This window comes from Pseudomonas sp. CFBP 13719, from assembly GCF_014842095.1.
Classification (GTDB): domain Bacteria; phylum Pseudomonadota; class Gammaproteobacteria; order Pseudomonadales; family Pseudomonadaceae; genus Aquipseudomonas.
In genome coordinates, this window is record NZ_JACYVB010000003.1 from 514,927 (window position 1) to 572,597 (window position 57,671).

At 63.3% G+C, this 57,671-nt stretch carries 39 protein-coding genes and 1 tRNA gene (2 of these 40 only partly in view); 15 read left to right on the forward strand and 25 right to left on the reverse strand.

Annotation, left to right across the window (positions count from 1 at the left end; genetic code table 11):
- Together IFT57_RS12680 and IFT57_RS12685 are read left to right on the forward strand one after the other, a co-directional pair.
- Nucleotides 1-11: transfer RNA gene (locus IFT57_RS12680), tRNA-Leu, on the forward strand (it extends 75 nt beyond the left edge of the window).
- Between the two features lie 109 nt (nucleotides 12-120).
- The gene (locus tag IFT57_RS12685) at nucleotides 121-1,227 is read left to right on the forward strand and encodes a Gfo/Idh/MocA family protein (protein ID WP_192151616.1); all 1,107 of its coding nucleotides are present in this window, start codon (nucleotides 121-123) and stop codon (nucleotides 1,225-1,227) included.
- Nucleotides 1,228-1,473: 246 nt separating this feature from the next.
- Here IFT57_RS12685 and IFT57_RS12690 read toward each other — a convergent pair whose 3' ends face one another.
- The 15 genes from IFT57_RS12690 to IFT57_RS12760 all read right to left on the reverse strand — a co-directional run bounded on the left by IFT57_RS12690 (nucleotide 1,474) and on the right by IFT57_RS12760 (nucleotide 26,326).
- Nucleotides 1,474-2,871, reverse strand: coding sequence for an FAD/NAD(P)-binding protein (locus IFT57_RS12690; RefSeq protein ID WP_192151617.1), 1,398 nt, complete (start codon nucleotides 2,869-2,871; stop codon nucleotides 1,474-1,476).
- Between the two features lie 56 nt (nucleotides 2,872-2,927).
- The gene (locus tag IFT57_RS12695) at nucleotides 2,928-5,735 is read right to left on the reverse strand and encodes a bifunctional diguanylate cyclase/phosphodiesterase (protein ID WP_244657336.1); all 2,808 of its coding nucleotides are present in this window, start codon (nucleotides 5,733-5,735) and stop codon (nucleotides 2,928-2,930) included.
- Between the two features lie 634 nt (nucleotides 5,736-6,369).
- A complete protein-coding gene (locus IFT57_RS12700) occupies nucleotides 6,370-7,116 on the reverse strand; it encodes an SDR family oxidoreductase (protein WP_192151618.1) in 747 nt (248 codons plus the stop codon).
- Between the two features lie 27 nt (nucleotides 7,117-7,143).
- The gene (locus tag IFT57_RS12705) at nucleotides 7,144-9,234 is read right to left on the reverse strand and encodes a putative bifunctional diguanylate cyclase/phosphodiesterase (protein ID WP_192151619.1); all 2,091 of its coding nucleotides are present in this window, start codon (nucleotides 9,232-9,234) and stop codon (nucleotides 7,144-7,146) included.
- A 168-nt stretch (nucleotides 9,235-9,402) separates the two neighbouring features.
- A complete protein-coding gene (locus tag IFT57_RS12710; protein ID WP_192151620.1) occupies nucleotides 9,403-10,842 on the reverse strand; it encodes an efflux transporter outer membrane subunit in 1,440 nt (479 codons plus the stop codon).
- Nucleotides 10,839-13,946 carry an efflux RND transporter permease subunit gene (locus IFT57_RS12715; RefSeq protein WP_192151621.1) on the reverse strand — a complete coding sequence of 1,036 codons (3,108 nt, stop codon included), beginning with the start codon at nucleotides 13,944-13,946 and terminating at the stop codon, nucleotides 10,839-10,841. The genes IFT57_RS12710 and IFT57_RS12715 overlap by 4 nt, the downstream gene beginning before the upstream one ends.
- Complete coding sequence (locus tag IFT57_RS12720; RefSeq protein ID WP_192151622.1) at nucleotides 13,943-17,098, reverse strand: MdtB/MuxB family multidrug efflux RND transporter permease subunit; 3,156 nt, start codon at nucleotides 17,096-17,098, stop codon at nucleotides 13,943-13,945. The genes IFT57_RS12715 and IFT57_RS12720 overlap by 4 nt, the downstream gene beginning before the upstream one ends.
- On the reverse strand, nucleotides 17,095-18,393 hold the full coding sequence (locus tag IFT57_RS12725) for an MdtA/MuxA family multidrug efflux RND transporter periplasmic adaptor subunit (protein WP_192151623.1): 1,299 nt from the start codon (nucleotides 18,391-18,393) through the stop codon (nucleotides 17,095-17,097). Before IFT57_RS12725 ends, IFT57_RS12720 begins: the two co-directional genes overlap by 4 nt.
- Before the next feature lie 455 nt (nucleotides 18,394-18,848).
- The gene (tpx, locus tag IFT57_RS12730) at nucleotides 18,849-19,349 is read right to left on the reverse strand and encodes a thiol peroxidase (RefSeq protein ID WP_192151624.1); all 501 of its coding nucleotides are present in this window, start codon (nucleotides 19,347-19,349) and stop codon (nucleotides 18,849-18,851) included.
- Between the two features lie 126 nt (nucleotides 19,350-19,475).
- Nucleotides 19,476-19,739, reverse strand: a complete 264-nt coding sequence (locus IFT57_RS12735; RefSeq protein ID WP_122715484.1) for a DUF1652 domain-containing protein — start codon at nucleotides 19,737-19,739, stop codon at nucleotides 19,476-19,478.
- Nucleotides 19,740-19,991: 252 nt separating this feature from the next.
- On the reverse strand, nucleotides 19,992-20,486 hold the full coding sequence (locus IFT57_RS12740) for a hypothetical protein (protein ID WP_122715485.1): 495 nt from the start codon (nucleotides 20,484-20,486) through the stop codon (nucleotides 19,992-19,994).
- Nucleotides 20,487-20,574: 88 nt separating this feature from the next.
- Entirely contained in the window at nucleotides 20,575-21,852 is a 1,278-nt protein-coding gene (locus IFT57_RS12745; protein WP_192151625.1) for a serine/threonine transporter, read from the reverse strand.
- A gap of 201 nt (nucleotides 21,853-22,053) precedes the next feature.
- A complete protein-coding gene (locus IFT57_RS12750) occupies nucleotides 22,054-24,009 on the reverse strand; it encodes a putative bifunctional diguanylate cyclase/phosphodiesterase (RefSeq protein WP_192151626.1) in 1,956 nt (651 codons plus the stop codon).
- Nucleotides 24,010-24,091: 82 nt separating this feature from the next.
- Entirely contained in the window at nucleotides 24,092-25,393 is a 1,302-nt protein-coding gene (locus tag IFT57_RS12755) for an NTP/NDP exchange transporter (protein ID WP_192151627.1), read from the reverse strand.
- A gap of 12 nt (nucleotides 25,394-25,405) precedes the next feature.
- Nucleotides 25,406-26,326 (reverse strand): aldo/keto reductase, encoded by a 921-nt coding sequence (locus tag IFT57_RS12760; protein ID WP_192151628.1) that lies wholly within the window; start codon nucleotides 26,324-26,326, stop codon nucleotides 25,406-25,408.
- Nucleotides 26,327-26,433: 107 nt separating this feature from the next.
- On the opposite strand from IFT57_RS12760, the gene IFT57_RS12765 reads away from it, so the two are divergent.
- Entirely contained in the window at nucleotides 26,434-26,646 is a 213-nt protein-coding gene (locus tag IFT57_RS12765; protein WP_192151629.1) for a hypothetical protein, read from the forward strand.
- On the opposite strand, the gene IFT57_RS12770 is transcribed toward IFT57_RS12765, so the two are convergent.
- On the reverse strand, nucleotides 26,647-27,585 hold the full coding sequence (locus tag IFT57_RS12770; protein ID WP_192151630.1) for a hypothetical protein: 939 nt from the start codon (nucleotides 27,583-27,585) through the stop codon (nucleotides 26,647-26,649).
- Between the two features lie 214 nt (nucleotides 27,586-27,799).
- Nucleotides 27,800-28,129, reverse strand: coding sequence for a hypothetical protein (locus IFT57_RS12775; protein WP_192151631.1), 330 nt, complete (start codon nucleotides 28,127-28,129; stop codon nucleotides 27,800-27,802).
- Nucleotides 28,130-28,256: 127 nt separating this feature from the next.
- Here IFT57_RS12775 and IFT57_RS12780 point away from each other — a divergent pair, with 127 nt between their 5' ends.
- Nucleotides 28,257-28,679, forward strand: a complete 423-nt coding sequence (locus IFT57_RS12780) for a DUF4174 domain-containing protein (protein ID WP_192151632.1) — start codon at nucleotides 28,257-28,259, stop codon at nucleotides 28,677-28,679.
- 9 nt (nucleotides 28,680-28,688) lie between these two features.
- On the opposite strand, the gene hemB is transcribed toward IFT57_RS12780, so the two are convergent.
- Complete coding sequence (gene hemB, locus IFT57_RS12785) at nucleotides 28,689-29,663, reverse strand: porphobilinogen synthase (protein ID WP_192049271.1); 975 nt, start codon at nucleotides 29,661-29,663, stop codon at nucleotides 28,689-28,691.
- Between the two features lie 227 nt (nucleotides 29,664-29,890).
- Between hemB and tkt the strand changes: the two genes are divergently transcribed.
- Nucleotides 29,891-31,960 carry a transketolase gene (tkt, locus tag IFT57_RS12790; RefSeq protein ID WP_192151633.1) on the forward strand — a complete coding sequence of 690 codons (2,070 nt, stop codon included), beginning with the start codon at nucleotides 29,891-29,893 and terminating at the stop codon, nucleotides 31,958-31,960.
- A gap of 357 nt (nucleotides 31,961-32,317) precedes the next feature.
- The gene (locus IFT57_RS12795; RefSeq protein ID WP_122715495.1) at nucleotides 32,318-33,109 is read left to right on the forward strand and encodes a TSUP family transporter; all 792 of its coding nucleotides are present in this window, start codon (nucleotides 32,318-32,320) and stop codon (nucleotides 33,107-33,109) included.
- On the opposite strand, the gene nudC is transcribed toward IFT57_RS12795, so the two are convergent.
- Genes nudC through gnd form a run of 5 tightly spaced genes read right to left on the reverse strand, consistent with a single transcriptional unit; the run spans nucleotide 33,077 to nucleotide 39,120 of the window.
- Nucleotides 33,077-33,907, reverse strand: a complete 831-nt coding sequence (nudC, locus tag IFT57_RS12800; protein WP_192151634.1) for an NAD(+) diphosphatase — start codon at nucleotides 33,905-33,907, stop codon at nucleotides 33,077-33,079. The genes IFT57_RS12795 and nudC overlap by 33 nt on opposite strands.
- Nucleotides 33,908-33,941: 34 nt before the next feature.
- A complete protein-coding gene (locus IFT57_RS12805; protein WP_192151635.1) occupies nucleotides 33,942-35,756 on the reverse strand; it encodes a glycoside hydrolase family 15 protein in 1,815 nt (604 codons plus the stop codon).
- 57 nt (nucleotides 35,757-35,813) lie between these two features.
- Entirely contained in the window at nucleotides 35,814-36,641 is an 828-nt protein-coding gene (locus tag IFT57_RS12810) for a Cof-type HAD-IIB family hydrolase (RefSeq protein ID WP_122796983.1), read from the reverse strand.
- On the reverse strand, nucleotides 36,638-38,146 hold the full coding sequence (zwf, locus tag IFT57_RS12815; protein WP_192151636.1) for a glucose-6-phosphate dehydrogenase: 1,509 nt from the start codon (nucleotides 38,144-38,146) through the stop codon (nucleotides 36,638-36,640). The genes IFT57_RS12810 and zwf overlap by 4 nt, the downstream gene beginning before the upstream one ends.
- Complete coding sequence (gene gnd, locus IFT57_RS12820) at nucleotides 38,143-39,120, reverse strand: phosphogluconate dehydrogenase (NAD(+)-dependent, decarboxylating) (protein ID WP_122715500.1); 978 nt, start codon at nucleotides 39,118-39,120, stop codon at nucleotides 38,143-38,145. The genes zwf and gnd overlap by 4 nt, the downstream gene beginning before the upstream one ends.
- A 640-nt stretch (nucleotides 39,121-39,760) precedes the next feature.
- On the opposite strand from gnd, the gene glgA reads away from it, so the two are divergent.
- The 9 genes from glgA to IFT57_RS12865 all read left to right on the forward strand — a co-directional run bounded on the left by glgA (nucleotide 39,761) and on the right by IFT57_RS12865 (nucleotide 53,131).
- Entirely contained in the window at nucleotides 39,761-41,323 is a 1,563-nt protein-coding gene (gene glgA, locus IFT57_RS12825; RefSeq protein ID WP_192151637.1) for a glycogen synthase GlgA, read from the forward strand.
- A gap of 34 nt (nucleotides 41,324-41,357) precedes the next feature.
- The gene (treZ, locus tag IFT57_RS12830) at nucleotides 41,358-43,151 is read left to right on the forward strand and encodes a malto-oligosyltrehalose trehalohydrolase (protein ID WP_192151638.1); all 1,794 of its coding nucleotides are present in this window, start codon (nucleotides 41,358-41,360) and stop codon (nucleotides 43,149-43,151) included.
- Nucleotides 43,148-45,232: a 4-alpha-glucanotransferase gene (malQ, locus tag IFT57_RS12835; protein WP_192151639.1), complete on the forward strand. Its 2,085-nt coding sequence runs from the start codon at nucleotides 43,148-43,150 to the stop codon at nucleotides 45,230-45,232. Before treZ ends, malQ begins: the two co-directional genes overlap by 4 nt.
- Nucleotides 45,229-48,018: a malto-oligosyltrehalose synthase gene (locus IFT57_RS12840; RefSeq protein ID WP_192151640.1), complete on the forward strand. Its 2,790-nt coding sequence runs from the start codon at nucleotides 45,229-45,231 to the stop codon at nucleotides 48,016-48,018. Before malQ ends, IFT57_RS12840 begins: the two co-directional genes overlap by 4 nt.
- Nucleotides 48,019-48,032: 14 nt before the next feature.
- Nucleotides 48,033-48,383, forward strand: coding sequence for a DUF2934 domain-containing protein (locus tag IFT57_RS12845; RefSeq protein ID WP_192151641.1), 351 nt, complete (start codon nucleotides 48,033-48,035; stop codon nucleotides 48,381-48,383).
- A gap of 221 nt (nucleotides 48,384-48,604) precedes the next feature.
- On the forward strand, nucleotides 48,605-50,767 hold the full coding sequence (gene glgX, locus IFT57_RS12850; protein WP_192151642.1) for a glycogen debranching protein GlgX: 2,163 nt from the start codon (nucleotides 48,605-48,607) through the stop codon (nucleotides 50,765-50,767).
- Nucleotides 50,764-51,771: an acyl-CoA dehydrogenase family protein gene (locus IFT57_RS12855; RefSeq protein WP_192151643.1), complete on the forward strand. Its 1,008-nt coding sequence runs from the start codon at nucleotides 50,764-50,766 to the stop codon at nucleotides 51,769-51,771. Before glgX ends, IFT57_RS12855 begins: the two co-directional genes overlap by 4 nt.
- On the forward strand, nucleotides 51,768-52,526 hold the full coding sequence (locus IFT57_RS12860; protein ID WP_192151644.1) for a PIG-L deacetylase family protein: 759 nt from the start codon (nucleotides 51,768-51,770) through the stop codon (nucleotides 52,524-52,526). The genes IFT57_RS12855 and IFT57_RS12860 overlap by 4 nt, the downstream gene beginning before the upstream one ends.
- On the forward strand, nucleotides 52,523-53,131 hold the full coding sequence (locus IFT57_RS12865) for a class I SAM-dependent methyltransferase (protein ID WP_122796993.1): 609 nt from the start codon (nucleotides 52,523-52,525) through the stop codon (nucleotides 53,129-53,131). The genes IFT57_RS12860 and IFT57_RS12865 overlap by 4 nt, the downstream gene beginning before the upstream one ends.
- A gap of 72 nt (nucleotides 53,132-53,203) precedes the next feature.
- Here IFT57_RS12865 and glgB read toward each other — a convergent pair whose 3' ends face one another.
- Both glgB and treS read right to left on the reverse strand, forming a co-directional pair.
- The gene (gene glgB, locus IFT57_RS12870; RefSeq protein WP_192151645.1) at nucleotides 53,204-55,447 is read right to left on the reverse strand and encodes a 1,4-alpha-glucan branching protein GlgB; all 2,244 of its coding nucleotides are present in this window, start codon (nucleotides 55,445-55,447) and stop codon (nucleotides 53,204-53,206) included.
- Nucleotides 55,444-57,671 carry the 3' portion of a maltose alpha-D-glucosyltransferase gene (gene treS / locus IFT57_RS12875; protein WP_192151646.1) on the reverse strand. It continues 1,096 nt past the right edge of the window, so 2,228 of the gene's 3,324 nt are visible here — the last part of the coding sequence; the start codon falls outside the window, past its right edge; it ends in the stop codon at nucleotides 55,444-55,446. The genes glgB and treS overlap by 4 nt, the downstream gene beginning before the upstream one ends.

A 57,671-nucleotide genomic window follows, 5' to 3' on the forward strand; every position in this document is an offset into this window, starting at 1 on the left:
ACCTCGCACCACCTCGATTTCCCCCCCCCTCTTCCCAATCTTCGGGAACTCCTGCCCTCCAAGCTTGCCGACTCCCTATACGCCACGCATTTCGCCTGGTGACACAAGGAGGCCCGACCCATGCCCGATGCTCAGGGAAAAATTCGTTATGCCGTGGTTGCCGGTGGCTGGATTTCGCAAGGTGCGTTCATGCCCGGTGTGGACCAGACCAGCAATTCGGTGATGACTGCACTGGTAACCGGCGACCCGATCAAGGCCGATGAACTGGCCGCGATGTATGACCTCAAGAGCTACAGCTACGAGCAGTTTCCCGAACTGCTGGCGTCTGGCGAGATCGACGCGATCTATTTGGCCACGCCCAATTTCCGTCATCGCGAATTCGCCGTCCCGGCGCTGGAAGCCGGTATCCACGTGCTGCTGGAAAAACCCATGGCCGCCAGCGAGGAAGACTGCCTGGCCATCAATGCCGCAGCCGAGCGCGGCAAGGCCAAGCTGATGATCGCCAACCGCCTGCATTGCGAGCCTGGCACGGTGGAAATGGTCCAGCGCGTGCGCAGGGGTGATATCGGTGAGCCACGGTTGTTTACCGCCACCTTCACACAACACACCGATGCGCAGAACCACCGGATGAAAAGCGGTTTCTGGGCCGGCCCGGCAGCGGACATGGGGCCCTACCCGCTCAATGCCGTGCGCAACCTGTTCGGCGGCGAGCCGCTGGAAGTGCATGCCGTAGGTGCGCAAACACCCGGACGGCCGATCAATACCCCGGACACCGTCAGCGTGACCCTGCAGTTCGCCGAGCAGCGTCAGGCCACGTTCACCATCAGCTACAGCCTGCCGGCGACCGAGCGTTTCCAGTTGATCGGCACCAAGGGTGAGTTCGAGGCATCGCCTTGCTTCGGTTTCGGTGAAGGCGTTGCCATCGCCTATCGCTCGATCATCGACGGCGACACGCAGTCGCATACCTCTCCGGTAGTGGATCAGTTCGGCGGTGAGACGGAGTACTTCTCTCAGTGCATTCTCGAAGACCGCCAGCCTGAAGCGGACGGGGACGAAGGTTGGCGTGATGTACGGGTGCTGGCCGCCATCGAGCGTTCGCTGCAGACCGGCGAGATCCAGAAGCTCGAGCCGCTGCCATCGCGCCCAGGCATCCAGCCTGATCAAGCGCGCACGCTGCCACTGGCCAAGGTGCCGCCGTACGTCAATACCACCGAACCCAACGACTGAGCGACGCTGCGGTCTGTCTGAACGACCGCGGCGCCCTTTTCGCGGCCGATGACCGCTCCTACAAGAGCAACCGCAATCCCTGTAGGAGCGGTCCGTGGCCGCGAACCAGGCGCCGCGGTGTGTCAGGTGCAAAGTGCCAGCCCCTTCGCGGCCGATGACCGCTCCTACAAGGGGGTACGCGCAATTCCTGTAGGAGCGGTCCGTGGCCGCGAAGGGCGCGCTCCGGTATGGCTGTGCAGCGCTGGTTCAGCAGCGGCTCAGCAATGTCATCGCCAGGCGTTTGGCCTGGGCAGCGACGTCGGTGACTGCGGTACTTTCCCACCACATGCCGCGCAACGGCGGGCCCATGGCAAACAGTCGTTCGGCGACATGGCCCTGGGTGTCGACCACAGCCCCGTCGACGTCAGCCTGTATACCCAAGGCCAGAGGTCCCGGCCGGATCAGGCCACGCGCCAGAAGCTGGCGCGGCAACGGCTCGTCGACTCGACGCCAGTCATACTCGATGCCACTGGAATTGATCAACGCATCACCGCGCAGTTGCACCGATGCCGACTCGCCTCGGCGGCGGATCGTCAGGGTCGTGCCTTCAGCGCGTTGGTAGCAGGCTGCCTGCAGCGTAAGCCGGCCCTCGCTGATCAGCCTCTGCAACAGCGCGTCGCTGGGCGGCGGCGACCGATGGTGGTGGCTCTCCCACCAGGGCCGCACATGGCGCACGAACTGGCGCTTCTGGCGCTCGCTGGCCTGGCTCCAGAGCCGCGCTATATGCACGCGCACCGTGTCCAGCGGCGCCTGCCAGTCGACACCTTGCTGCAACGCCTGACGGCATTGCCTGCGCACCTCGGCCATGAGCTGACGGGGGCTTCGCAAGTGGTCGGCGGTCGCCAGGAAATCCGGCCAACTCGGCGGCTGACGACGAACATGAGGCCACAAGCCGTGCCGCGAAATCACCGTGATAGGCCCGCGATGGCCGGCCTGGTCGAGCGAGACGATGGCATCGACCATGGTCAGTCCCGAGCCGATGATCAGCACTCGGGCTTGGCGATCGAGGCCACGCATGGCCTGCACGTCCCACGGATCGACAGCCGCAGCGTTCAGCCCGCCTGGCACTTTCAAGGCGGTGCGCGCGGCGGGAAACATGCCCGTGGCGAGCACCGCCTGCCGCCCGTAGCACGTTTGCCCGTTATCCAGGGTGATCTCGACCTGCTCGCCGTGGGTCTGCAGATCGATCGCCTGCGCGCGAACATGCGCTGCGGTGGAACCGTATCGCGCACCCACGGCACGCGCCTCGGCCAGACGTTGCTGGGCATAAAGTCCAAAGATGCCACGCGGCGGGAACAGCTCGGCCACCGGCAGGGCCTGCTCGGCCGACTGCGGCCAACCGCCGTTGTCGATGAACTGAGTGAGCCATTCAGTCAAGTCGTCGGCGTTGTCGGGGTCGACGCTCATGCGAGCCGCGTTGCCATTGAGGGTATGCCCCAACTCGGTGGCACTGTAGGCCTCGCCGCGGCCCAGTTCAGGGCGCGGCTCGATGATGACGATCCTCTGTGCGCGAGGTTGTCTGAGCAACTGCACTGCCAGCAGGGTCCCGCTCAAGCCGCCACCGACGATCACTACGTCGGCGTGCCTGGAAACAACATCGGTCATGGCTGTTTTCTCAAAAACGATTTCGCCGATCATACGTCATGCGAGGCACCCGGCCGCTACGACACCGCCGCAACGCCGCGACACGCCGCCAGATCGAGGTCCTGCAGCGCTGCGGGCCGGGCGAAGTAATAGCCCTGGGCTTGGGAAGCGCCCATCTCGCGCAACAAATGCAAGGTGGCAAGGTCCTCTACCCCTTCGGCGACGACCGTCAAACCCAGCGATTCGGCCATGCGCACGATGGCCCGGACGATGGCCCGGCTGCGGGCGCTGCTGGTCAATTCGAGGATGAACGACTTGTCGATCTTCAAGCCGTTGAATTGGTATTGGTGAACGTAGCTGAGGGACGAGAAACCTGCACCGAAGTCATCAAGCACAACGCTCATGCCGTGTTCGGCCAACTGTTGCATGGTCCGCTGTGCCATGGCCGGCTCGGCCACCAGCGCGCCCTCGGTCAGCTCCAGGCAGATCCGCGAGGCGGCTACCTGATGGCGCGCGAGCACGGCCAGCACTTCGTCGGCAAACCCGCTGCGGGTGATGCTGTAGCTGGAGCAGTTCACATGCACGGGGGGCCAGTGTGCATGCGCGGGCTGGGCAAGAATCTCGGCCACACACGTCAGCATGTAGAGGTCGAGACGACCGATCAGCCGCAGGCCTTCGAGAGCGGGAAGGAAGTGCCCTGGGGCGACGATGCGGCCGTCCGGCTGGTGCCAGCGAATCAACGCCTCCAGCGCCTGCACCTCACCGGTCTGGACATCGACGATGGGCTGGAAATACGGTAACAGTTCATCGCTGCGCTTGAGCGCGTTGCGCAGGGCGCCCTCCTGCTCGACCTGGTCGGAGACTTCGCGGCGCAACGCCTGGTTGAATACCGCGTAGCTGTCGCGACCGGCATTCTTCACCCGGTACATCGCCTTGTCGGCGTCCCGCAGCAGATCGGCCGGCTCGCTGTGGAACTGACTGTCGGCGCCGACGATGCCGATGCTGCACGAGGAAAACACTTCGTGGGCATTGATGAAAAAAGGCCGATCGAACGCCACCAGAATGCGCTCGGCCATCTCCACCGCAGCTTCCAGGTTCGAATCCGGCGCCAGCACGGCGAACTCGTCGCCACCCAGGCGGGCCAGCAGGTCGTGCTCACGCAGGCAGCCGCGCAGACGAGCGCCGGCTTCCCTGAGCAACTGGTCGCCGAAGTGGTGGCCAAAACTGTCGTTGACCATCTTGAAGCGGTCCAGGTCGATGAACATCACCACCAGTTCGCGGCCATCGGTGCAGTACTGGTCCCAAGCCTGGGCCAGACGCTGTTGCAGGTGAATGCGATTGGGCAGCCCAGTCAGTGCATCGTGGGCATTTTCGTACTGCAGCTTGGCGTTGGCATGGTCAAGCTCGCGGGTTCGACTCTGGACCCGGGCTTCCAGCCGCAGGTTCGCTTCATAGATGGCCTCGGCGGCGCTGCGTCGCGACAGCGCGGTGTCGATGTGGCGCGAGACGAACGTCAGCAGGTCCTGGTCGCGCAGGGTGTAGTGCACATCGCTGGCGTAGCTCTGCACCACCAGTACGCCGCGCACACGGTCATCGTCGAACAGCGGAACGCCGAGCCAGGATTGCGAGCGGATCGGCTCGCGGCTGTCTTCGATTTCACCCTGGATCATCAGGCGCGTCGCGGCGTCGAAATCGATCAGGCAGGCGCAGCGCTGGCGAATCACGAACTCGGTCAGGCCACGCCGACCGCGGCGCGGCTGCGGGCGACCGGCGAGCTGTTCATCGACGTAGTAGGGAAAGCTGACTTCGCCGCTGTCACCGTCGAAGATCGCAATGTAGAAGTTGCGTGCATACAGCAAGTCGCCGACGATCACGTGCAGGCTGTGATACAGGCCGTCGATTTCGCCCGGCTTGCTCGACAGCTCGGCAATCTGGAACAGCGCGACCTGCAGGTGCTCGGCGCGCTTGCGCTCGGAGACTTCCAGGCGCAGGGCGGCGTTGAGCTGGGACAATTCCTGGGTACGGCGCGACACCGTTTCCTCCAGGTCGGCCCGATGCAGGATACGGTCCAGTGCCATGGCAACGTGCCGGGCGACGACCAGGAACAGCGCCCGGTCTTCTGCACTGTACGCCCGCTGGACGTCGTAGACCTGCATGGCGATCATGCCGAACACTTCGTCGCGGGCGTTCTTGAGCGGCGAACCCATCCAGAATTCGGGGATGTGCCCTACGCAATGAAAACGCCCCTGCCGGCCCGCCAGGGCGATACCCTTGGCGTCGATCAGCAGGGGCTGGCCGCTGGTCAGTACCTGGCCGGTCAGGGACAGATGCTCGGGAGTCAGGTACTCGTAGTTCTCGGCTTCCAGCGCCTCGACGTCAATGACGTCCACGTAATAGGGATAGGTGATCTTGCCGCTTTGCGCGTCGTAGAGCGCCAGGTAGAAATTCTCGGCATCGATCAGGGTCGCCAGGAGCTTGTGTACACCGACCAGAAAAATCCCGCGATCGCGAGTGGAGCTGGCCAGGTAGGTGATTTCGTAGAGCACGCGTTGAGTGATCTGCGCGCGGGCCAGAGCGTCGGTCTGCACCTGGAGGCCAATGGCGGCAGCCAGATCGGCCAGGGCGCCATCATGGGAGACGTGCACAGGGGCCATCAGCCAGCCAAGTACCGCTTCGCCATGTCCGGTGGGCCATAGCTGGAGGCCGCAGCTTTCGCAGAAGCGCTGCAGCTCATGGTTGGCCAGCACCAGAGGCCAGTGTCGCTGCAGGTCGCCCTGGCCTTCGAGATGCAGCTGTTCGCCCGCCCGGTACCACGCCCACGCAGTGCTGTGTGGCCATTCACGGGCCTGCTGCAGAATCGCTTCCAGCGATGCTGCCTCGAGCATGGGCGTGGAGCCCTTGCCAAGCGCGGCAAAGGTCGGGGAATCGGAACTCATAGACGCTCCATGCCAGAAAACCAACGGCGTACATCTTCGAGCTTATGGCTATCTAATGGCAAGCCCCGCGAACGGCCCTGACGTTTACGGCAAATCTTTGTGTCGCAATCCCCCTTGCGTCCTTCCAGGCCACCGCGATGACCGCTCCAGCGCAATCTCCGTAGGAGCGGTCCGCGGCCGCGAACCAGGCGCTGCGGTGTGTCAGGTGCACGGTGCCAACCCCTTCGCGGCCGATGACCGTTCCTACAGGAGGGGTAAGCGCAATGTCCGTAGGAGCGGTCCGTGGCCGCGAACCAGGCGCTGCGGTGTGTCAGCTACACGGCGCCAGCCTTTTCGCGGCCGATGACCGCTCCTACAGGAGGGGTAAGCGCAATCTCCGTAGGAGCGGTCCGTGGCCGCGAAGCAGGCGCTGCGGTGTGTCAGGTACACGGCGCCAGCATTTTCGCGGCCGATGACCGCTCCTACAGGAGGGGTAAGCGCAATCCCTGTAGGAGCGGTCTGTGACCGCGAACCAGGCGCCGCGGTGTGCCAGGTGCACGGTGCCAGTCCCTTCGCGGCCGATGACCGCTCCTACAAGGGGGGCTTACAAGCCGCCGCCGACATCCAGCAGGGCGCCGGTGGTGTAGCTGGCCTGGTCGCTCGCCAACCACATGATTGCCTGGGCGATTTCATCCGGCTGGCCACCGCGGCCCATGGGCACGGCACCTTCCTTGCGGGTGACCCGTCCGGGCTCGCCGCACAGGGCATGGAAGTCGGTGAAAATCATCCCGGGGCGAACCGCGTTGACCCGTATGCCCTCCCCGGCCACTTCTTTGGCCAATCCGACGGTGAAACTGTCGATGGCCCCCTTGGACGCCGCGTAGTCGATGTACTCGTCTGCGGACCCCAACCGAGCGGCGATCGAAGACACGTTGACGATCACCCCACCCTGGCCGCCATGCCGCCGCGACATCCGCCCTACCGCATGCTTGGCGCATAACATGGGGCCCAGCACGTTGGTCGTCATTACGCCAAGCAGGCGCTGCTCGGACATCTCGTCCAGCCGCGCCTTGGGCCCATTGGTGGCCGCGTTGTTGACCAGCGCAGTGACGCGGCCCAACTCGGCATCCACCTGGCTGAACAAACGGAACACGCCATCTTCACGACTGACGTCGGCACGCACTGCGATGGCCTGCACGCCCAGCGCCCGCACTTGCTGCAGCACATCCTGAGCGGCTGCGTCGTCGCTGCGATAATTGATGCAGACACGATAGCCCTGGCTGGCCGCAAGCAGCGCTGTCGCAGCACCGATGCCTCGACTGCCGCCTGTGATGACAATGACTTTTTCCATGAAATCCGTAACCTCCAAAGACCGGATTCAGGCGCGGCTGGCGCTCTTGATATGCCTGGACGCCTGAATGTCGTGCATGAAACGCTCGGCCGGAAGCGGATGGCCCAGCAGATAACCCTGCAGGGAATCACACCCCAAGCGTGTCAGAAACTGCTGTTGATTGCTGGTCTCGACCCCCTCGGCCACGATCCGCAGGCCCAACGCCTGACCCAGGGCAACGATCGCCGACACGATGGCGGCGTCGTCGCTGTCCTGCTCCAGGTCACGGACGAACCCACGGTCGATCTTCAGCTCGTTGGCCGGCAGCCGCTTGAGATACATGAGGCTCGAATAACCCGTGCCGAAATCGTCGATGGACAGATCGACCCCCATGTCGGAGAGCTGCTGCAGCACGTTCATGCTGGCATCGGCGTCGCTCATCGCCGTGGTCTCGGTGATTTCCAGAGTCAGGTTGGCCGCGTCGAGCCCGTGCCGATCCAGGGTGCTGGCCACGCCGCGCACCAGACCGGCATGGCCGAACTGCAAGGCGGAAAGATTGACCGCGATGCGCCAGTGCCCAAAGCCCTGATCGACCCACTCGCGCATCTGCCGACAGGCCTCGTCGAGCACCCAGCTGCCGATGTCGATGATCAGCCCGGTTTTCTCCGCAAGGTCGATGAAGGCGGCAGGCGCCAGCAGCCCCATTCGTGGGTGTTGCCAGCGCAGCAGCGCCTCGGCGCCGATCGGCTCGCCGCTGCGGGCATCGAACTTTGGCTGGTAGAACAGGCGCAACTGCTGCTCGGTGAGCGCCATGCGCAGTTCCTGCAGCAGCTGCAGTTGCTTGCGGGCATTGGTGTTCATCGAGCTTTCGAAGAAACTGTAGCCGTTCTTGCCGATGCTCTTGGCGTGGTACATGGCCGCGTCGGCATTCATCAGCAACTCGTTCTGATCGACTCCGTTGCCTGGGTACAGGGCAATACCGATGCTCGCCGAAATCTGCAATGTGTGCCCTGCCACCTCGAACGACTGGCCGATAAGATGCACCTGCTGCGCGGCGATACCCTTGGCATAGGCCGGTTCTTCCAGGCTCACCAGCAATACGAACTCGTCGCCGCCAATCCGCGCCAGGGTATCCTGGCCATGCAGGCTGCCACGCAGGCGCGAGCCCACGGCGCGCAGCAACTGGTCGCCCATGTGATGGCCGAAGGCGTCGTTGACGGGCTTGAAGCCATCCAGATCGATGAACATCACTGCCAGGTAGCCGCCGACGGCATCGACCTGGCTGATCGCCTGGCCAATGCGGTCGGCCAGCAGTATGCGGTTGGGCAGCCCGGTCAGGTTGTCGTGCAAGGCCAACTGAGTCAGTTCCTGGTTCGCCAGGGTCAGTGAGTTGGCCAGTGCCGAAGTACGCGACTCCATGCGCGCGTCGAGTACCGAAGTCAGCAGGGTCATGCCCAACACCGCCAGGGTGGTCACCAGCACCAAATAGTCGAGGCCGTCGCCGGTCAGGCCGTTCAGGGCACCGCCGCAGACGCTGCCCGCCGGGAATTCAGCCGCAGCCATGCCGGTGTAGTGCATGCCGACGATGGCGATGCCCATTACTACCGACGCCCCGGCCCGGGCCAGGCGCACGTTCGGACGGTTGCGGCGCAGACGGAAGGCGATCCACAACGCCGCGCCGGAAGCGCCGGCGGCAATCGCCAGCGACGCGACGAACAGCGCAGGGTCGTAGACGATGCCTGGCTGCATCTGCAGCGCGGCCATGCCGGTGTAGTGCATGCTGCTGATACCGGCGCCCATGATCAAGGCACCAACGGCCAGTTGCGGCCCCGGCAGCTGCGGCTGGCTGACCAGCCACAAGGCAAAGCCTGAACTGAGCACCGCGATGAGCAGCGAAGCAGCCGTGAGGCCGAGGTCATAGCCCAGCTGGATCGGCAGTTCGAAAGCGAGCATGCCGATGAAATGCATCGACCACACGCCGATGCCCATGGCCAGCGCCCCGCCGCTCATCCATAGATAGACAGCCCGGCCCTGCGCCGTGGCGATACGTCCGACCAGATCAAGCGCGGTGTACGACGCCAGGATGGCGACACACAGCGATACGACGACAAGAGCGGAAGAATAAGTACCAATTAGCATCGATATCTCGACAAGGCCGTGCGAGGTTTCAAAGGGTAACGTGACACTGCGCAGCCATCCTGTAGCAGCGGCGCAAGCCGCGTCACGCACGGTGCGGTGAATCCGACGGAAAGCGTCAACCATTGACGCGGCTTGCGCCGCAGCTACAGGCGATCGCGTTGCGAGCAGCTATTGTGCCGGTTCCTGCCAGCCGCCGCCCAGCGCCGCGATCAACTGCACGCTGGCGACCAGCCGACTCTGCATCAACGTCAATACGCTGCGTTCGTTGCTCAACGCCGTGGCCTGCACGTTGACTACATCAAGATAGCCAATCAGCCCGGCTTTGTATTGGTTGGATGTCAGTCGCAACGACTCTCGCGCCGCCTGCAGCGCTTCGTTGCGCACCGAGGCCTCTTCATCGAACACTTTCAACTGGCTCATGTAGTCTTCCACTTCGCGAAAGCCATCGAGCACCGTCTGCCGGTACTGCGCGACGGTCTGGTCATAGGCCGCCTCGCTGCGGTCCACTTCGGCCGCCCGCTGCCCGCCGTCGAACAGGGTCATCGCCAACTGCGGGCCGACCGACCAGAAGCGGTTGGGCAACGATACCCAATTGCTGAAACTGCTGCTGCTGTAGCCGCCCGCCAGACTCAGGGTCAGGTCGGGAAAATAGGCCGTCTTGGCCACGCCGATCTCCGCATTGGCGGCCATCACCGAGCGCTCGGCGGCGGCAATGTCGGGACGTCGCTCCAGCAGTTGCGACGGCAACGCCAGGGGAATGGCCGGCAACGGCGGAATGTCGGTACTGGCGGCCAGGCTGAATTCAGAGGGCGCCATGCCGATCAGCACGGCGATTGCGTTCTCCAGCTGCGCCCGCTGCCAGACCAGATCGATCAGGTCGGCCTGGGTCGATTTCAGCTGGGTTTGCGCGAGGAACACCGCATCCTTGCCGGAAATACCCGCGCGGTATTGATTCTGGGTCAGGTCGAGCGAGCGCTGATACGCCTGCACTGTCGCCTCGAGCAGGCGCTTCTGCTCATCGATCACGCGCAACTGCAGGTAGTTCTGCACCAGTTCCGACTGCAGGCTCAGGCGCATCACCGCCAGATCCGCCAGGCTGGCCTGGGCGCTGGCGCGGTCGGCTTCCAGCCCGCGGCGCAGTTTGCCCCAGATGTCGGCTTCCCAGCTCACGCCCAGCTGCGTGTTGTAGGTGTCGCGGATACCACTGCTGGATTGGCTCAGGCTCGAACCGCTGCTGCCGGTGCCCTGGCTGGAGCGGGTCTTGCCGGCGCTCAGATCGAAGGTGGGAAACAGCGCGCCGCGGGTGCTGCGGACCAGCGCCTGGGCCTGCCGGTATTGCGCTTCGTACTGGGCAACGGTCTGGTTGGAACGGTTGAGCCTGACCACCAGCGCATCGAGCTGGCGGTCACCGTACAGTTCCCACCAGGCGCCGCGCGCCAGGGCATCGCTGGGGTTGGCCTGACGCCAGCCATCGGCCTGCTTGAATGCCACCGGCGTGGCGATCGTGGGGCGTTGGTAGTCCGGGCCCAGGGTGCAGGCACCCAGCATCAGGCTGCACAGCGCCACACTGGCAAGGCGCGAGACGCGCGGAAAAACGGAATCGGTCATAGCGGAGTGTCCAGAGCGGCATCGGTACGCACGCCGCGCCACGTGTTGAAGCGGTGGCGCAGGCGGTCCAGATAGAGGTAGACCACCGGAGTGGTGTAAAGCGTGAGGATCTGGCTGAACACCAGGCCGCCGATGATGGTCAGGCCCAGCGGCCGGCGCATCTCGGCACCGGCGGCGGTGCTGAACATCAATGGCAGTGCGCCGAGAATGGCCGCCATGGTCGTCATGAGGATGGGGCGCAGGCGCAGCAGGCACGCGCGGCGGATCGACTCGGCCGGGCCCAGCCCCTCGTTGCGCTCGAGCTGCAGCGCCAGGTCGATCATCATGATGGCGTTCTTCTTCACCACGCCGATCAACAGGAACAGGCCCAGCAGCGAGATCAGGCTGAACTGGCCACCGGTGAGGTAGATGCTCAAAAGCGCGCCCACCCCCGCCGAGGGCAAGGTCGACAAGATGGTCAGCGGATGAATGTAGCTTTCGTACAGAATGCCGAGCACCAGATAGACCGCGACCAGCGCGCCGAGAATCATGAACGGCTGGCTCTTCTGCGCCGCCGCGAAGGCATCGCCGGTGCCGGCGACCTTGACGATGATGTCTTCGGGCAGGCCGACTCGCACCAGGGCCCGCTCGATCAACGGCGTGGCGACGTCCAGGGTCACCCCGTTGACCAGGTCGAAGGAGATGCTTTCCGAGGCGAACTGCCCTTCATGGCTGACACTGTCGTCGGCCAGGCTGTTTTCGTAGTGGGCGATGCTCGACAGGGGTACGCGCTTGTTGTCCATGGTGATCACCTGCACCTGCTCCAGGGTGATCGGGTCCTGGGCGTACCTGGGGTTGATTTCCATCACCACCTTGTACTGGTTGAGGCTGTCGTAGATGGTGGAAATCTGCCGCTGGCTGTAGGCGTTGTTGAGCACTGAGGTCACAGTACTCATGTCGATGCCCAGGCGCTTGGCCTTGTCGCGGTCGACGATCAGCGTCACCTGCGCGGCGCCACGCCCTTCGCGCGCATCGATGGCGGTCAGTTCCGGCAGTGCGCGGAAGGCCGCGACGATTTTCGGGTACCAGGTGCGCAAGGCCGACAGATCACCGCTCTGGATGATGTACGAATACTGCGAGGTGCTCTGCTCGCGTGCGCCGCCGAACTGCAGGTCCTGGTCGGCCATCAGCATCAGGCGGCCGCCGGGCACCTTGGGCAGTTCCTTGCGCAGCCGTTCGATGACCTGCTGCGCGTTGATCTTGCGCACTTCGATCGGCTTAAGGCGAACCAGAATGGTCGCGTTGTTGCTGCCGTTGTTGCCGCCAATGAAACCGGCCACGCTGTCGACCGCAGGGTCGGCAAGCAGCGCGCGGCGATAGGTTTCCATCTTCGGCTGCATGACCGAGAACGACAGGCCGTCGTCGCCACGCACGAAGCCGATCAACTGGCCGGTATCCTGTTGCGGCATGAAGGTCTTGGGCACCACCACGTAAAGTGCCACGTTGCCGATGATGGTCAGCAACAGGCTGAGCAGGGTCAGTCGACGATGACGCAGGACCCAGCCCAGGCTGCGGTCGTAGCCGGCGACCATGCGCTGATTGATGCGGTTGCTCAGGCGTTGCAGGCGGTTGTCGTGTTCGGGCCGGTGCGGCTTCAGCCAGCGCGCACAGAGCATGGGGGTCAGAGTCAGAGAAACGAACAGCGAAACCACGATGGCCACGGCCAGGGTGATCGAGAACTCGCGGAACAGGCTCTCGATGATGCCGCCGATGAACAGGATCGAGAGGAACACCGCCACCAGCGAGACGTTCATCGACAGCAGGGTGAAGCCCACTTCCTGAGTGCCCAGGTAGGCTGCGCGCAGCGGCGGCACGCCGTCGTCGATGTGCCGGGAAATGTTCTCGAGCACCACGATGGCATCGTCCACCACCAGCCCGGTTGCCAGGATCAGCGCCATCAACGACAGGTTGTTGAGCGAGAAACCCCACAGGTACATGATCGCGAACGTGCCGACCAGCGACACCGGAACGGCCAGGGTGGGAATCAGCGAGGCGCGAAAATTGCCCAGAAACAGAAACACCACCAATACCACCAGCACCACGGCGATGAGCAGCGTCATCTCGGCCTCGTGCAGGGTGGCAGTGATCACCGGCGAACGATCCATGGCGATGTTCAGCTCGACGCTTTCCGGCAACAGCGCTTCCAGGGCAGGCAGCTGTTCCTTGATCTGGCTGACGGTCTGGATGATGTTGGCGCCAGCCTGGCGGTTGATCACCAGCAGCACGGCCGAGTTGTCGTTGTAGAACCCACTGTTGTAGCGATCTTCCACACCATCGGTGACCTTGGCCACATTGCTCAGGCGCAGCACCGATCCGTCCTGGTAGCGAATGATCAGCGGCTTGTAGTCGTCGGCCTTGTCCAGTTGATCGTTGGCCTGCACCTGCCACTGCCGCTCGCCGTCCTCGACGAAACCGATGGGTCGGCGCACATTGGTGCCGTCGATGGCCGTGCGCACGTCATCGAGAGAAACGTTGTACTGGTTGAGCAACTGCGGTTCGAGCTCGATGCGCACTGCGGGCAGCGAACTGCCGCCGATCTGCACTTCCCCTACCCCAGGCACCTGGGACAGGCTTTGCGACAGGATGGTCGAGGCCAGGTCATAGAGCTTGCCCTTCTCCAGTACATTGGAGGTCAGCGACAGGACCATGACCGGGGCTTGCGAAGGGTTGATCTTCTTGTAGGTCGGCATGCTGCGCATGCCGCTGGGCAACAGGTTGCGCGACGCGTTGATCGCCGCCTGCACTTCACGGGCCGCACCGTTGATGTCGCGGTCGAGGTCGAACTGGAGAATGACCCGGGTCGAGCCCTGGCTCGACCGGCTGCTCATGGTGGTCACGCCCGGGATGGCGCCGAACGAGCGTTCCAGGGGCGTGGCCACGGTCGAGGCCATGACCTCGGGGCTGGCACCGGACAGGTTGGCCGAGACCACGATGACCGGAAAGTCCATGCTGGGCAGCGGCGACACCGGCAGCAGGCTGAAGCTGACCCCGCCCAGCAGCATGATCGCCACGCTCATCAGGAAGGTCGCCACCGGGCGACGGATGAAAGGTCCGGACAGGTTCATGATTCAGCCTGTTCCACGACGGCCGGCTGGCGACCCCAACGCCGCCCCAGACGGTCGAAGTAAAGGTAAATGACCGGGGTGGTGAACAGCGTCAACACCTGACTGACCAGCAGCCCGCCGACCATCACCAGCCCCAGTGGCTGACGCAGCTCCGCACCCGAGCCGCTGGCCAGCATCAGCGGTACCGCACCGAACAGCGCGGCCATCGTCGTCATCAGAATCGGTCGGAAACGCAGCAGCGCGGCCTGATAGATCGCGGTTTCCGGATCCAGGCCCTGATTGCGTTCGGCTTCCAGGGCGAAGTCGATCATCATGATCGCGTTTTTCTTGACGATGCCGATCAACAGGATGATGCCGATGATGGCGATCATGCCCAGGTCGTTGCCGCTGATGAGCAACGCCAGCAGGGCCCCCACCGCCGCCGAAGGCAGGGTCGAAAGAATCGTGATGGGGTGGATGTAGCTCTCGTAGAGCACACCCAGCACGATGTACATGGTGACGATGGCCGCCAGTACCAGCAGCAAGGTGCTCTGCAGCGACGCCTGGAAGGCCTCCGCTGCACCCTGGAACTGGGTCTGCACGCCCAGTGGCATGCCGATGTCGCGCTGCACCTGCTCGATCACGTCGACCGCCTTGCCCAGGGCCACGCCCTCGGCCAGATTGAACGACATCATCACCGCCGGAAACTGACCGATGTGCGCGATCGCCAGCTGTGCCTGACGCTGCTCGATGTGCGCCAGGCTGGACAGACGCACCTGGGTGCCGCTGGTCGCCGTGGTGTCGCTGTCGGCGGTCTGGTTGGTGGTACCGGTGCCGTTGACACTGGCCTTGACGTAGATCTGCTCCAGCGCCTGCGGCCCCAAAGTGCTGGCATCGGTGGCCTGCAGCACCACTCGGTATTGGCTGGACTGGGTGTAGATGGTGGAGATCTGCCGTTGGCCGAAGGCGTCGTACAGCGCATCGGTGATATCGGCGACGTCCACTCCGACCCGCTTGGCGGCATCGCGGTCGATCACCAGGTACACCTGCAAGCCTTTGTCCTGCAGGTCGCTGGCCACATCGGTGAGCTCGGGGCGCTGCTTCAGGGCGTCCACCAGGCGTGCGCTCCAGATGGCGAGCAGATCGGCGTCCGGCGACGACAGGCTGAACTGGTACTGGGTGCGGCTGACCCGGTCTTCGATGGTCAGGTCCTGCACGGGCTGCATGAACAGACGCATGCCCAGCAGTTTGTCGACCTCCGGCTGCAGGCGCGCGATGATCTGACTGGCCGTGAGGTCGCGCTCGCCATGGGGTTTGAGGTTGATCAGCAGCCGGCCGCTGTTGAGCGTGGCGTTGTCGCCGTCCACGCCGATGTAGGAAGACAGGCTGGAGACGGCTGGATCCTGCAGGATGATCTTGGCCAGGGCTTGCTGGCGTTCGCTCATGGCCTGGAAGGAAATGGATTGCGGGGCTTCGGAAATGCCCTGGATGACCCCAGTGTCCTGCACCGGGAAAAACCCCTTGGGCACCACCAGGTACAGCAGCACCGTCAGGCCCAGGGTGGCCACCGCCACCAGCAGGGTCAGCGGCTGGTGGCGCAGGACCCAGCGCAGGCCGCCCGCGTAGCGCGCGATCAACCAGTCGATCCAGGCACCGCTGGCCTTGTAGAAGCGGCCCTGTTCCTCTTCCTTCGGTTCGCGCTTGAGCAGGCGCGCGCACATCATCGGCGTCAGGGTCAGCGAGACCACCAGGGAGATGAGGATGGCCACTGCCAGGGTAATGGCGAATTCGCGGAACAGGCGCCCCACCACATCGGCCATGAACAGCAGCGGGATCAGCACCGCGATCAACGAGAACGTCAGCGACAACAGGGTGAAGCTGATCTGCCGCGCGCCCTTGAGCGCGGCCTGCATCGGCGTCTCGCCTTCTTCGATGTGGCGCGATATGTTTTCCAGCATGACGATAGCGTCGTCGACCACGAAGCCGGTGGCCACGGTCAGCGCCATCAGCGTCAGGTTGTTGATGGAGAACCCGGCCAGGTACATCACGCCGAAGGTGCCCACCAGCGACAGCGGCACGGCGATGGACGGAATCAGGGTGGCACTGAAGCGACGCAGGAACAGGAAGGTGACCATCACCACCAGCGCGATGGCAATGAGCAGTTCGTGCTGCACGTCGGTGACCGAGGCGCGGATGGTCTGGGTGCGGTCGGTCAGCACCGTGACGTCGAGCCCGGCCGGCATGGTGTCGGTGATCGTTGGCAGCAGTGCCTTGATCCGGTCCACCACGTCGATGACGTTGGCGCCCGGCTGGCGCTGGATGTTGAGCAATACGGCCTGGTTCTGATTGGCCCAGGCGGCCAGCCGCTCGTTCTCGGCGCCATCGACGATCTGCGCGACGTCGCGCAGGCGCAGCGGACCGCCGTTGTTGTACGCGAGGATCAGATTGGCGTATTCCTCGGGGGAACGCAGTTGGTCGTTGGCGTCGAGCATCGACACGCGCGTGGGGCCATCGAAGTTACCCTTTGGCTGATTGACGTTGGAGGCGCCGATCAAGGTGCGCACGTCGGACAGGTTCAGGCCATTAGCCGCCAGCGCTTCAGGGTTGACCTTGATGCGCACCGCTTGGCGCTGCCCTCCGGCGATGCTGACCATGCCCACGCCGCTGATCTGGGCGATCTTCTGCGCCATGCGCGTATCGACCAGATCGTTGAGCTTGGGCAGCGGCATGGTCTTGGAGCTGATGGCAATGGTCAGCACCGGGGTGTCAGCCGGGTTGACCTTGTTGTACACCGGCGGCGCCGGCAGGTCGGACGGCAACAGGTTGCTCGCCGCATTGATTGCCGCCTGCACCTGCTGCTCGGCGACGTCCATGTTGATTTCCAGGCTGAAGCGCAGGGTCAGCACCGACGCGCCGCCCGAGCTGGTCGAGGCCATCTGAGTCAGGCCGGGCATCTGCCCGAACTGGCGTTCGAGCGGCGCGGTGACCGCGCTGGTCATCACCTGCGGGCTGGCGCCGGGATAGAGCGTCATGACCCGGATCGTCGGGTAATCGACCTGCGGCAGGGCCGACACTGGCAGCAAGCGATAGGCAAGCACGCCTGCCAGAACGATGGCGAGCATGGTCAGCGTCGTTGCGACAGGGCGCAGGATGAACAGCCGCGAGATGTTCATGCGCCGGTCTTGCCGGTCGCACCGGGAACGGCGGCGCCATCCTGGCCCTGCAGATGCTGCCCGGGCGAGGTCGGCACCTTGGCGCTGTCATCGACCACTTCGACACGGCTACCGTCGCGCAGGCGGTCGGTGCCTTCGAGCACCACCCGGTCGCCTTGCGCCAGGCCTTGTTCCACTACGGTGTTGGTGCCATCGGTGGCGCCCACTTTGAGCTGACGGATCTTGACCTTGTCGTTGCCATCCATGGCATAGACGAAGGTGCCGTCGACGCCGTATTGAACGGCCGCCGAGGGCGCCAGTACCACGCCCTTGAGGGTATCGGACAGCAACCGCACGTTGACGAACTGGTTGGGGAACAGGGCTTCGTCCTGGTTCTCGAAACGGGCCTTGAACTTCAGCGTCCCGGTGGTGGTGTCGATCTGGTTGTCCAGGCTGCCGAGCACACCGGTAGCCTGTTTGCGCGTGTCGCCTCGGTCCCAGGCCTCCACTGCCAGTTTCGCGCCGCTGCGATAGCGCGCCAGCACCGGGGTGAGCTGGCTTTCAGGAAGGGTGAAGGCCACGGTGATCGGCTGCACCTGAGTGATCACCACCAGCGCATTGGTGTCGTTGGCGGCCACCAGGTTGCCTATGTCCAGCTGGCGCAAGCCCAGACGGCCGGCAATGGGCGCGCGGATGCGGGTGAAGTCCAGGTTGAGCTTGGCGTCGTTGACCGCCGCCTGGTTGGTCTGGATCGTCCCCTGGTATTGGCCCACCAATGCCTGCTGGGTGTCCAGGGTCTGGCGGGCAATGCTGTCTTCGGCGAACAGGCCCTTGTAACGCTGCAGGTCGATCTGCGCGTTCTTCAGCTGTGCCTGGTTCTGCGCCAGCGTGCCTTGGGCTTGCTGCAGGGCGATTTCATAGCTGCGCGGGTCGATTTCGGCCAGCAGGTCGCCGGCCTTGACTCGCTGCCCTTCCTGGAAGTTGACCTTGATCAGTTCGCCTGCGACACGGCTGCGCACATTCACGGTATTGGTCGCTGTCACCGTACCCAAAGCTTTGTAATACACCGGGAAGTCGCCGGTGATCACCTCGGCGACACGCACCGGGGTGGGCTCGGCCGAGCCACCGAAGCCGGGCCGCGGAGCGCTTGCGTTGCGCCCGGCGCTGGCAGGTGCGGAGGCGGCGCCATTTTCCGGAGTTTTCTTGGTCGGCCAGAACCACCAGCACAACACGGCGACAACCACCACCATCAACAGGCCGTACAGCCAGCGACGCGATTTACGGGGACCTGGGGACTGCATTGAATGATCGACCATTGTGCGGGTGGGCTTCTACTTTGAGGAGGCTGAACGATAAGGAGTCGGCATGCATAAGCAAAGCGCCTTTACGGGCAATTTACCTTGGCAGGGAATGAAACGCCCAGTAGCAGCGGCGCGAGCCGCGTCACGACCGACGCAGAAGAATCTGACCCCGCGCGGTGCCGCCGGACGCGGCTTGCGCCGCTGCTACAGGTACATCGCAACCTGCGTGCCGGCCAATGCCGCGCCGGACGCGGCTTGCGCCGCTGCTACAGCTGCATCGTAACCTGCGTGCCGGCCAATGCGACGCCGGACGCGGCTTGCGCCGCTGCTACAGGTGCATCGTAGCCTGCGTGCCGGCCAATGCGGCGCCGGACGCGGCTTGCGCCGTTGCTACAGATGCGCCGCAACCCCTGTAGCAGCGGCGCGAGCCGCGTCCGGGGTCGCTGCGGGCTGTCAGGTACTGCAACGGATCACTTCAGGACAGCGAGGGCGGCCTCGTAATTGGGCTCCTGGCCGATTTCCGGGACCAGTTCGCTGTGCAGCACCTTATCGTTCTCGTCGAGGACCACGACCGCGCGTGCGGTCAGACCCTTGAGCGCACCGTCGGCAATGTCGACGCCATAGGCATGATGGAATTCATGGGCGCGAAAAGTCGACAGGTTCTGGACGTTTTCCAGGCCTTCGGCGCCACAGAAGCGTGCCTGGGCGAACGGCAGGTCGGCAGAGATGCAGAGGATGGCGGTATTGGCCAGGTCGTTGGCCTGGGCGTTGAACTTGCGAACGGACGTCGCGCAGGTCGGGGTATCGATGCTTGGGAAAATGTTCAGCACCTTGCGCTTGCCGGCCAGGCTTTGCAAAGTGATATCGGCCAGACCACCGCCGACCAGGGTGAAGTCCGGCGCCTGGGAGCCGACCTGGGGAAGCTCGCCACTGACGTTGATCGCGTTGCCTTTGTGCGTCACTTGAGCCATGAGCCTTGTCCTTTTTCGGGATTGAGAAAGGGCAAAGTTAACCATGAAAAGTGACGCACGGCCTATGCGTAGATTGAAAATAAGTGTTCCGGCCGGGCTACGATCCGGTTGATCCGAAAACAGCGCTCAACCGGCTCTGGCGTGGACCTCTCCCGTTGCCGGGCGTGGCTGCTCTCGCAGTTCGAGGACCAGCCTGGCGCGTTCGCGGGCGCTGGTGACTCGATCAAAGGGAATGTCCGCCTTGAAAAGCTCGACCTGGTCTGTCTGCGGATTCATCAGCTTGACGCACAGCGATTGATCGCTGGTCAATGTGCACACGCATTTCTGCGGCAGAAACGCCTGCTCGACGATACTGCGCAGCTCCAGCGCGCTGAGTCCTGGGGGAAGCATGGTCTATCTCCTGTAGAGCCTGTGATCGGCGTCCTACCCGCGGCGGACTAGGCCTCGGGACTACAGAACAGTTCGCGTTCCAAGAGATATATACCTGCACTCGCGTGGGTGCAACGGGAGTTTGCAGTTCGCCGAAGAATCAGCGTAACCCGCTGAAACTCAAGAAAATAAAATAGTTGTACAGAAATTTCAAAGAAGCGTTTCAGCATCCCGAAAACCCTACAACGCCTGCCGTCGACAGCGCAGCGCCGCTCAGTCGCGTGGCTTGGGAATCAGCCCCTGAAGCTGCTGGGCGAAGAAACCGGCGTCCAGCACGTTGGATTCTGCCTCCTTGGTGCCACGTTCCTTGCGCCAGTACCAGGCGCCATCGGCCGAGTCCTTGACTATGGAAATGCTGCCGTGGCGATCCGAGGTCAGGCCCGCGACGGCGATCACCATCGCCCCACCCTGCCCCATGACCTGTGGTACCAGCTCGACTCGACGCTGAGCAAGAATGATTGCCAGTGATTCACTGATGAAAGGCGAGTGCTCGCTGGGGTAGGTGCTGCTGGTAGCGACCCAGGGCGAACGTTCGATCGCCAGCAGTTGCCGGTCGGTAAGGGCCGCCAGCCAAGTCTCGATCTGGCCGAACAGCGCCTGGATGCTGTCTTGCCAGTGCTGGCATTGGTCCTTGAACGCCTGTTGCAGGCGTTGCTGGGCTGCGGCGTGTTCCTTGAGCATGTCAGCCAGTTGCTGTACTTCGTCCATCGCGACCACCTCGGTGCGCGCCCGCCCTGGGCATGCCGTAAATCGGCAGCCGCAGGTCGAGCATCGAGGGTCAGTGTAACAGGCTTGGTCACGCGCTCAGCGAATAGACCAGGGCCGAAATGGCCACCAGGCCGACCAGCGTCACGAATACGTTGGACGTGTGCCCGGCATACTTGCGCATGGCTGGTACACGACGGATCGCGTACATCGGCATGAGGAACAGCAACGCCGCAATGACCGGCCCGCCGAAGCTCTCGATCATGCGCACGATGTTCGGATTGAGCGTGGCCACAAGCCAGCAGACCAGCAACATGAACAGTGCGGTAAAGCGATCCAGGGCCTTGGCATTGGGTCGACGGCCGGACTTCAGGACCAGGCCCTTGATGCCTTCGCTCGCGCCGATGTAGTGCCCCAGGAACGACTTGGCGATGGCCACGATAGCGATCAGCGGCGCAGCGAACGCGATCACCGGATTGCTGAAGTGATTGGCCAGGTAGGACAGGATCGAAAGGTTCTGCGCCTTGGCCTCGGCCAGTTGCTCGGGGGACAGGGTCAGCACGCAACTGAACACGAAGAACAGCACCAGCACCACCATCAGCCCATGGGCACGCGCCAGGATCTGGCTGCTGCGCTGGTCGGCGTGCTCGCCGTAGCGGCGTTTCTGGTCCACGGCGAAGGCAGAGATGATCGGCGAATGGTTGAAGGAAAATACCATCACCGGGATCGCCAGCCACAGGGTATGGATCAGTGCACCGGGTGCGGGCAAGTCCCCGGCGGTCGCCAGGATGCCACCATTCCAATGCGGAATCAGGTACAGCGCCAGCAACACCAGCGCGACGATGAACGGATAGACCATCAGGCTCATCGCCTTGACGATGAACCGTTCACCGCAGCGCACCACGATCAACAGACCGAGAATCAGCACCAGCGCCAGCACCGCCCGTGGCGGCGTATCCATGTGCAACTGATGCTCCATGAAACTACCGACGGTATTGGTCAGGCCCACGCTGTAGATCAGCAGGATCGGAAAAATGGCGAAGAAATAGAGCAGGGTTATCAACGCCCCTGCCGTGAGGCCGAAGTGCTCCTCGACGACATCGGTGATATCGGTACCGGCGCGGCCGGAAAGCACGAAGCGGGTCAGGCCCTGATGCGCGTAGTAGGTCATCGGGAAAGCCAGCACGGCAAGGATGACCAGCGGCCAGAAGCCGCCGAGGCCAGCGTTGATCGGCAGAAACAAGGTACCGGCGCCGATCGCGGTGCCGAACAGGCCCAGCATCCAGGTGGTGTCGTGGCGGCTCCAGGGAGTCAGGGTGGCGGGCGCCTGGGCGTATCGTGGGTCGAGGCTGTTGGCCTGCTCGTTCATCCGGTCGAATCTCCGCTTGCCTGTGTTCAATCGATGGCCGGGAGCGGGAAAAACGTGCAGCTGGCAGCGCCCCGGCCTTGAAAAGGGGCGTGATTGTCCAAGATTGTGCAAGGAAAGCAAAGGGTTACTCGAGCAACGGTCCGCCGATGCCTGCGCGCCGGGCGCAACTGCACTGCCTGCGCCGGCGCGGCAGCGGCGGTCTTAGCGCGGGATGGGCTGCGCCAGCCAGCTCTCGGTGTCCTGTGCAGACATGGGCCGGGCGAAGTAATAGCCCTGGACGAACCGGCAACCCAGCGCGGCCAGCGCATGGGCTTCCTCACGGGTTTCGACACCTTCGAAGATGCAATCCAGATCCATATCCTGGGTCAGGGCGAGCAGCGATTTGACGATCTTGTAACTGGCCGGTTTCTCGTGCAGGCGGGCGACAAAGCTGCGGTCCACCTTGAGCTTGGTCAAGGCCAGTGCATGCAAATGGCTGAGGCTGGAATAGCCGGTGCCAAAATCGTCCAGCGATATACCACAGCCCAGCCCTCGCAGCGTCGCGATCGCGTCCTGAACCAGATCCAGATCCTGCAGGGTCGCCGTTTCGGTGATCTCCAGATCGACCCGACCGGGGTCGAACAGGCCGCTGGCCAACAGCTTGACGATGGCCTGCACGGCCACGGGAGAACCGCAGTCGTGGGCCGACAGGTTGAAGGACAGACGAATCGGCGCCGGCCAGGCTGACGCGCCCTGCAGCGCCTTGGCCAGCAGTGGCAGGGTCAGGCGGTTGATCATGCCGCTGCGTTCGGCGACCGGAATGAATTGCCCGGGCGGCACCGGCCCCAACTCCGCGCTCTGCCAGCGCGCCAGGGCTTCGAAGGCCACGGTGGCACCGGTCTGCAACTCGACGATGGGCTGGAAGGCGACGCTGAACTCGCGATCCAGATCGGCGCGACGCAGCGCCTGCTCGGTGAGGATTGCGCTCTGCAACTGCTTTCTGTGCAGCAGCGAGAACAGCGACATGTGGCCGACCACATGACGCTTGCTGTGATACAGCGCGTAATCGGCGTATTCGAAAAGCTCGTGTGCATTCGTGGCGAGGTCCGGAAACGTGGCCACGCCCATGGAAGCACCGACCTGGATCGGCACGTCGACCAACAGGTAGGGCTTGCCCAGTTCAACGCAAATGCGCTCGGCAAATGCAGAAATCTGCAGGTTCTCGCCGCAATCGGGCAGGATCAATGCGAACTCGTCGCCGCCCAGGCGCGCGACGTGAACGCCGTCCGGCAGCAAGGCAGCCAGGCGTGCACCGACTTCGGCCAACAGGCGGTCGCCGACGCTGTGCCCGTAGAGGTCGTTGACCGGTTTGAAGCCGTCGAGATCGAGAATGCCTACGCCCAGCCGTTGCCCCTGCTCCCCTGCCTGGGTCAGACAAGTGTCCAGACAGTTGAAAAACCATCGACGATTGGGCAGCCCGGTCAGGCTGTCCTTGTTCGCCAGCAGGAAGTTCTCGTCGCTCAGCGCCTCGCTGTGCGCCTGGGCGTTCACCAGCCCGGTGAAGTTGCGGTAGTTGTTCTGCAGCACCACCAGCATGATGCCCGTGACCAGCATCACGTTGACGCTGGTGGCGATGAATGTCGGGTTATCGGTGGAAGCGAAAAAGGCAATGAACGCGACGTTGACCACGGCCGCGGTCATCAGAGCGGCCGAGCGCAGGTGCATGAGGCAAAAAATGCAGCCGATCACCGTGATGGCCATGTAGAAGGCCACATGGGCCTTGGCATAGCTGTCGCCATAGGGAAACAGCGCCAGCGCCCAAACGGTGAACCCGATGGCCACGACACAACAGATGCGGTTGGTCCGCGCCAGCGCCTGGGCGACTTCGACGTCGTCGGGTTGCTGCTGCCAACCGCGGCGCCAGGCCAACGCCCGCACCAGGCTGATGATGGTCAATACCAACGGTATGTGCACGGTCATCCACACGGGCGAGCTGGCCATATGAGTGAAGGCCAGCGCCCAGCTGTTGATCAGCAGAATGAAGTACATCAGGGGAATCTGCCTGGCCAGGGCCTGGTACTGGGCCGCCAGCAGACGCGAATTGCCTTGAGGTACGCTGCACAACCGTTTGATCAGCGCGAACAGGCCGGTGCAGGTGAAGCGTCTGGTCGTAGACATCATGTCCGAACGTATAGGTGTAATCAGAAGTTTTCGGCCGAACTCAGTTTTACTGTAGCCAACGGTGCGTCATCGAGGCGGTTTATTTGCGAGGGTCGGCAGGTTCGGCAGAGGCAGCGTCCGCTTTGCCACCCAGGTACCAGCCCACCACCCCCCACAGCGCAGCGCACGCGGCGCCTACCAGTGCGATCAGCACAACGCCTTGCCCCAGCAGGTCAAGCAGGCTTTTCACCCAGCCGCTGACCGCATCGCCGCCACGGTAGACCACCGTGTCGATGAAGTTTTTCGCCTTGTATTTGGTTTCCGCGTCCAATGGCGCGAAGAGCATTTCGCGACCAGGGCGCACGAATGCGTATTCGCCGATGCGACGCGCGATCATCAGCCCCGCGAGCATGGCGAACCCTGGCGCCAGGGCCAATCCAACGAAGCCCAGGCAGACCAGAGCGGGCACCAGCGCCAGCAAGGTCTTCACGCCCAACCGCTGGGCCAGTCGCCCGGTGATGAACAGCTGTGCAGTGAGCGCACCGGCCTGGACCACGAAGTCGATGATTCCGAATACCCGCACCTGTTCTTCACGACTGGGAAAACGTTCGGCGACCAGACGTGCCTGCTCGAAATAGAGAAAGGTGCTGACCGTGGCCAACAGCACGACGAACGCGCAGACGCCCAGCAGGTAGCGCGATTGCAGCACACGCGTCAGCCCACTGAACGGGTTGCCGGCCACCGGCCTGCGTGGACTCTCGGCGTGGGCGGCACCCGGCCGCCCTGCCCCGTGCTCGGCCCGCCAGCTCATCAGCCGGTGCTTGAGCACGATCGCCACGCCGAGCAGTGCTGCGGCCAGCATCGACAGCCCGCTGGCACCGATGGCGCCGACCAGCAGCGCGCTCATGGCCGGGCCTGCCAAGCCGCCGACGCTGGCTCCGGCGGCGATGAAGGCGAACAGGCGCTTGGCCTGGGCGCCATCGAACACATCGGCCATCAGGCTCCACGCCACCGAGATGACGAACAGGTTGTAGACCGAAATCCATACGTAGAACACCCTCGCCAGCCAGATGCCTTGCTCGGCAGCGGCGAAGGCGGCGGCAAACAGCAAAAGATTGGCGGCGAAGAAGCCATACACCCAGTCGATGTAGTGAAGTCTGGCTACCCTCGAGTTGAGCCAGCCGAACAGCGGCACGGCCACCAACATGGCCACGAAGGTGGCCGTGAACAGCCATTGCAGGTTGTCCACACCGCCTTGGATGCCCATGGATTCGCGGATCGGCCGGAGCATGAAATAGCCGCAGAACAGGCAGAAAAACAACGCGAACGCGGCCAGCGCTGCCTGTCCTTCATCGGGTCGGGCATTGATCGCCTGGCGCAGACGCGCACCGACGCGGGTCATGGACGACGCACCTCAGGTGAATTCGGCTGCAATGCGTTGCAACTGCCTGGCATCGGGCAGGCGTCCCTGGCCGGCCAACAGGTTATCTAGCACGTAGCGCGGCTGCGAGGTTGCAGGGATGACCGTGGTGACCGCAGGATTGGCCAGCACGAACTTGAGCATCAATTGGGCCCATGAGCTGGCATCCAGTTCGGCTGCTGCCCACTCGGGCAGCGCGCGGCCCTTGACCTTGGCGAACAGCCTGCCTGCTTCGAACGTACGGTTGATCAAGGTGGCGATACCGTGCTCTGCGCAGTACGGCAACAACGTACGCTCGGCATTGCGCGCGCCTATCGAGTAGTTGATTTGAACGAAGTCGACCGGCTCCTTCTGCAGCACGGCCAGCAGCTCGTCGTGGGCCGATTCCACGTAATGCGTGACGCCTATGTAGCGAATGCGACCCTGGGCCTTGAGTTCACGCAGCAATGCCAGTTGGGTCCGGGTGTCCTGCAGGTTGTGAACCTGAATGAGGTCGATCTTGTCGGTCTGCAGGGCCTTGAAACTGGCTTCGATCTGGCGCATGCCAGCCTCGCGGCCGGTCGACGACACCTTGGTTGCAAGAAACACCCTCTCGCGAACGCCGGCCTGGCTTACCAGATCGCCAGTGACCTGCTCGGCCCGACCATAGCTGGGCGCTGTGTCGATGACGCTGGCGCCACCCTCGACAAAGGCCCTCAGGACGTCGCGCAGCGGCGCCATGCCAGCTGAAGCGGGGTCGACGTTGAAGGTTTGCGAGGTGCCCAGGCCGATGGCGGGAAGCAGCTCGCCCGATGCAGGAATCTTGCGCTGCAGCAGCGGCTGTGCGGCGAATGCCAGGGGTGACATGAGCGAGCCACAGCTCGCGGCAGCGCCCAACAAGGCGGAGTACTGGACAAACTGGCGGCGAGTTGGCATGGAGCAGCTCCTTACGGTTTTCACGCGATTCAGGAAGACACTTCCCACGAAGATGGCAGACCCCAGTATGGCCACGCCCACCGGATTCAGGGCGACAGCGATGATAAATGAAACATCAGGACAACAATTTTTTCGATCGCGACTTCGCCTGCCAACGCGCCCAAACGACACGCCCCCGGGCAATCGAATTGCGCCGGGGGCGTTTTGTGGTCATGCAACTGCTGGATGGATCAGTGCATGAACAGCGCGATCAAGATGATGATCGGGATAGGCACACCGAGGAAAAACAAGAGAATCGAGCGCATGGTAGTACTCCTTGATCAGCGAATCGAAGTAGGTGCGTGGGTGCGGGTGCGGTCGCGTTCATGCCAGACCACGGCATCACGACTGCGGCCACCGAAGGTCGCCGCGAAGCTGGCGAAGAACGCGCCGCAGAGCAAGGCAACGAACGTCCACAGCGCAGTGGCGGCAGCGACTTTCTTGGCGGTATCGGCTGCCTGGCGCGCGGCCATCTCAGCGTCTTCGACCGACTTCAACGCCTGACCGTAGACCTGATCGACGCGCTGCTCGGCCTGAGCCTGAGTCAGGTTGGTACGCTGGCTGACCAGTTGCGCCAGATAGGCACGGTCTTCACCGGCAAGCTGGCCATCGTTGCTCACGGTACGGGCGAAGATGCGGGTCACCACGGCATGGGCCGCGTCATCGCTGACTGCTACCGGGCGGTTGTCGCGGAACAGCATGTCGACGAAATAGCCGTAGGGGTCGCTGGCGTTGTCATTCGCCGAACTGCCGGCTGCCACAGCGGCACCGGAGGCAACGCTGGCGCCGGCCTGCACGCCGCCGCCAATCGCACTGCCGACCGAACCCAACACCAGCATCGCGGTGACCAGCGAGGCCACTGCCCAGGCCAGGAACCCGTGCGCGGTGTCGCGAAAGTACACTTCGTCGCCATGCATGTTGGCCCATTTCACCCGCAAACGACCGGCCAGATAGCCGCCCATTCCAGAGGCGACGATTTGCGTGAATGTCAGCCAGATTACCGTGGAGACGCCCAGGGTCGTGGCGCTGACCCCTTTGTCGGCCCAGGGTGATATGGCCGAGAATCCTAGGCCGAAGCCCAGCACGACCAGGATCATCGACAAGGCGGCAGCGCCCGCCGCACCGGCGAAGATCGCGGCCCAGGAAACACCAGAGTGATTGGAACTGTCCGTGGCAGTGGACAGCGCGGCAGGAGGAAGGTGGTCAGCAGGGGTCATCATTATTGTCGTGCTCCTAGCAGGTTCAACGTGTGTGATCGCTCACTTAATGCTTGCAGGGAACACAATGCACCACGCGTGCCACGCCAATTAAAAACAATAACGTTTTAAATCATAAGGTTACGATATAAAGCTAGACACAAGCTCATGCAATATGCCCGAACCGTCAATGGCTGACCGGGCTTTCTGCATTGTTTGGAAACGCAAATAAAGTTGACTAAAGCTCGGTGGTATTTTTCTGCTGCGCAGGATAGAACTCGCCTTCCATGTTCTGCTTATCCAGCGCAGTCCGCAGCCTCGCCTCTACGGCCGAAACGGCGGAATTATGGGCTATGTCAGGAATGACCAGCCACAGACGCTGCAGATTCTGCTCGTGGGTGCCCTCGCTAAGCATGTCGTGGCTGACCGCCGGCCTTCCACGCCACAAACACAGGGTGTCGAGCTCGCTTTCAGCGCTGAAAGTGCACGCCGGGCCCGCCAGCCAGATCTCACTGACGGCGCGCAGGTTGGTTTGTTCGATGTCGTGATGCTGGATTCTAAGTGGCATTGCATTACCCATTGCGCAGGAGCGATACGGCTTGGAACCCATCGCGCATGCCCAAGTTCTACCGGGAATATCATTGTCGAAAATGCCAAGGTCGAGCCAAACCCTGCTCATCGAACGGAGGTTGAACATGAAAGTACTGATCGCAGCCATGGCGCTGGGTGCATCGCTGGCCCACGCCAGCGACGGCAACCCGCTGACTGCCGAGCGCTGGCACAACCGTCCACTGATCGTCATCGCCCCTGATGCCCGCGATGCCACGCTGATCGACCTGCGTGCAGCGCTGGCCAGACCGGACAACCGCGAAGCATTCGTTGAACGCGAGATGGTGCTCTACGAAATCGTCGCCGGCCAGGCCAGCCGCAATGGCCAGCCAATCGGCACGGAGGCCAGCGCGGCGCTGCTGCGCGCCGTCGGCCACACGGCCGACGCCACCGGCCGGGTGGTGCTGGTGGGCAAGGACGGTGGCATCAAGGTCGACCAGCCAGGGCCGGTCGATCCGCAGGCGTTGTTCAGTACCATCGACCGCATGCCGATGCGCCAGGGTCAGTGAATCGCCGACTCAGATGCCTTCGCGGGCGATGTCCATGGCGAAGTAAGTGAAGATCAGATCAGCACCGGCGCGCTTGATCGCGCCCAGGCTCTCGCGGACGATACGCTGCTCGTCGACTGCGCCCGCCTGGCCGGCGAACTTGATCATCGCGTATTCGCCACTGACCTGATAGGCCGCCAGGGGCAGGCGCGATGCCTCGCGAATATCGCGAATGATGTCCAGATACGCCCCTGCAGGCTTGACCATCAAGGCGTCGGCGCCCTCCTGCTCGTCGAGCAGCGATTCACGCACGGCTTCGCGACGGTTCATGGGGTTCATCTGATAGGTCTTGCGGTCCCCCTTGAGCGCCGTGCCGCCGGCTTCGCGGAACGGCCCGTAGAACGAGGAGGCGAATTTGGTCGAATAGGCCATGATCGACGTGTCGAAGAAACCGGCCTCGTCCAGTGCGCTGCGGATCGCCTGCACCTGGCCGTCCATGGCCGCCGACGGCGAAATGAAATCGGCCCCGGCGCGCGCCGCAACCACGGCCTGCTTGCCAAGGTTGATCAAGGTCGCGTCGTTGTCGACATGCTCACCGTGGAGCACCCCGCAGTGACCGTGTGAGGTGTACTCGCAGAAACAGGTATCGGCCATGACCACCATCTCTGGCACCGTGTCCTTGCAGATACGGGCAATGCGCGCCACCAGGCCGTTTTCGTTCCAGGTGTCGCTGCCATCGGCGTCGAGGTGGTGGGATACACCGAACGTCATCACCGATTTGATGCCAGCACGCGCGTAGCGCTCGATCTCGCCCGCAAGCCTGGACTCAGGGATGCGCATGACTCCCGGCATGCTGTTGATGGGCACGAAGTCATCGATCTCTTCTTCGACGAAAATCGGCAGCACCAGGTCGCCAAGATTGAATTCGGCTTCCTGGAACAGATCGCGGAAAGAAGCGTTGCGGCGCAGGCGGCGCGGCCTGGCGGAAGGAAACTGGCTGGGCATCATGGATTCCACTGATAAGGGCATACGGCATCGAACGCGCAAGCTTAGGCCCGGACACGGGCACCGGGCAAACCGGATTTCGATAAAGCTGCTTTGCACGACGGGTAACAATTGGCCGACGTGCAGCGCACCAGCATGCAACGCAACTTACCCGACCGCATGAGGGTCAACCCTGACGACATCTTCACCGCGATTTCCTCGCGAACTCAATGTGGGATCGAATCGACATGCCAAATCAAGTTTCCAATCCAGCCTCTTCCACCGCCACCGACCAGCTGTGCATCAATACCTTGCGCACGCTGGCCATGGATGCCGTGCAGAAGGCCAATTCCGGTCATCCCGGTACGCCCATGGCCCTGGCACCGGTGGGCTACACCCTGTGGAGCCGCTTCCTGCGCTACCACCCCGAGCATCCCGACTGGCCCAATCGCGACCGGTTCGTGCTCTCCGCCGGCCATGCTTCCATGCTGCTCTACGGTCTGTTGCACCTGGCGGGCGTCGAAGAAATCGACGAGCACGGGACCAAGACCGGCCAGCCTGCGGTCAGCCTCGACGACATCAAGCAGTTTCGCCAGATGGACTCGAAGACCCCGGGGCATCCCGAATACCGTTTCACCACCGGTGTCGAGACCACCACCGGGCCGCTTGGTCAAGGTTGCGCCAACAGTGTAGGCATGGCCATGGCGCAGCACTGGCTTGCGTCGCGCTTCAATCGCGACGACCTGAAGCTGTTCGACTACAACGTCTACGCGATCTGCGGCGACGGCGACATGATGGAGGGCGTCAGCAGCGAGGCCGCGTCAATGGCCGGCCATTTGAAGCTGGCCAACCTGTGCTGGATCTACGACAACAACACCATCAGCATCGAAGGCCATACCGAACTGGCGTTCAGCGAAGACGTGCTGACCCGGTTCAAGGGCTACGGCTGGAACACCTTGCACGTAACCGATGCCAACGATACCGAGGCGCTGGCCAAGGCCTTCGAGCAGTTCACCCAGAACCGCGACGCGCCGACCTTGATCATGGTCGACAGCGTGATCGGCTACGGCGCGCCGAACAAGCAGAACACCGCCGCTGCCCATGGTGAAGCGCTGGGTGACGACGAGATCAAGCTGGCCAAGAAAGCCTACGGCTGGGATGAAAACAGCAGCTTCTCGGTGCCTGACAGCGTGGCCCATCACCTGCGTGACACCTTGCTGAGCAGCCATGGTGAACGCCATGCGCAGTGGCAGCAGCAGTTGCAGACACTTGCCGAGCGCGAACCCGAGCTGGCCGAGGAACTGCGGCGCATGCGTGCCGGGGAGATGCCCGAGGGGTGGCAGGCCGAGCTGGAAGCCTTCGACACCGACGCCAAAGGTGTGGCGACACGTGCCGCAGGCGGCAAGGTGCTGAATGCGTTCGCGAAGAAGATTCCCTGGCTGCTGGGCGGTTCGGCCGACCTGTCGCCCTCGACCAAGACCAACCTGACTTTCGACGGTGCCGGCAGTTTCTCGGCCACCCAGCCCGGCGGCCGCAACCTGCACTTCGGCATCCGCGAGCACGCCATGGGCGCGATCGCCAATGGCCTGGCGCTGTGCTACATCCGTCCTTACACCTCGACTTTTCTGGTGTTCAGCGACTACATGAAACCGCCGATTCGTTTGGCGGCAATCATGGAGCTGCCGGTGGTGTTCGTCTTCACCCACGACTCCATCGGTGTTGGTGAGGACGGCCCGACCCATCAGCCCATCGAACACCTGACCCAGCTACGCGCTACGCCGGGGCTGCTGACGCTGCGCCCAGGCGATGCCAACGAAACCACTCAGGCGTGGAAGATTGCCTTGGCACAGACCGATCGGCCGTCGTGCATCGTCCTGTCGCGCCAGCCCATGGCGACCCTGGATCGCCAGCGCTTCGGCAGTGCCGAGGGTGTCGCCCGTGGTGGCTATGTGTTGGCCGACAGCGAAGATCCACAGGTGATTCTGATCGCCACTGGCAGTGAAGTGGGCCTTGCCGTGCAAGCCTATGAGCAGTTGCATGAGCACGGTATCGCGGCGCGTGTGGTCAGCCTGCCGTGCTGGGAGCTGTTCGAGGAGCAGGATGCGCAGTACCGCGAGCAGGTGCTGCCGGCCGCCGTGACTGCGCGCGTGGCCATCGAACAGGCCGGGCCGCTGGGTTGGGATCGGTACGTAGGGAGTACCGGTGCGAAGGTGGTGATGAACAGCTTCGGGGCCTCGGCGCCAATCGACAAGCTGCAGGCCAAGTTCGGCTTTACCGTGGAAAATGTGGTGAAGCTGGCGAAAGAGCAGATCGGCTAGCCCCATCTCGGCGGCACGGTGAATCTGGAACTCCGCGGCGTTGCTTTCGCGGCCGCTGACCGCTCCTACGGTATCAGGCTTCCGTGTAGGAGCGGTCTTTGGCCGCGAAAAGGGCGGCGCAGTCCATCGGCGGCTCCGCGGCGTTGCTTTCGCGGCCGCTGACCGCTCCTACGGTATGAGGCTCCTGTGTAGGAGCGGTCTTTGGCCGCGAAATGAGCGGCGCGGTGGATCTGGGGATCGGCGGCGTTGCCTTCGCGGCCGCTGACCGCTCCTACGGATGCACGTGGCGGCGTGCACCGGCTAGAATGGCTGCATTCGCGTGCGCCTTTCGCATGCACCCTGCCATGAAGCCAACCCATGTCTTTCGATTTTCTGTCCAACCTCAGCGTCACGCCGACTGTCCTGCTTATTCTCGTGCTGGTGGCATTCGTGGCCGGCTTCATCGATGCCATAGCTGGCGGCGGCGGTCTGCTCACAACCCCTGCCCTGCTCACCGCTGGGCTGCCACCCCACCTGGTGCTGGGCACCAACAAGCTCAGCTCGACCTTCGGCGCCGCTACCGCAGGCTACACGTTCTATCGCCGCAAGCTGTTTCATCCCGGTCAATGGAAGAATGCCCTGCTGGGCACCTTGGTAGGCGGATTTCTCGGTGCGGGCGCGGCGCACTACATGCCCGCCGAATGGCTGAACAAGATGCTGCCGGTGATCGTTTTCGCCTGCGGTCTGTACCTGCTGTTCGGCGGTACACCCAAAGCCCCGCTGGACAGCCACGCGCCGATCAAGCGCAAATGGCAGTTGCCTCAAGGCCTGGCGCTGGGTTTCTACGATGGCGTGGCAGGCCCCGGCACCGGCGCGTTCTGGACCGTCAGTACGCTGCTGCTGTACCCGCTGGATCTGGTCCGCGCCAGCGGTGTGGCGCGTAGCATGAACTTCGTCAGCAACATCGCCGCCCTCACGGTGTTCATCGTCAGCGGCCAGGTCGATTGGCTGATCGGTCTGAGCATGGGCATGGCGGTAACGGTCGGTGCGTTCTTCGGCGCGCGCACGGCGATTGGCGGCGGCGCCAAGTTCATCCGCCCGGTGTTCATCACCATCGTGCTGGCCCTGACCGTGCGGCTAGCCTGGCAGCACTGGTTCGGGCAGGCCTGAGCGGCGCGCCACATACAGGTCGATGAGATGCCGGGCAATCGAACGGCCGGCAGGAAGGGCCGGCAACGCATCGATACGGAACCACTGGGCGTCCTCGATCTCGTCGAGTTGCGGGACGATCTCGCCTGCAGCGTACTCGGCGTGGAAACCCAGCATCATCGAATGCGGAAACGGCCAGCATTGGCTGCCGATGTACTGGATGTTGCGTACGCTCACCTGCACCTCCTCCATCACCTCACGGCGCAGGCAGTCTTCGGCCGACTCGCCTGGTTCGGCAAAGCCTGCCAAGGTGCTATAGACACCCGGCACGAACCGTGGGGAGCGCGCCAGCAATACTTCATCGCCGCGCGTGACGAGTACGATCATGCTCGGTGAGATGCGCGGGTAACTGCGCAACTCGCAACGCGCGCAGTGCATCGCACGTTCACCCGGCACCTGCAAGGTCGGGCCGCCGCAACTGCCGCAGAACCTGTGCTCACGCGCCCAGGTGCCGATCTGTGCCGCGTAGCCGAGCATTCGGTAGACTTGGAAATCGCCTTCGAGCATGAACTGCCGCAAACCTTGCCAGTAGCATTCGTCCGGCGTATCAGGGCTGCGCAGTTCAAACAGGTAAACCGGCCGGCCATCGAAATGCCCGATGCCGTGCTCGGTCAGTACCTCCACGGACTGCTGCTTGAGCCAATCGCGCTCGAACAGTACCCCTCGCGCATTGCAGAGAAAGCCCTGACTGCTCCGGGCAACGGCCCAGCCGCCGGGTTGTGCGGTATCGAGCACCGCTGTGGTCCAGCGTTCACTCATCGAATCAAATCCTCGTTTGGCAAATGCCGCGCGATCATTCCACGCGCGCGCCCACGGCGGCGGCAGCGCGGGCCTGGGCCGGGTTCTGTGCGCGGTACAGGTTCAGCGCGGTGTTGATGATGCCCAGTTGGCTGAACGCCTGGGGAAAGTTTCCCAGCATGCGCCCGGCCTTTGGGTCGTACTGTTCAGCCAGCAGGCCAACGTCGTTGCACAGACCGGCCAGGCGTTCGAACAGACGCTCGGCTTCGGCCATGCGGCCTTGCAGCACATAGACATCGGCCAGCCAGAAAGAGCACACCAGAAAAGTCCCTTCGCCGGGGTCCAGGCCATCGACCCCGTGCGCCGTGTCGTAACGCAGCAGCAGACCGTCGCGCATCAGCGTGGTCTCGATGCGCGCCACGGTCGCCACCACCCGCGGATCATCCGGCGGCAGGAAACCGGTCAAGGCGATCTGCAGCAGGCTGGCATCGGTATGGGTCGAGCCGTAGGCCTGGACGAAGTGACCGTGCTGCGCGTCGATGCCCTGGCTGCAGACCTGGGCATGAATGCGGTCGGCGACGGCGCGGTAACGCGCGGCCTGCTCCTGCCCTTCCTCGGTTGGCTCGGCCAGGTTGGCCGCACGGTCGAAAGCCACCCAGGCCATGACCTTGGAGTGGGTGAAGTGCTGCGGTGCACCGCGAATCTCCCAGATACCCTCGTCCGGCTGCTCCCAGATGCTCTCCAGGTACGGCAGTATGACGCGGAAAATCGCGGCGCCACGTGGGTGTCGCGGCAGCCCGGCGCGGATCGCCTGGCTCATCGCATCGGCCACTTCGCCGTAGACATCCAGCTGGCGCTGGGTCGCGGCGCCGTTGCCGATGCGCACTGGCGCGGAACCCTCGTAACCCGCCAGCCATGGCAAGGTCTGCTCGGGCAATCGGCGCTCGCCGGCCAGGCCGTACATGATCTGCATCTGCTCAGGGTTGCCGGCAACCGAACGCATCAACCACTTGCGCCAGGCGGCGGCTTCTTCGTAGTAGCCCAGGTTCATGAAGGCCAGCAGGGTCATGGTGGCGTCGCGCAGCCAGCAGTAGCGGTAGTCCCAGTTGCGCTCGCCGCCCAGCTGTTCGGGCAGCGAGGTGGTGACCGCAGCAACGATGCCGCCCGTGGGGGCATAGGTCATGGCCTTGAGGGTCAACAGCGAACGTTTTACCAGCGGTGTCCAGGCCCCTACGGACGGACAGCGTTCGGCGAATTCACGCCAGTAGCGTTCGGTTTCGGCCAGGCAACGGTCGGCATCCAAGGGCGGCTGCAACGGCAGGTGCGAGGGCTGGAAACTCAGACGGTAGCACAGCCGCTCGCCAGCACCGACCGTGAAGCGGCTGCCGGTACGGTGGTCCACCGCGTGCAGGTCGGATGCACTGCGCAACACCAGCATGTCGGGGCCGGCCACTGCGGTCAGCGTCCTGGGGTGCGCCTGCTCGACCCAGGGCACACTGCTGCCGTAGTCGAAGCGCATGACCAGTTCCATGTCGAACGCGACCTTCCCGCTCAGGCCGACCACTGTGCGCACCACGCAGTCCTGTTCGCCCACCGGCATCCAGTCGACGAGCATGGCGCTGCCGTGTTCGGTATGGAACACCGTCTCCAGGGTCATGGTGCTGTCGCGGTAGCGGCGCTCGGTGCCGGTCAACGGATCGCTGGGACAGATACGCCAGCGACCGTTTTCGCTGTCACCCAGCAGGGCCGAGAAGCAGGCCGGGGAATCGAAACGGGGAAAGCACAACCAATCCAGTGAACCCGACTTGTCAACCAGAGCAGCGGTACGGCAATTGCCCAACAGGGCATAGTCTTCGATCAGCGCCGGCATGGAACCCTCATGATCACGGGCGCGGACCGGGAATCGGAGCCGCGCCGGAAAACTGCATCAACCTCGAGTGCGGGGCAGTATCAGTTCGTGTATGGCTTGCGCTACGCCATCTGCCGCGTTGCTGGAGGTAACCGCATCGGCCTGATCGCGCACCCCCTGCTCGCCCTGACCCATTGCCACGGAGAACCCGGCGCGCTTGAACATGGCTACGTCGTTGGCGCCGTCGCCCAATACGGCGGTATTGGCCAGATCGATGCCCAGACTTCCCGCCAGGGTTGCCAAGGCTTCGCCTTTGTTCGCCAACACCGCAGTGATGTCCAGGTAATACTGCTGCGAGCGTGCCGCAATCGCCTTGCCGCTCAACGGTGCCTGCAGCTGCTTTTCCAGATCGATCAGCAGTTGGAAATCATTGGAGGTTGCGACCATCTTGTGCACACGGTCCAGATAGGGCGTGAAATCGTCGACGATCAGCGGCTCATAGCCCAGAGCGTGCAGCTCCTTGGGAAAATAGTGAGCTTCGCGGTCGCGCGCCAGCCACTGATCGTCGGCAAATACCCAGACGTCCAACTGGTGCTCGGCAAACATCGCCAGACAGGTATCGACCGCCTCGCGCTCCACCCAATGGGACTGCAGCTCGCTGCCGTCAGGATTGACCAGCACCCCACCATTGAATGCAGCAGTGGGCAGGTCGATCCCCAAAACCCGGATCTGCTCGCGCATTGCCCGTGGTGGGCGACTGCTGGCCAGGGTAAACCGTACCCCGGCGGCGCGCAGCTGCGCCACCGCTTCGATGACGGCAGGGCTCAGGCTGTGATCGGGCATCAGCAAGGTGCCGTCCATGTCGCTGAGGACGAACTGGATGAGGTGTTGCGAGGGCGCACTCATCCCAGTCGATGCCAATGGTGGCCATCGCGCGCCAACAACTCGTCGGCTGCTTCCGGACCGTCTTCGCCCGCCGCGTAGGTGGCAATGCTGCCACCGTCGCGCCACGCATCGAGGAACGGCTGCACGGCGCGCCAACCGTTTTCAATGTTGTCGGCGCGCTGGAACAAGGTCTGGTCGCCGATGAGGCAGTCGTAGATCAGCGTCTCGTAACCCGTGGACGGCTGCATCTGGAAGAAGTCCTTGTAGGCAAAGCCCAGCTTGACGTTTTCCAGCTCCATGGCTGGGCCAGGGCGCTTGGCCTGCAGGTCGAACCACATGCCCTCGTCGGGCTGGATCTGGATCTTCAGGTAATTGGACTTGAGACGGTCCACTTCGGTGTCGCGGAACTGCGCGTAGGGCGCCGGTTTGAAGCAGATGGCGATTTCGGTGTCGCGCACGCTCATGCGCTTGCCGGTGCGCAGGTAGAACGGCACTCCAACCCAGCGCCAGTTGTCGACCATGACCTTGAGCGCCACGTAGGTTTCAGTGGTGCTCTGCGGGTCGACCTTGGGCTCCTCGCGGTAACCGGGCTTGTCGCCCTGCCCTGCGGTGTACTGGCCGCGGACCGAGTTCTTCAAGGCGTCGGCCTTGGACCAGGGGCGGATGGCGCCGATCACCTTGGCCTTCTCGCCACGGACCGCGTCGGCGCCGAACGCCGCGGGGGGTTCCATGGCAATCATCGCCAGCAGCTGGAACAGGTGATTGGGCACCATGTCGCGCAACGCGCCGGTCTGGTCGTAGAAATTGCCACGGGTCTCGACCCCGACCGTTTCAGCGGCGGTAATCTGCACATGGTCAATGTAGTGGTTGTTCCAGAACGCTTCGAAAATACCGTTGGAGAAACGGCTGACCAGAATGTTCTGCACCGTCTCCTTGCCCAGGTAGTGATCGATGCGATAGATCTGCTTCTCGCTCATGACGCTCAACAGGCAGGCATTGAGCGCTTCGGCGGAAGCCAGGTCGTGACCGAAGGGTTTTTCGATCACCACCCGGCGGAAGGCGTCGGGCTGCTCCTTGAGCAACCCGCTGCTGCCCAGTCGCTGCGCCACTTCACTGAAGAAGCGCGGCGAGGTGGCCAGGTAGAACATGGCATTGCCGGTACCGTTGACTTCGATGCGCTCGGCGATGGCCTGGTAGGTCGCATCGTCGAGGAAGTCACCAGAAATGTAGCTGATGCGTTTGCGCAGCTTGGTCCAGAGCGCCGGATCCAGCACTTTGTCCGGCTCGTCGATGCCCTTGGCGCGCGCCTGTTCGATGATGAAGGCTTCGAGCTTGGCGGCGAAATCCGCGTCGCTCACCTCGTTATGGTCGACCCCGACGATGTGCAGGCCGTTGTCCAGCAGTCCATCCCGGCTCAAGTTGTACAAGGCCGGCATCAGCAAGCGTTTGACAAGGTCGCCGTGGGCGCCGAACAGAAACAGGGTTGACGGTGGAGCGGCATCTACTTTCGAGGTCGCTCTACTCATTTGGGAACCTCGACGTGACCGCCGAAGCCGAAGCGCATCGCCGAGAGGATCTTGTCACCGTAGGTGGCGTCCTGACGCGAGCGGAAACGGGCGAACAAGGCACTGGACAGCACCGGTACCGGTACCGCCTGCTCGACTGCAGCGTCGATTGTCCAGCGGCCTTCGCCACTGTCGGACACCACACCGGAATACTGGGTGAGCTGCTGATCGCTGGCCAGCGCATCGGCGGTCAAGTCCAGCAACCAGGACGAAACCACGCTGCCGCGACGCCAGACTTCGGCGATGTCGGCCAGGTTGAGGTCGAAGCGCTGATCTTCCGGCAGCTCGCTGCTGGATTTGGTCTTGAGGATGTCGAAGCCCTCGGCGAAGGCTTGCATCATGCCGTACTCGATGCCGTTGTGGATCATCTTGACGAAATGCCCGGAACCGGCCGGACCGGCATGGATGTAGCCACGCTCGGCACGATCGTCCGAGCTGTTGCGATCACGGGTACGCGGGATATCGCCCATGCCAGGCGCCAGGCAATCGAACAGTGGGTCGAGGCGTTCGAAGATTTCCGGCTCGCCACCGATCATCATGCAGTAGCCGCGATCCAGGCCCCACACACCACCGGAGGTGCCAACGTCGACGTAGTGCAATTGGCGTGCAGCCAGCTCGCGAGCGCGACGGATGTCATCCTTGTAGAAGGTGTTGCCGCCGTCGATGATCACGTCGCCTGGCTCGAGCAGATCGCCCAGCTGGGCGATGGTCGCCTCGGTCGGCGCACCGGCGGGCAGCATGACCCAGACCGCGCGGGGGGTGTCCATCTTGCTCACCAGATCGGCGAGATCGGCGGCACCGACAGCGCCCTCACCGGCCAGACCATGCACTGAATCCTGATTGCGATCGAAGACCACCGTTTGATGACCCGCGCGCATCAGCCTTCTGGCGATGTTGCCGCCCATGCGGCCCAGCCCAATGATTCCCAGTTGCATGCGAGAGCTCCACTCTATGTTGCTTGAAGAAGATATTTCTTGAACGGTGTTGTCCGGAAAGCGTGTACGGGTATTGCCCGAACCAGCCTTCAAGTTAGTCCCGGACGATACCGGTAAGTTTCCGAGTATACCTTTGGTCGATTGTGACACTGGGCAAAACTTGGGTTTTTTTGTCGATTTCATCAACGCCTGCACTTGCGATACGACACAAATCGCAACGGTTTTTGCAGACAGTCTCGATCGCTGGCCGAACGGGCCTGCAACGCACTGCCAGGTGCGCTGAAAGCCTTCTGGCAGAGGGCTGTAGTACGGGTGTGCCAATAATTATCGGCCGTCAGTCGCGCGCCTGGCCCAAAAAAATGACGGATCTCCTACACTCAGGCCGCAGGCGACGTATCGCTTGGAAATCCGATGCAAAAAAGCTCGAAACTTTTTGCAAATCAGACAGGTCAGGATAGGGAGCAGGTTATTTGATGTTTCTTGTCCGCCAAACCTGCCATCCCGTGAATCATTGCAGCCCGCGGCAGGAACGTCGTTGGCTGCGGCGCCTGTGCGTGTGTCAGCGGGAAGCGCTAATCGATCAGCGCTTTTTTCAGAGTCAGGATCTGCCATACAAGTACGTAATGCACGGGAGAGAACAATGATCAGTGCCGCTGTCGAAAATCACGGAGAGCGTTTCAACAGGCAAGCGGCGGAAACCGCCCACTTGCAGGTTCCCACGCCTACCAGCAAAGCACTGCAGGCGCCGTCTGGCGCTCACAAACAAAAAGTTCTTTTCGTGACATCGGAAATTGCCGACCTGGTCAAGACCGGCGGCCTGGGTGACGTGTCGGCTGCGCTGCCACGCGCCATGAGCCAGGTACACGACGTTCGCGTACTGATTCCCGGCTACCCGCAGGTGCTCAACAGCGACAACCCGATCCATGTCGTCGGTGAACTGAGCGGCCACGCCGCCCTGCCACCGTGCAAGATCGGCCGTATGGACATGCCCGATGGGCTGGTCATCTACGTGTTGCTGTGCCCGGAACTGTACGAGCGCGACGGCACCCCCTACGGAGCCAACAACGGCCGCGACTGGCCGGACAACCATATTCGCTTCGCCCGCCTGGGCCTGGCAGCTGCCGACATCGCTGCAGGCCAGGGCATGGTCCACTGGAAGCCAGACCTGGTGCACGCCCACGATTGGCCAGCGGGCCTTGCGCCGGCCTATATGCACTGGCGCGGGCTGCGCACGCCGACCTTGTTCACCATTCACAACCTGGCCTATCAAGGCGTGTTCAGCCGCGGCTGCTGCCCCGAGCTGGGCGTTCCCAACCATGCCATGCAGCAGGACGGCATGGAGTTTTTCGGCAAGCTGTCGTTTCTCAAGGCCGGCATGGCCTACGCGAACCACATCACCACGGTGAGCGCCACCTACGCCGAAGAGATCACCACACCCGAATTCGGTTGCGGGCTGGAAGGCTTTCTCAGCAGCAAGGCGCAGCAAGGCAAGCTCAGCGGCATTCCCAACGGCATCGACGCCAGCTGGGAGTCGGCCACCGATCCGCACCTGGTGTGCCCATTCAGCCTGAACGACTGGGAAGGCAAGGCGGTCAATGCGGCTCACGTGCGCAAGCTGTTCGAAATCGAAGAGTCCGATGGCCCCCTGTTCGCCGTGGTATCCCGCCTCGTCTATCAGAAAGGCCTGGACCTCACCGAAGGCGTGACGCAGTTCATCGTCGAAAACGGCGGTCAGGTGATCATCATCGGCCGCGGCGAGCCCGAGGAAGAGCAGGCCATGCGCGAACTCGCATTGCGCTTTCCCGGCCGCGTAGGTGTACGTATCGGCTTCAACGAAACCGATGCGCGGCGCATGTTCGCCGGCAGCGACTTCCTGCTGATGCCGTCACGCTACGAACCATGTGGTTTGAGTCAGATGTACGCTCAGCGCTTCGGCTCGCTGCCGGTAGCGCGCAACACCGGTGGCCTGGCTGACACGATCGAAGACGGCGTGACCGGCTTCCTGTTCGGCGAGTCGACCATCGACAGCTACAAGGCCGCCCTGGCGCGCGCCTTCTATGTCTTCGGCAAGCCTGAACTGTTGAATGCCATGCGCTGCCGCGCGATGACCCAGCCTTTCAACTGGAGCGAGGCAGTGGAACCTTACGCCGAGCTTTATCAGGCGCTGGTCCATGGCAGCAAGACTTCTGCGAATCATAAATAACGGCGCTCAATCAATAATGGAAGAGGTTTCATCGATGCCTTCACGGAAAACTGAAACCTGGTCCCACGGTGCGGTAATGCAGGACTCCGGGCTCACCCATTTTGCACTGTGGGCACCGGACGCTTTTTCGGTAGGGTTGCAGATCGCCGACGCCGAGTCGCTGCCCATGGTCGCCGGCAACGATGGCTGGTTCACGCTCGAGCACAAATGCCCGGCGGGTACCGCTTACCGTTTCGATATCGATGGCGAGATGGCGGTGCCCGATCCCGCGTCCCGCGCCCAGCAGGACGATGTGCACTCCCCCAGCATCGTGGTCGATCCACTGGCCTATAGCTGGCAGAACACCAGCTGGCTGGGCCGACCATGGTCGCAGGCGGTCATCTATGAGCTGCATGTGGGTGCGCTGGGCGGCTACGCCGGTGTCGAGTCTCACCTGGCACGCCTGGCAGCCCTGGGCGTCACCGCGATCGAGTTGATGCCCATCGCCGAATTTCCCGGCGAACGCAACTGGGGGTACGACGGCGTGCTGCCGTATGCCCCGGAAGCTTCGTACGGCACACCTGAACAACTCAAGCATCTGATCGACTGCGCTCACGGCCATGGTCTGATGGTGATCCTCGATGTGGTCTATAACCACTTCGGTCCGGACGGCAATTACCTGGGCCGTTACGCCAAGGGTTTTTTCCGTCACGACAAGCACACCCCTTGGGGCGATGCCATCGACTTCCGTCGCGACGAGGTCAGAAGCTTCTTCATCGATAACGCGGCCATGTGGCTGCTCGAATACCGTTTCGACGGCCTGCGTTTCGACGCCGTGCATGCCATTCAGGACCCGACCTTCCTGCAGGAGATGGCCACCACCCTGCGCGAGCAGGTCGGCGCCGATCGACACGTCTGGTTGATGCTGGAGAACGAGCACAATCAGGCTCATCTGCTCGAGCAAGGCTACGATGCGCAGTGGAACGACGACGGTCATAACGTACTGCACGCACTGCTGACGGGCGAAGACGAGGCGTACTACGCCGACTTCAGCGAACAGTCGACCGAAAAGCTGGCGCGCTGCCTGAGTCAGGGTTTCATCTATCAGGGCGATACCAATCAGAAAGGCGAATCGCGTGGCGAGCCGAGCGGTCATCTGCCGCCCACGGCCTTCGTGCTGTTTCTGCAGAACCATGACCAGATCGGCAACCGTGCCATGGGCGAGCGCCTGAGTCTGCTGTGCAGCGAGCCAGCCCTGCGCGCCGCCACCGCCCTGCTGTTGCTGTCGCCGATGATTCCCATGCTGTTCATGGGTGACGAGTGGGCGGCCGACGAGCCGTTCCTGTTCTTCACCGATCATCACGGCGAATTGGCCGAAGCGGTCCGTGAAGGACGTCGCGCCGAGTTCGCCGCGTTCGACGCTTTTGCCAATGAAGCAACCCGCGCGAAGATTCCCGATCCCAACGCGGCCAGTACCTTCGAAGCATCGCGGCCGGACTTCGCCGAATTCCAGTTCCGCCAGGACGGCGCCTGGGTGCAGTTGTACCGGCAGTTGCTGGCCTTGCGTCGTGACGAGATCGTCCCACGCCTGGACGGCGCCCAGTCACTGGGTGCCCAGGTGCTGGCCGACAAGGCGGTAACGGCAAAATGGCGTATGGGCGATGGCAGCGTGTTGCGTATCGACCTGAACCTGAGCGAAGCGACCGTGCCGGTGCAACTGCAGACCGAACACCTGCTGTTCGACAGCCGGCCACAGAACGATACCACCGCTGCACTGACTCAAGGACTGCCTGCCTTCACCGCTCTGGTCAGCTTGACTCCGGCGGGTGCCTCGGAGACAGCGGCATGACTGAACAACGCCAACTTCATGACCTCGCCAAGCACGCCGGCATTGCCGTCGACTGGACCGACGCCAACGGCAGGCCACAAACCGTCGCCGACAGCGTGCTGCGCAAGGTGCTGCATGGCCTGGGTCATCCCGCCGATTCGGTGCAGGAGGTCGAGCAGAGCCTGGATGAGTTGCGCAAGACGGCGCAGTCGCATCGCCTGCCCCCGTTGTTGACGGTCGAACACGGTGAGCCACTCGACCTTGCCCGGTTCTTCGAGCCGGGTACGGCCTGCGAAGTCCATCTGGAGGACGGCAGCACGCTGTCCGTGAGCCTGGACAAGCACGGCGCTCTCCCGGGCCTGTTGCCTGTCGGCTACCAGGACGTGCACATCGAACAGCAGCATTTTACCCTGGCCGTGGCGCCCTCACGCTGCTACAGCGTCGCTGACGCCTATGGCCAGGACGCGGCCCACGCCTGGGGGTTGGGTGTTCAACTGTACGCCGTGCGTCGTGGCGGGGATGGCGGCTTCGGCGATACTCAAGCGCTGGAGACGCTGGTGCGCAGCGCCGGCGAACGTGGCGCCGATGCCTTGGCGATCAGCCCCATGCACGCCATGAGCAGCAGCGACAACACCCGCTACAGCCCCTACTCGCCTTCGAGCCGACTGTTTCTCAACAGCTTGTACGCCGCGCCTGCCGCAGTGCTCGGTGAGGATGCCGTGCGCACCGCCATCGAAACGTCCGGGTTGAGCGATACCCTGCAGGCCCTGGAAGCCCTGCCGCTGGTCGATTGGCCGGCGGCTGCCGGCGCCAAACAGCGCCTGCTGCGCGCCCTCTACGACAGCTTTTGCCAGACAGAACATCCCCTTAATGCGGATTTCAGCGCGTTCCGTCACACCGGTGGCGAAGCGCTGGAGAATCACTGCCGCTACGAAGCGCTGCAGGCCGACTTCAAGGCTCGTGGCGAAAGCCTGGACTGGCGCCAGTGGCCCCAGCAGTGGCACGACCCTCGCGGTACTGCCGTGGCCGAGTTCGCGGCAGCCAATGGCGATGAGATCGCCTTTCACGCGTTCTGTCAGTGGCTGATCGACCGCTGTCTGGCCAAAGTGCAACAAGCGGCGCGCAGCAGCGGCATGAAGATCGGTCTGATCGCCGACCTCGCCGTGGGTGCCGACGGTGCCGGCAGCCAGGCCTGGAGCCGTCAGGACGAGTTGCTCGCCGACCTGACCGTGGGCGCCCCACCCGACATTCTGAATCGCTCGGGGCAAAGCTGGGGCATCTCGGCATTCTCCCCCGAGGGTCTGCAACGCAATGGCTTTCGCGCATTCATCGAGATGCTGCGGGCCAACTTCGCCCACGCCGGTGGCTTGCGCATCGACCACATCATGGGCCTGCAACGCCTGTGGCTGATTCCAGCCGACGCCAAGCCCGGGGAAGGCGCCTACCTGCAATTTCCCATCGACGACATGTTGCGCCTGCTCGCGCTTGAATCCCATCGTCACCAGGCGGTAGTTCTGGGCGAAGACCTCGGCACGGTGCCCGATGGCCTGCGTGAGAAGCTCGCGGCCAGGCAGATGCTGGGGATGCGCGTCCTTTTGTTCGAACAGAACGACGGCGTATTCATCGAGAATCAGGCGTGGCCGGACAATGCCTTGGCCACTTCGACCACCCACGATCTGCCGACCCTCAATGGTTGGTGGCGCGGACGTGACATCGACTGGAATCGCGACCTCGAGCTGATCGACGAACCGACAGAGAAACACTGGCGCGAAACCCGCGAACACGAGCGTCGCGCATTGCGCCAGGTACTCGCGCACGAGCTGCAGCAGAGCCAGGTGAACTGCGTCGACGATATCGACGCGATCATCGATGCCAGCACCCGCTTCCTTGGCCAGACCCCTGCTCCGCTGGTATTGCTGCCGATCGACGATGCCTTGGGTATCGAAGAACAGGCAAACCTCCCGGGCACCATAGACAGCCATCCCAATTGGCGCCGCCGCTACAGCGCCCATGCCCAGAATCTTCTCGACGATGAAGACGCTGCCAGACGCCTAGAGCTGCTGGCCTGCGCCCGCCAACAAGCCAGTGAGCGTTACCGATGAAAAAAATGACGGCCAGCGTTCGGCTGCAGTTGCACAAGGATTTCACCCTGGATGATGCCGCTCGCCTGGTGCCGTATTTTTCCCGGCTCGGCATCAGCCATGTGTACGCGTCTCCCATTCTCAAAGCCCGCCCGGGCTCGATGCACGGCTACGACGTCGTCGACCCTACCCAGGTCAACCCCGAACTGGGTGGCCAGCCCGCGCTGGAGCGGCTGATCGCAGCGCTGCGCGAGCACGACATGGGTTTCATCCTGGACATCGTGTCCAACCACATGGCCGTGGGGGGTGCGCACAACCCGTGGTGGCTCGATCTGCTCGAGTGGGGGCGTCGCAGCCCGTATTCGGAGTTCTTCGACATTCAGTGGCACTCGCCCGACCCGTTGCTCGAAGGCCAGCTGCTGCTGCCGTTTCTGGGCAGTGACTATGGCGCCGCCCTGCAAGCTGGCGAGCTGGTGCTCAAGTTCGACGCCGAACAAGGCAGCTTTTTCGTTGAGCACTACGAGCATCGCTTCCCGATCTGCCCCATCGACTATCCGCACATTCTGGCTGCGTCCGGCAATGCGCCGATCAGCGAGCTGGGCGCGCGCTTCGCCAACCTGCATGGCAGCGACGATGCGTACGGCGAGGCGCGCGCATTGCAAGCCGACCTGGCGACCCGCGCCGCCAGTGGCGGTCTGGGCGATGCCATCCAGGCTTCCCTGGCCCAGTTCGACGCTACCAGCGAGGAAGGCTTCAAGCGACTGCACGAGCTGCTGGAGCGGCAGTCCTATCGATTGGCCAGCTGGCGCACCGCCGGTGACGACATCAACTGGCGGCGCTTCTTCGACGTCAACGAGCTGGGCGGCCTGCGTGTCGAGCGTCCGGCGGTGTTCGAAGCGACTCATGCGAAGATCTTCGAACTGATCGGCGCAGGTCTGGTGGATGGCTTGCGTATCGACCACATCGACGGACTGGCGGACCCACGGGGCTACTCGCGCAAACTGCGACGTCGGGTCAATGCCCTGTTGCAGCAGCGCCCCGAGTCCGCGCGCATCGACCATGTACCGATCTACGTCGAGAAGATTCTGGGCGCAGGCGAAACCCTGCACCGTGACTGGCAAGTCGATGGCACCACCGGCTACGAGTTCATGAACCAGGTATCGTTGCTGCAACACGATCCTGCTGGCGAGCAGCCACTGGGCGAGCTGTGGAGCCGCGTCAGCGGACGTCCCAGCGAGTTTATCGAAGAAGCCCACGTAGCCCGCAATCTGGTGCTCAACGGCTCGCTCGCGGGCGATTTCGAATCTGTGGCCCAGGCCTTGCTGCAGGTGGCACGCGGCGACCTGATGAGCCGCGACCTGACCCTGGGCGCGATCCGTCGGGCTCTGCAGGAACTGATCGTGCACTTCCCGGTGTACCGTACCTATATCAACCCGTGCGGACGTCCGGCTGAAGACGAAGCCTTCTTCCAGAAGGCCATGGACGGGGCACGCGGTACCTTGGGCGAAGCCGATTGGCCGGTCCTCGATTACCTGCAGCGCTGGCTGGGTGGCGAACGCTGGCGTGCCTTGCCTATCGGACGTCGACGCAAACTGATTCGCCATGCCTGCGTGCGCTTCCAGCAACTGACATCGCCAGCGGCCGCCAAGGCTGTCGAAGACACCGCCTTCTACCGCTCCGCCGTGCTGCTTTCGCGCAACGACGTCGGTTTCGAAACCGAACTGTTCGCCGGTACCCCGGAGGGGTTCGACCAGGCCTGCCAGCAGCGCCTCGAAAATTTCCCTGACAATCTGCTGGCCACCGCTACTCACGACCACAAGCGTGGCGAAGACACCCGTACGCGTCTGGCCGTGCTCAGCGAGCGCGCACCTTGGTACGTCGAGCAAGTGCAGCGATGGCTGGAGCTGGCTGCGCCCCTGCGCAGTGCCTTCGGCGACGGCCACGCACCAAGCGGTGGCGACGAACTGATGCTGTACCAGGCCCTGCTGGGCAGCTGGCCGCTGGAGTTGCGCAGCGACGACGTCGAAGGCCTGACCGCCTACGCCGAGCGCCTGTACCAATGGCAGCAAAAGGCGTTGCGCGAAGCCAAGCTGATCAGCAGCTGGAGTGCGCCGAACGAAGCCTACGAGAAGGCCTGCCGTGATTTCCTCGAGCAGTTGCTGTTGAGCGAGCAAGGTCGTCCGCTGCGCGATGCCATTGCCGCCGCCAGCCGCACCATTGCGCCCAGCGGTGCGTTGGACAGCCTGGTGCAGACCCTGCTGCGCATGACCGTGCCTGGCATCCCCGATCTGTACCAGGGCGCCGAGTACTGGGATTTCAGCCTGGTCGATCCGGACAACCGTCGTCCTGTGGACTATGCTGCGCGCGAGCGCTCGTTGGACGCACGCCCTGCGGTCAGCGAGTTGCTGCAGAACTGGCATGATGGTCGCATCAAGCAGGCCATGATCCAGCGCACGCTGCAAGCCCGTGCCGCGCACCCGGCGCTGTTCCGTGACGGCAGCTATCAGAAGCTCGACGTCCAGGGCGTGCATGCCGAGCGCATTCACGCATTCGCTCGCGTATTGGATGGCGCAACGGCGGTTGTCATCGTGCCACGCCTGGCCAGCGGCCTTTTGGGCGACACGCAGACGCCATTGATCGAGGCCAGCGCCTGGGGCGACACCCGTGTCGTTTTGCCATCGGTGCAATCCGGGGCTACATTGAAGGGACTTTTCTCCGACCACGCAGTCACAGCAGAGAAGGAATTGTTGGTGAGCACTGCGCTGAAAGAGTTTCCCGTCAATCTCTTCCTACAAAGTGAGCTGTAATAAGGAGCGTTGAAATGAGTGCCGACGATAAACGAGTCCGCGAATTCGCCTATCAGATCTGGGAATCCGAAGGTCAGCCCGAAGGACAGGACGAGCGCCATTGGGAGATGGCACGCAAGCTGGCCGAAGCCGAAGCTCTGGCGCCTTCCAAGCCGGCCAAAGGCAAGGCGCCCGCCAAGCCGAAGGCAGCCGCTCAGCCCAAGCCCAAGCCAGCTGGCGAAGGCCCCGCCGCCAAACCCAAGGCCCCAGGCAAGGCTGCCGACTCGGCCGCCGCAGCTGTAGAGCCGGCCGCCAAGGTTGATGGTGATGCCAAGCCACCGGCACCGAAAAAGCCGCGGGCGCCGAAGAAGCCTGCTGCAAAGTGACACCCGCCCGCGTACCCCTCCTACCTGGCACGCGGGCCCCTTTTGCGTCGGTCCAGCCTCAGGGCTGGATGACTGCAGTTACCGAACTTCACGTGTCCGTCACCCGGACGGCGCGTTCACTGACCCGTTGCCTGCCTCGACACCCCCGACTCTGAAGACACCGACGATGCTATGACATCTGCCTGCGCTGTATGCGTGCAAACCAAGAGCAAGGATCGACCATGAGTCCGCACAAGAAAGCTGCACCCGCGCCAGAACCGACCGAACCGTCGCGTATTCGCGAAGGCCTGCCCTTCCCGCTTGGCGCCACCTGGACCGGTCTGGGTGTGAACTTCGCGCTGTTTTCCGCCAATGCCACAAAGGTCGAACTCTGCATCTTCGATGCCAGTGGCGAAGAGGAAATCGAGCGCATCGAGTTGCCCGAGTACACCGACGAGATCTACCACGGCTACTTGCCCGACGCCCATCCAGGGCTGATCTACGGCTACCGTGTGCATGGCCCCTATGACCCCGAGAACGGTCACCGCTTCAACCCCAACAAGTTGCTGATCGACCCCTACGCCAAGCAGCTGGTGGGCGAGCTCAAGTGGTCCGAGGCCCTCTTCGGCTATACCATCGGCCATCCCGATGGTGACCTCAGTTTCGACGAACGCGACAGCGCCCCCTTCGTGCCAAAGAGCAAAGTCATCGACCCGGCCTACACCTGGGGCCGCGACCATCGCGTCAGTGTGCCGTGGGACAAGACCATCTTCTATGAAGCCCATGTGCGCGGCCTGACCATGCAGCACCCTGCCGTGCCGGAGTCCCTGCGCGGGACCTTCGCCGGCCTGGCCGTGCCGGAAGTCGTCGACCATCTGAAGAACCTCGGGGTGACGTCGATCGAGCTGCTGCCGATCCATGGCTTCGTCAACGACCAGCACCTGTTGCAGAAAGGCCTGAACAATTACTGGGGCTACAACAGCATCGCGTTTTTCGCGCCGCATTCGCGTTATATCGCCAGCGGCAAGATCGCCGAATTCAAGGAGATGATCGCGCACCTGCACGACGCCGGCCTGGAAGTCATTCTCGACGTGGTCTACAACCACACCGCCGAAGGTAACGAGCAGGGCCCGACGCTGTCGATGCGCGGCATCGACAACGCCTCCTACTATCGCCTGATGCCCGAGAACAAGCGCTATTACATCAACGACTCAGGCACCGGCAACACGCTGGACCTGAGCCACCCCTGCGTGTTGCAGATGGTCACCGACTCGCTGCGCTACTGGGCCTCGGAAATGCACGTCGACGGCTTCCGCTTCGACCTGGCAACCATCCTCGGCCGCTACCACGACGGCTTTTCGGAACGTCACAGTTTTCTCGTCGCCTGTCGCCAGGACCCGGTGCTGCGCTCGGTGAAACTGATCGCCGAGCCGTGGGACTGTGGCCCCGGTGGTTATCAGGTGGGCGGCTTCGCACCGGGCTGGGCCGAATGGAACGATCGCTTCCGCGACACCGTACGGGCGTTCTGGAAAGGTGACGACGGCCAGCTTGCCGACTTCGCCGCGCGCATGACCGGCTCGGGCGACATGTTCAACCAGCGCGGTCGCCGGCCCTATTCATCGGTGAACTTCATCACCGCGCATGATGGCTTCACCCTGCGCGACCTGGTGTCGTACAACGACAAGCACAACGAAGACAACGAAGAAGACAACCAGGACGGCACCAGCAACAACGTCTCCTGGAACCATGGTGTCGAAGGCCCCAGTGACGATCCGGAAATCATCGAACTGCGCCTGCGCCAGATGCGCAACTTCTTCACCACGTTGCTGTTCTCCCAAGGTACACCGATGATCGTCGCCGGCGACGAGTTCTCTCGCACCCAGGGTGGCAACAACAATGCCTACTGCCAGGACAGCGAGATCGGCTGGGTCAACTGGGAGCTCGACGAAGACGGCAAGGGCCTGCTGCGTTTCGTCAAACGCCTGATCAAGCTGCGCAACAGCTACCCGATCCTGCGCCGTAATCGCTTTCTGGTGGGCGAGTACAATGAAGCCATCGGCGTCAAGGACGTGACCTGGCTTGACCCGTTGGGCAACGAGATGACCGCCGAGCAATGGGAAGACGCCCATGGCCGCTGCCTGGGAATGATGCTCGACGGCCGCGCGCAACCCAGTGGTATTCGCAAACCGGGCGCCGACGCTACCCTGCTGCTGATCGTCAATGCCCACCATGACGTCGTCAACTTCACCCTTCCCGAAGTACCGGAAGGTGAATACTGGAACTGCCGAATCGACACCAACCGTCCGGATCTGGGTGAGCACGAGCGTCTGGAATTCGGCAGCGAATTCCAGGTGACCGCTCGCTCGATGCTGATGTTCGAACTGCACCGGGATGTCGAAGAATGAAACCGACCCTGACCGAGGCTTTGACCTGGCCGGCGCAGGGCTACGCCGACACCGCGGCACTGGGCAAGGAACTGCGGCGGCTGTGTGCCTCGGGCCTGGACAGCCTGCCGTTGCCTGCCGGTGGCGACACCTTGCAGCGCTGGCAGTGCCTGGCCGCGGTGGCCGGGCATGACCTGGGCCTGTGTAAATTGTACGAAGGCCACACTGACGCCTTGGCCATCATGCAGGAACTGGGCGCCGATCCCGCGCCCGAGGGCTCGATCTGGGGCACTTGGGCCTCGGAGCCGCCGCAGGCACGGGTGATGGTTCGCCAGGAAGGTGACCGCGTGCTGCTCAGCGGCCGCAAGGCCTGGTGCTCGGGCGCCAGCGTGGTCACCCATGGCCTGCTCACGGCCTGGGATGACGATGGCCAGCAACAACTGGTCGCCGTGCCGATGGACCAAGCCAATCTGTGCGTCACCGATGACGGCTGGAACGCCGTGGGCATGGCCAACACCGGCAGCGTCGAGATCCTGCTGGAGAACGCCGAGGGCTGGTACGTCGGAACTGCGGGAAGCTACCTCAATCGGCCCGGTTTCTGGCTAGGCGGCATCGGCATCGCCGCGTGCTGGTTCGGTGCTGCCCGTGAGCTTGGACGCTATCTGGCGCAGCACTGCCATGCTCGGCCCGAACCTCATGCACTGGCGCACCTGGGCGCAGTGGACCGGGCACTCGGTGCCTGCATCGCTGTGCTGCGCCAGGCCGCCAGTGCCGCCGACCTGCAGCCCGATGGCCATTTCGAGCATTCGGCGCGACTTTGCCGCGCGGTGGCTGAACACACCGCCGACACCGTCATCAGCCATGTCGGCCGCGCCTTGGGCGCCGGCCCGTACTGCAAGGATCCACATTTTGCCCGGCTGATCGCCGATCTGCCGGTGTACCTGCGACAGAGCCATGCCGAGCGCGATCTCGCCGCGCTGGGGCAATTGCTCGGCGCCCCCACGACGCGGACCTGGAGTTTATGAAAGACAACCCTATCGTAGGCCAGGGTACGCCCCTGCAGGCCTGGCGCGGCTCGCGGCACCTGGCCGAACTGCCGTTGATCGACGCGCAGACATTGGTGCCGGCCGGCTCGCGGGCGGTGATCATTGCTCCACATCCAGATGACGAGGTGCTTGGTTGCGGTGGGCTGCTGCAATTGCTGGCGGGCCTGGACCGGCAGATCCTGATCATCTCCGTCACTGACGGCAGCGCGAGCCATCCAGGCTCGCAGACCTGGCCGGCCGAACGCCTCAGTGCCGTGCGCCCGCAAGAGAGCGCCGAGGCGCTGCACCGACTGGGCCTGCCGCTGCACAGCCTGCAGTGGATTCGAGGGGGCTTTGCCGACAGCGGTGTGGCTCGCGAAGAACAGCGGCTGACCCAGTTCATCCAGCGCTACCTGAAACCCACCGATGTGGTGTTCAGCACTTGGTGCAACGATGGCCACACCGACCATGAGGCGGTAGGCCGAGCGGGAGCAACGGCCGCCGCGGCTGCTGGCGCGAGCCATCATGAATTGCCGATCTGGACCTGGCACTGGGCACAACCCGAAGATGATCGGATACCCTGGGGGCGCGCGCGCAAACTGCCGCTGGACAAGGTCACAGTGGCACGCAAGAGCCATGCGGTGCATGCCTTCGCCAGCCAGCTGGAAGGCGATCCGCAGATAGGCCTGGCGCCTGTGCTTCCACCCTATGTGCTGGAGCGGCTGCTGCAGCCGTTCGAGGTGGTTTTTCTATGAGCGGACAAAGCGTCGACAACCAGTATTTCGACAAACTCTACGAGGGCAACGACGACCCCTGGGCCATGCGGCATCGCTGGTACGAACGGCGCAAGCGAGCATTGCTGCTCGCCTGCCTGCCGCAGGAGCGCTATGGCGCGATTTTCGAGCCCGGCTGTGCCAACGGCGAGACCAGCCTGGCACTGGCCGCACGCTGCGACTCCTTGCTCAGCTGCGACATGAACACCCGTGCGGTAGGCCTGACCCAAGCGCGCCTGCACGACATTGCCCATGCCCAGGCACGACAGGCTGCCCTGCCCGCCGATTGGCCAGGCGAACGCTTCGACCTCATCGTGCTCAATGAACTGGGTTACTACCTGAGTCGCGCCGACCTGAGCCAGGTCATCGAGAAAGCTCGTCATTGCCTGAATCCGGGTGGCCAGGTGGTTGCCTGTCATTGGCTGGCGAGCATCGAAGGGGCGCCGCAGACAGCCATTCAGGTACACGAACAGTTGCACGCGGAATTGGGCATGCACCGGTTGGTGGAACACAGGGAAGGTGATTTTCTGCTGGAGCTGTGGGGCTGCGAGCCGACGACCGTGGCTCAGCACGAAGGGTTGCGCTGACCCTTGTAACACCCAGACTCGATACTCGGTCGAAAAAAAGGGGCTCCTTGAAGGAGCCCCTTTTTATTGCCTTCAGCCGTGGATATCGGCCCGCGTAGGACGCAGGATCAACACACCCAGCGGTGGCAGGTTGAGGCTGATGGCGTGAGGTTGGCCGTGGCTGCCCTCCTCCTCGGCGAACACCTTGCCGCCGTTGCCGTAGTTGGAGCCGGCATACTGCTCGGCGTCGCTGTTGAGCAGCTCTTCCCACTCGCCGCCGAATGGCACACCGACACGGTAGGCCTCGCGCGGAACCGGGGTGAAGTTGGCAACCACCAGCACCGGCTCGCGGTCGGCACTCCAGCGCAGCCAGGCGAAGACACTGTTGGTGGCGTCGTCGCCGATCAACCACTGGAAGCCTTCAGGCTGGCAGTCCTGCTGGTGCAGCGCCGGTACGTCACGGTACAGCCGGTTGAGGTCGGCAACCAGCTGCTGAACACCCTTGTGTTCAGAGTACTCGGTGAGGTACCAATCCAGCTGATGATCGTGGTTCCACTCCCGCCACTGGCCGAACTCGCAACCCATGAACAACAGCTTCTTGCCCGGATGAGTCCACATGAAGCTCAGGTAGGCTCGCAGGTTGGCAAACTTCTGCCAGCGGTCACCGGGCATCTTGTCGATCAGCGAGTGCTTGCCATGCACGACCTCATCATGGGAAATCGGCAGCACGAAATGTTCTGAATAGGCATATACCAGACCAAAACTGAGCTGCCCGTGATGATGCGGTCTGTGGATCGGATCGTTCTGCACGTAGTTGAGCGTGTCGTGCATCCAGCCCATGTTCCACTTGTAGTCGAAGCCCAGGCCGCCTTCCTGTGTGGGCTGAGTCACGCCCGGCCATGCCGTGGACTCTTCGGCTATCACCATGGCCCCCGGTGCTTCCTGTTTCACCACGTCATTGAGGTGACGCAGGAACGCGATGGTTTCCAGGTTTTCCCGGCCGCCGTACTCGTTGGGCACCCATTCCCCCGCTTTGCGTGAATAGTCCCGGTACAGCATCGACGCCACGGCATCGACGCGCAGGCCGTCGATGTGGAAGTGCTTGAGCCAGTGCACGGCCGAAGCGATCATGAAACCGTGGACCTCGGTGCGGCCGAGGTTGTAGATCAACGTGTTCCAGTCTTGATGGAAGCCTTCCAGCGGGTTGTCGTATTCATACAGCGCGGTACCGTCGAAGCGCGCCAGGCCATGCTCGTCGGTGGGGAAATGCGCCGGGACCCAGTCCAGGATCACACCGATCTCGGCTTTGTGGCAGGCATTGACGAACGCCGCGAAGTCTTCGGGCGTGCCGTAGCGTGCCGACGGCGCGAACTGCGACAACGGCTGGTAGCCCCATGAACCACCGAATGGGTGTTCCATGATCGGCAGCAGCTCGATGTGGGTGAAGCCCATTTTCTGCACGTAAGGAATCAGCCGTTCAGCCAGTTCATGCCAGTTGTAGGGGCGAACCACTTCACCGGCTTCGTCGAGCTCGCACATCCATGAACCGGCATGCAATTCGTAGATCGACTGCGGCGCACCCACGGCGTGGCGCTCGGCGCGGATGTCCAGCCAGGCGTTGTCGTCCCAGGCGAACTGCATCGGCTTGGCCACGCGCGAGGCAGTGGACGGTGGCAATTCGGTGCACAGGGCAATCGGGTCGGCCTTGAGCGGCAAAATGCCGTGCTGGCCAAGAATTTCGTATTTATACGGTTCGCCAGGCTGCAGGCCGGGGATGAACAACTCCCAGACGCCAGCCGGGAAGCGTTGGCGCATCGGATGGCGACGGCCATCCCAGACGTTGAAGTCACCGACCACCGAAACGCGCTTGGCGTTTGGCGCCCAGACCGCGAAGCGCACACCCTGCACGCCTTCGATTTCGATGAACTGGGCGCCGAAGACGCTGCCCAGGTTGCGATGCTTGCCTTCTGCAAACAGGTAGATGTCCATGTCGCCGAGCAGATTGCCATAGCTGTACGGATCTTCACTGACCTGCACGCCTCCGGCCCACTGCACGCGCAGCAGGTAGGGCTGAGTTTGCTCGATATGGCCGGTGAACAGCCCGGGCACATCGCCCTGGTCGAGGGTCGTCAGTGGATGCCCGCCATCCTTGGCCAATACCTGCACGCTCAGGGCGGTCGGCAGGTAGGCACGGATGTAGCTGCCTGCCCCGCCGTCACTATGGGCACCCAGAACCGAGAACGGATCGGAATGGTCGGCACGGATCAGCGCCTCGATATCGGCTTTTGCCGGCAACGCGCCGGAATCGCGCTTGCCATGTTCGCTGTGCGCACTCATTGCTTATTCTCCCTCGTACTCAAGAGCCCGAACAGTCCGTGCAAAGGCACGGCCAACCAGCTCGGGCGATTCTCCGCTTCATAAGCGATCTCGTAGGCAGCCTTTTCCAGGCTGAACAAATCCAGTGCAGCGCGGGCGCCGTCCGGGTCCTGCCATTGATGTGGCACGGCCGCGGTCGCCAGATCGTAGGCGCCGATGAATGCATGGCGGGCTTCTGCCAGATAGCGCTTGGCCACGCGCTGGCGGGCGGATGCCGCTTCCTCGGAGGCATCGGTGCTTTGTACATTGCGGATCGCCATCGCCGCAGCGTAGTCGAACGAACGCAATACACCGCCCACATCCTTGTAAGGACTGTATTTGGCGCGGCGCTCTTCGAGTGGCCGCGCAGGCTCGCCCTCGAAGTCGATCAAATAGGCGTCGCCCTGCACCACCAGCATCTGGCCCAGGTGCAGGTCACCATGGACCCGCATGATCAAGCCGCCCGTGGCCTGCTCGCTGAGGCGCTCGACCTGTGCCAGCAGCTCCTCGCGCCGGCCCAGCAGCTCGGTCACCAAGGCCTGATCCTGTTCGGCAAACTCGGAATGGCGCTGTTCGAGCAAGCCCAGCGCCCGCTCGACCTGGCCAGCGATACTTCTGGCCCAGCCCTGAGCATCCTTCTGCGTGCTGACGCGTGCCAGGAAGTCGGCCTGGGCACCGGACGCCGCCAGGGCCACGTGCATCTCGCCCAGACGCTGGCCGAGCATGCCGGCAAAGTCTGCCAGCTCACCCAGTGCGTCGTAGCGCTGGCCCTGCTCGGAATGGGCAAAGGCCATCTCGTCGCGAATGGCGCGCTCGAGGTTGTTCTGGGTCCATTCCCAGGCGTCGCCCTGATTGTTCAGGTAGCCTTGGGCGATCATCAACAAGTGCGGCATGCCGCTGGCATCCACGCGACTGACGGAACCCATCAATGGCGAGATGTTGGCGTAGCCCGCAGCGGTCAGGTAGGCACCCATCTCCAGCTCTGGATGGATGCCGCCGCTGACACGGCGAATCATCTTCAGCACCAGGCTGCCGCCGACTACGACCGAGCTGTTGGACTGCTCGGCCGACAGGTAGCGGATCACCGACGTGTTGTCCAGATTCAGCGCCGTAAGGTGCTCGGTGGCCAGGAAGCGGATCTCGCCTTCGCTGGTCGCCAGCGTCTTCTCGACCTGAAGGCCATCGATCACCGAATGGATGAAGTTTTCCAGCACGAACGCATCGGTGATCAAGCCCACTTCACGGCCGCGACGAACCCGCGACAGGGCCAGTTGCAAGGGCAGTGGCGAACCGCTGTGTTCCTCGGGAATGAAGCCGAACGGGAACTGATAGCGGCTGGTCTGCCCACCGGCTGTGACTTCCAGCTCGCTGAGCAGCACCGGGCTTTGCGGCGTGCCGAAGCGCACGCCGTAAGCGATGCGCAGGTTGTCGATGGCAACATCCTTGCCGCCGAACCAGCGCCGCTTGGGCAGGTACTGCAGCAGAGAAGTGTTTTCCAGAGTGCTGCGCGACGGCTCGTCGAGCAACTCCTCCATCCGTTGTTTCAAAACCAGGGTCTGGAAGTCAGGCATGCTTTGGGCCGGTTCGACGTGCCAACTCGGCATCTGGGTTTCGCTGGCCAGCAGGAACCAATAGAAGCCGTAGGGTGGCAAGGTCAGCAGAAAATTCAGCTGACCGATGGGTGGGAAGGCGCTGCCGCCGAGCATCTCTACCGGCACCATGCCGGCATACGGGGACAGATCCAATTCAGCCGCTTGGGCGGCACGCGAGACGTTGGCTACGCACAACACGATCTCGGTCTTGCCATCGCTGCCGGTATATTCACGCACGTACGCCAGAATGCGGCGGTTGGTGGGCGTGAGCATGGTCAGGGTGCCACGGCCGAAGGCTTTCTGCTGGCGGCGCACGGCGAGCATGCGCCGGGTCCAGTTGAGCAGCGAGTGCGGGTCGTTGGCCTGGGTTTCGACATTGACCGATTGGTAGCCGTAGAGCGGATCCATGATCGGCGGCAGCACCAGGCTGGCCGGGTCGGCGCGGGAGAAGCCGCCGTTGCGGTCGATCGACCACTGCATGGGCGTGCGCACCCCGTCGCGGTCACCCAGGTAGATATTGTCGCCCATGCCGATCTCATCACCGTAATACAGGGTCGGTGTGCCGGGCATGGACAGCAGCAGACTGTTGAGCAGTTCGACCCGGCGGCGGTCAC

What these genes read in the sequence shown, in the direction of transcription:
- IFT57_RS12685 (WP_192151616.1), top strand. Translation starts at nt 121, where the DNA reads ATGCCCGATGCTCAGGGAAAAATTCGTTATGCCGTGGTTGCCGGTGGC.
- IFT57_RS12690 (WP_192151617.1), bottom strand. Translation starts at nt 2,871, where the DNA reads ATGACCGATGTTGTTTCCAGGCACGCCGACGTAGTGATCGTCGGTGGC.
- IFT57_RS12695 (WP_244657336.1), bottom strand. Translation starts at nt 5,735, where the DNA reads ATGCTCGAGGCAGCATCGCTGGAAGCGATTCTGCAGCAGGCCCGTGAA.
- IFT57_RS12700 (WP_192151618.1), bottom strand. Translation starts at nt 7,116, where the DNA reads ATGGAAAAAGTCATTGTCATCACAGGCGGCAGTCGAGGCATCGGTGCT.
- IFT57_RS12705 (WP_192151619.1), bottom strand. Translation starts at nt 9,234, where the DNA reads ATGCTAATTGGTACTTATTCTTCCGCTCTTGTCGTCGTATCGCTGTGT.
- IFT57_RS12710 (WP_192151620.1), bottom strand. Translation starts at nt 10,842, where the DNA reads ATGACCGATTCCGTTTTTCCGCGCGTCTCGCGCCTTGCCAGTGTGGCG.
- IFT57_RS12715 (WP_192151621.1), bottom strand. Translation starts at nt 13,946, where the DNA reads ATGAACCTGTCCGGACCTTTCATCCGTCGCCCGGTGGCGACCTTCCTG.
- IFT57_RS12720 (WP_192151622.1), bottom strand. Translation starts at nt 17,098, where the DNA reads ATGAACATCTCGCGGCTGTTCATCCTGCGCCCTGTCGCAACGACGCTG.
- IFT57_RS12725 (WP_192151623.1), bottom strand. Translation starts at nt 18,393, where the DNA reads ATGGTCGATCATTCAATGCAGTCCCCAGGTCCCCGTAAATCGCGTCGC.
- tpx (WP_192151624.1), bottom strand. Translation starts at nt 19,349, where the DNA reads ATGGCTCAAGTGACGCACAAAGGCAACGCGATCAACGTCAGTGGCGAG.
- IFT57_RS12735 (WP_122715484.1), bottom strand. Translation starts at nt 19,739, where the DNA reads ATGCTTCCCCCAGGACTCAGCGCGCTGGAGCTGCGCAGTATCGTCGAG.
- IFT57_RS12740 (WP_122715485.1), bottom strand. Translation starts at nt 20,486, where the DNA reads ATGGACGAAGTACAGCAACTGGCTGACATGCTCAAGGAACACGCCGCA.
- IFT57_RS12745 (WP_192151625.1), bottom strand. Translation starts at nt 21,852, where the DNA reads ATGAACGAGCAGGCCAACAGCCTCGACCCACGATACGCCCAGGCGCCC.
- IFT57_RS12750 (WP_192151626.1), bottom strand. Translation starts at nt 24,009, where the DNA reads ATGTCTACGACCAGACGCTTCACCTGCACCGGCCTGTTCGCGCTGATC.
- IFT57_RS12755 (WP_192151627.1), bottom strand. Translation starts at nt 25,393, where the DNA reads ATGACCCGCGTCGGTGCGCGTCTGCGCCAGGCGATCAATGCCCGACCC.
- IFT57_RS12760 (WP_192151628.1), bottom strand. Translation starts at nt 26,326, where the DNA reads ATGCCAACTCGCCGCCAGTTTGTCCAGTACTCCGCCTTGTTGGGCGCT.
- IFT57_RS12765 (WP_192151629.1), top strand. Translation starts at nt 26,434, where the DNA reads ATGAAACATCAGGACAACAATTTTTTCGATCGCGACTTCGCCTGCCAA.
- IFT57_RS12770 (WP_192151630.1), bottom strand. Translation starts at nt 27,585, where the DNA reads ATGATGACCCCTGCTGACCACCTTCCTCCTGCCGCGCTGTCCACTGCC.
- IFT57_RS12775 (WP_192151631.1), bottom strand. Translation starts at nt 28,129, where the DNA reads ATGCCACTTAGAATCCAGCATCACGACATCGAACAAACCAACCTGCGC.
- IFT57_RS12780 (WP_192151632.1), top strand. Translation starts at nt 28,257, where the DNA reads ATGAAAGTACTGATCGCAGCCATGGCGCTGGGTGCATCGCTGGCCCAC.
- hemB (WP_192049271.1), bottom strand. Translation starts at nt 29,663, where the DNA reads ATGCCCAGCCAGTTTCCTTCCGCCAGGCCGCGCCGCCTGCGCCGCAAC.
- tkt (WP_192151633.1), top strand. Translation starts at nt 29,891, where the DNA reads ATGCCAAATCAAGTTTCCAATCCAGCCTCTTCCACCGCCACCGACCAG.
- IFT57_RS12795 (WP_122715495.1), top strand. Translation starts at nt 32,318, where the DNA reads ATGTCTTTCGATTTTCTGTCCAACCTCAGCGTCACGCCGACTGTCCTG.
- nudC (WP_192151634.1), bottom strand. Translation starts at nt 33,907, where the DNA reads ATGAGTGAACGCTGGACCACAGCGGTGCTCGATACCGCACAACCCGGC.
- IFT57_RS12805 (WP_192151635.1), bottom strand. Translation starts at nt 35,756, where the DNA reads ATGCCGGCGCTGATCGAAGACTATGCCCTGTTGGGCAATTGCCGTACC.
- IFT57_RS12810 (WP_122796983.1), bottom strand. Translation starts at nt 36,641, where the DNA reads ATGAGTGCGCCCTCGCAACACCTCATCCAGTTCGTCCTCAGCGACATG.
- zwf (WP_192151636.1), bottom strand. Translation starts at nt 38,146, where the DNA reads ATGAGTAGAGCGACCTCGAAAGTAGATGCCGCTCCACCGTCAACCCTG.
- gnd (WP_122715500.1), bottom strand. Translation starts at nt 39,120, where the DNA reads ATGCAACTGGGAATCATTGGGCTGGGCCGCATGGGCGGCAACATCGCC.
- glgA (WP_192151637.1), top strand. Translation starts at nt 39,761, where the DNA reads ATGATCAGTGCCGCTGTCGAAAATCACGGAGAGCGTTTCAACAGGCAA.
- treZ (WP_192151638.1), top strand. Translation starts at nt 41,358, where the DNA reads ATGCCTTCACGGAAAACTGAAACCTGGTCCCACGGTGCGGTAATGCAG.
- malQ (WP_192151639.1), top strand. Translation starts at nt 43,148, where the DNA reads ATGACTGAACAACGCCAACTTCATGACCTCGCCAAGCACGCCGGCATT.
- IFT57_RS12840 (WP_192151640.1), top strand. Translation starts at nt 45,229, where the DNA reads ATGAAAAAAATGACGGCCAGCGTTCGGCTGCAGTTGCACAAGGATTTC.
- IFT57_RS12845 (WP_192151641.1), top strand. Translation starts at nt 48,033, where the DNA reads ATGAGTGCCGACGATAAACGAGTCCGCGAATTCGCCTATCAGATCTGG.
- glgX (WP_192151642.1), top strand. Translation starts at nt 48,605, where the DNA reads ATGAGTCCGCACAAGAAAGCTGCACCCGCGCCAGAACCGACCGAACCG.
- IFT57_RS12855 (WP_192151643.1), top strand. Translation starts at nt 50,764, where the DNA reads ATGAAACCGACCCTGACCGAGGCTTTGACCTGGCCGGCGCAGGGCTAC.
- IFT57_RS12860 (WP_192151644.1), top strand. Translation starts at nt 51,768, where the DNA reads ATGAAAGACAACCCTATCGTAGGCCAGGGTACGCCCCTGCAGGCCTGG.
- IFT57_RS12865 (WP_122796993.1), top strand. Translation starts at nt 52,523, where the DNA reads ATGAGCGGACAAAGCGTCGACAACCAGTATTTCGACAAACTCTACGAG.
- glgB (WP_192151645.1), bottom strand. Translation starts at nt 55,447, where the DNA reads ATGAGTGCGCACAGCGAACATGGCAAGCGCGATTCCGGCGCGTTGCCG.